Below are 46,165 nucleotides of genomic sequence, written 5' to 3'. Positions count from 1 at the left end.
CGCGAGACCTTCCGACGATCTGGCCGCCGCCTTCGCCCGTCTGGGGGGTGAGGACGACAGACAGATCTGGATCGAGCTGTGGGACGACTTGTGCCCGGGGGCGGACGCTAGGGCACCCCGCGCGCCGGAGTCGACCGAGCAGGTCAGACCCCGGCGCGTTTCTGCGCCTCGGCCACGAGCGTGACCGCTTCGGCCAGTTCCTCCTCGTTCTTCAGTACGAGGGCCAAGTCGTGCGCGGCGACCGTGATTTGGTCGGCGGCGGCGAACATCCCGGCGTCGGGCATCTGCCGGGGCTCCCCCGACGGGTCCTCGACCCGCTGGGCGCGCAGCGCGAACTCCCTGGCCAGCCCCAGTGCCTCGGCCGCGGCACTGCGTTGCAGGCGGCTCTGCGGGGCGGCTCGCAACCGGTCGGCGAAGTGGTCCACGGCTCGTGTCAACGGCGTCGTATCCAGCACGCCGCGAGACTACGCGCAGCGGCGGGACTGTTGCCAACAACCCAACCCTCAGGCACGGTGGCGTGAAGGACCGGCTTACATCCCCTTTGCGTTCGGAGGCGCCGATGTCCCAAGTCTTCTCCGAGGAGACCCATCGCAACCTGCTCGCCCGCATCCCCCATTGCACCGGTCGTGAGATCTCCGACTGGCTTCGCACCGTCGACGAAGGCCCCGCCCTCTTCCGCTTCGAGGAGAAGGTGAGCTGGCTCCGCGCCGAACACGACCTCGCGTACGGCCACGCCAAAGCGATCATCCACGAGTACGACCTGAGGAGGGCCGCGCGCAAACTGCTGTGAGCGCGCACCACCGAGACGACCAGCGTCCGACGACACGCACGTGACGACCGGCACCCATGACGAAGGGCCCGCGAACTGGTGGTTCGCGGGCCCTTCACATCAGCTGACGGCCTGTCCGGCCGTCGGTGTGACTAGTCTCTGCCGCTGAAGATGGCGACCAGTCGCAGCATCTCGACGTAGATCCACACGAGGGTCATGGTCAGGCCGAACGCGGCCAGCCAGGCCTCTTCCTTCGGCGCACCGTAGGTGATGCCGTCCTGGATCTGCTTGAAGTCGAGGGTCAGGAAGAACGCGCCGATCAGGATCGCCAGGATGCCGACGGCGATGCCCAGCGGGCCGCTGCTGCGCAGTCCGCCGTCGGGGGCGACCCCGAAGGCGACCAGCAGGAGGTTCACCGCCATGACGGCGACGAAGGCGATGGCGATGGTGATGCCGATGCGCGCGTACCGGGCGGTGACCCGGATCCAGCCTGCCTTGTAGACGAGGAGGGTGGCGCCGGCGACCGCCATGGTGCCGAGCACGGCCTGGAAGGGCGCGCCGTGCCACTGCGAGTTGTACATCTCGCTGATGACACCGAGGAAGACGCCCTCGAAGGCGGCGTACCCGATGATCAGCGCCGGCGAGGCGGCGCGCTTGAAGGACTGCACGATCGCGAGGACGAAGGCCACCAGGCCGGAGCCGATGGCCAGGCCGTAGCTCGTGCTGGAGACCGGCAGCAGCGCCCAGGCCAGGACGGCGCCGACGACGACCGTGCCGAGCGTCATGGCCGAACGCATGACGACGTCGTCCATCGTCATACGGCCGGTGGTGACCGGGGCCTGCGGCGGAGCGCCCTGCTGGAGGCCCTGCTGTGCGTAGGGGTTCTGCGCGTAGGGGTTCTGCGCGTAGGGGTTGCCGCCCTGCTGGGCGTACGGGTTCCCCTGCGTGCCGACAGCGGGTCCCCCGGCCTGCGGCGCCGCGTTGAAGCCCGCGTAGCCGCTGTCGCGGCTGAACCCCCGTCGCGAGAAGACCGGGTTACTGCTCCTCATTTCACTCCTCCATGGCCAGCGTGCGTGGCCTTGGCCTCAAGGGTAATGGGTAGGCAAAGGAATGACCCTAGTGCTTGAGGAGGATCTTTCCCTCGTTGTGCCACCGTACGCGTGTGCCTCCTGCTACGCCCGCACTGGTACGAAGCCGTGACACCGCTCGTGGCGACAGCGGCTCACGGCGCTCACGCGGGGCGGCCCGTACGGCCCTCCGCCAGGTCCGCCGCGGCCGCGCGCGAGCTCGCGATCCGCTCCGGACGGGCCGGCCGGACGCGGCCCTCGAAGAGGATCGCCTCGGTGGTGCACATCACCCACCCTCCCTCTACCTGTTCGCCCCGTGAAACTTCCTTCACCCCGTCGCAGCGTCAGTCCACCGCCGGGAAGCGACTGTCAACGGGTGAGCGGGGTGCCGCGCAGAGGGCGGCGGCGAGGGAGGAATGCAGCCGGCGGGCCACGCTCGGAGAGTTCCGACTGTGGCCCGCGTCCTGCGTCACAGGGGCGGGAAGTGCCCGGAACCGGACTTGAACCGGTACGCCCGCGAGGGGCAGCGAGGTTTAAGCTCGCCGTGTCTGCATTCCACCATCCGGGCAGACCATGGGCTCCGCATCGAGGTTCCGAGCCTATCGGGGCGCGTCCCCCGAACAGCGGGCGTGCGTACCGATGTTGTCTTATTTTATTGACGTCTGAGGGTGCATCAGTACGCCGCACAGGCCGTCAGCACTTGCCAACAGCCTCCCGGACCCTCGCAGCCCCCGTACGGGGATTGACGGAATTTCACCGTCCGAACGCGATCACGCCGAGCCCCGGACCAGGTCCCGGGCCGGCTCCCGGGAGTGCGGCCGCACTCCGTGCGCTCCCCGGCGGCGACCCGGACGGTTCTCAGGGCGTTCCGTCATACCCAGGTATGACACGACCGCTCGCGGTCCGACCCGAGGCTGCCCCCGGAACCAGAACAGCGGGTGACTACACGCCGCGGATCGGCACGGACGATGGAACACGTCCCCAGCAACGTCCTCGTCCCGACAGGAGCACCCTCCCGTGACCACCACTCCCCTCGCCGGCACAAGCACCGCGGTCGCAGCCCGCGCCACGGAACTGTCGAAGGTCTACGGGCAGGGCGAGACCCAGGTGGTCGCGCTCGACCGGGTCAGCGTCGCCTTCCGGCAGGCCGAGTTCACCGCGATCATGGGCCCCTCGGGGTCGGGCAAGTCCACGCTGATGCACTGCGTGGCGGGCCTCGACACCTTCTCCTCCGGCTCGGTGCGCATCGGCGACACCGAACTCGGCTCCCTGAAGGACAAGCAGCTCACCAAGCTGCGCCGGGACAAGATCGGCTTCATCTTCCAGGCGTTCAACCTGCTGCCGACGCTGACGGCCCTGGAGAACATCACGCTCCCGATGGACATCGCGGGCCGCAAGCCCGACAAGGAGTGGCTGGACACCGTCATCAAGATGATCGGCCTCGCGGACCGGCTGAGCCACCGTCCCTCCCAGCTCTCCGGCGGCCAGCAGCAGCGCGTCGCCGTCGCCCGCGCCCTCGCCTCCCGCCCCGAGATCATCTTCGGCGACGAGCCGACCGGAAACCTCGACTCGCGCTCGGGCGCGGAGGTCCTCGGCTTCCTGCGCAACTCCGTACGCGAACTCGGCCAGACCGTGGTGATGGTGACGCACGACCCGGTGGCCGCCGCCTACGCGGACCGGGTCGTCTTCCTCGCGGACGGACGGATCGTCGACGAGGTGTACGAGCCGACCGCCGGCTCGGTCCTCGACCTCATGCGGAGCCTTCCCGGGGGAAACCCCCGGACCCCCGAACTCGACGGCACGAACCGCACGAGCTGACGCGGGCCGAGCCCACCCGACGCGCCCCCACTCCTCGTACACCTGGACTGAGACACACCATGTTCCGTACCGCCTTGCGCAACGTGTTCGCGCACAAGGCCAGACTCCTGATGACCGTGCTCGCCGTCCTCCTCGGCGTCGCCTTCGTCTCGGGGACCCTGGTCTTCACCAACACCATCTCGGACGCCTACCAGAAGAGCTCCGCCAAGGGCTTCGACCAGGTCGACGTCGCCATCCGCCCCGAGAGCGCGGCCGACTCGGGCGACACCATCGGCGCGACGCACAAGCTGACGCGTTCCCTGCTCGACAAGGCCGCCCGGGTACCGGGGGCCGCCTCCGCGATCGGCGTCGTCGACGGCTTCACCGCCATCGCCGGCAAGGACGGCAAGCTCATCGGCGGCGGCTTCCAGTCGCAGGGCGGCAACTTCTGGGGCGACAAGGACCCCCGCTATCCCCTGACGGCCGGGCACGCGCCGCACGGCACCGGCGAGATCGCGATCGACGCCGAGACCGCCAGGCGGGCCGGCTACAAGATCGGCGACACCGTACGCCTGTCGGTCGACGGCCCCGTCCTCAAGCCCGTCGTCGCCGGCATCTTCAGCACCGACGACGGCAACGTGGCCGCGGGCGGCAGCCTCGCCCTGTTCGACACGGCGACCGCGCAGAAGCTGTTCCACTCGGCCGGCTCCTACGACGAGATCGACGTGAAGGCCGCGCCGGGCACCAGCCAGAACGCGCTGCGCGAGGCGCTCGACGCCGTCGTACCGAAGGACACCGCCTCCACCGTCACCGGCCGGCAGCTCGCCGACGACCAGGCCGAGCAGATCTCGGCGGCGATGAGCGGCATGAAGACGGGCCTGCTCGTCTTCGCCGGGATCGCGCTGTTCGTCGGCACGTTCATCATCGCCAACACCTTCACCATGCTGGTCGCCCAGCGCACCAAGGAACTGGCGCTGCTGCGCGCCGTCGGCGCCTCCCGCCGCCAGGTCACCCGGTCGGTGCTGATCGAGGCGTTCGTGGTCGGCGCGGTGGCGGCCGCCGGCGGGCTCGCCGCCGGTATCGGCATCGGTGCCGCGATGCGCTCCCTGATGGGCACGCTGGGGGCCACGGTGCCGGACGGCCCGCTGGTCGTCTCGCCGGGCACGGTCGGCACGGCGCTGCTCGTCGGCGTCCTCGTCACGATGCTGGCCGCGTGGCTGCCCGGCCGGCGAGCCGCGAAGATCCCGCCGGTCGCCGCGATGAGCAGCCTCCACGCGAAGGCGACGACGAAGTCCCTGGTCCTGCGGAACACGCTCGGCGCCCTGCTCGCGGCCGCGGGTGTCGCCGTGGTCCTCTACGCCACGACGATGGACGGCTCGGACGGACAGGCCCCGATGGGTCTCGGCGCCGTGCTGCTCATCATCGGCGTCTTCGTCCTCACCCCGCTGCTGTCCCGGCCGCTGATCGCCGCGGCGGCTCCGGTCCTGCGGGTCTTCGGGATCTCCGGCAAGCTGGCCCGGCAGAACTCGGTGCGCAATCCGCGCCGCACCGCCGCCACCGCCTCGGCGCTGATGATCGGTCTCACGCTGATCACCGGCATGACGGTGATGGCCGGCAGTCTGCAGAAGTCGATCGACAAGATGGCCGGTTCGGCGATCAAGGCGGACTACGTCGTGTCGATGGCGAACGGCAACTCCCTCTCCCCCGACGTCGAGAAGAAGCTCGCCGCGGTCGACGGGGTCACCGACATCAGCCCGCTGCGCAACGCGCCCTCCCGCATCGACCGGCAGACGGAGTTCCTGACCGGCGTCAACGGCCCGGCCATCGGCAAGCTCACCGACCTCGACGTCACCGACGGCGCCTTCGAGGTCGGCGGCAGCCGGGTCGTGGCCGACTCGGAAACGGCGAAGTCCCACGGATGGAAGGCCGGTTCGCACTTCCAGGTCTCGTACGAGGACGGCGCGAAGGAACGCCTGACCGTCGCCGGGGTCTACGAGGGCAACGAGATGCTCCAGGGCATCATCCTCGACACCGCCACGCTCTCCCCGCACCAGCGTGACACCTCCGACATGCAGGTCATGGTGAAGACGGCGGGCGGCGCCTCGGCCGCGGCCAAGGACAAGCTGGAGAAGGCCCTCGGCGACAACCCCGCCGTCAAGGTCCAGGACAGGCAGGACATCTCCGACGACATCGCCCGGATGTTCACGCTGATGCTGAACATGCTCTACGGCCTGCTGGCGATGGCGGTGATCGTCGCCGTCCTCGGCGTCATCAACACCCTCGCGATGTCGGTCTTCGAGCGCTCGCAGGAGATCGGGATGCTCCGCGCGATCGGCCTGGACCGCAAGGGCATCAAGCGGATGGTCCGTCTCGAGTCCCTGGTCATCTCGCTCTTCGGCGGTGTCCTCGGCATCGGTCTCGGCGTCTTCTTCGGCTGGGCGGCCGGCGAGTTGCTGGGCAGCAGGATGTCGACGTACGAACTCGTCCTGCCCTGGGGCCGGATGGCGCTCTTCCTGCTGCTCGCGGCGACCGTCGGCGTCCTGGCCGCGCTCTGGCCGGCCCGCCGGGCGGCCCGCCTGAACATGCTGGGGGCGATCAAGTCCGAGTGACCGGGCACGGCGACCGGGCCGCGGCGGCGGCCCGGGAAGACGGGTGAGCCCGGGAACGCAGGTGAGGGGGTCCCGTTCCGGACGGATCGGGACCCCCTCCGCGTGCGCGCCGGCGCTTCGGGCGCGTCAGTTCCAGGTTCTCGCCCGCAGCGGCATCCCGGACGAGCCGGACGTGCCCGGAGTCTTCACCGCCAGCACCTGGTTGACGCCGATCTCGTTGCGCTCGAAGGCGACCGCGCTCGCCGCCATGTACAGCCGCCAGACGCGGGCCCGGCCGACACCGGTGAGCCGGACCGCACGGGACCATCCCGCCTCCAGATTGGCGACCCAGCGGCGCAGGGTCAGCGCGTAGTGCTCGCGCAGGGCCTCGACGTCACGCACCTCGAACCCGGCCCGTTCGAGCAGCGCCACGGTCGTCCCGACGGGGGCGAGTTCGCCGTCGGGGAACACATAGGCGTCGATGAACGCGTCGACGGCGTACGACGATTCGTCGCGCTGCGGGCGCCGGCCGATCTGGTGGTTGAGCAGCCGCCCCCCGGGGGTGAGAAGGCGGCCGAGCGTCTCGGCGTACTCCAGGTAGCGCTCGGCGCCGACGTGTTCGGCCATCCCGATGGAGGAGATCGCGTCGTAGGGCCCGTCGGTGACGTCCCGGTAGTCCTGCACCCTGATCTCCACCCGGTCGGTCAGGCCCTCCTCCGCGACCCGTTTACGGGCGTACGCGGCCTGTTCCTGCGACAGGGTCACCCCGACCACCCGCACGCCGTGGTCGCGGGCGGCGTGCACGGCCATCGAGCCCCAGCCGCAGCCGACGTCCAGGAGCCGCTGACCGGGCTTCAGGGCCAGCTTCCGGGCGACGAGTTCGAGCTTGTCGCGCTGCGCCTCCTCCAGGGTGCCGCCCTCCCGCCAGTAGGCGCACGAGTAGACCATGGACGGGCCGAGGACGAGCGCGTAGAAGTCGTTGCCGACGTCGTAGTGGTGGCTGATCGCGCTCCGGTCGGTGCGCCTGGTGTGCAGATGGCGGCGTCGGCGCACCTCCTCCGGGGGCGGGGCGGGCGGCAGCGGCAGTCCCGCCATCCTCACCAGCCCGCGGACGGCGGCGCGCACCTCGGGATCACGCAGCGCCGCCCCGAGTCCGCGCGCGTCCTCGCCGCGCTCCCAGACGAGCCCGGAGATCAGATCCAGGGCGGTGTACAGGTCCCCCTCGATGCCCAGGTCGCCGGAGACCCAGGCGCGGGCCAGTCCCAACTCGCCCGGCTTCCACAGCAGTCGGCGCAGGGCCCGCCGGTTGCGGACGACGAGCGCCGGTGCCGCGGGCGGACCCGCTTCCGAACCGTCCCAGGCGCGGACGCGCAACGGGAGCGGGGTTCCCAGCAACTGTTCGACAAGGCCTTTGAGCCGCGGCGCGGCGTCCTGCATGGCGTACACCTCCGAGACAGCACTCCCGAACGCTCCGACACCACGTAAACATCTACCCCGTCGGCGCGCAGTCCCCCCTCCACGACACAGATTCGCAAAATATGTGCATGCACCACGCTTTGATGGACGCGCCGGGTGCGCCGAGCCGCGCGGGGAGGAGGAAACGCCGAAGGGGCCGCCCGCACCACGGATGGCGGGCGGCCCCTTCGGGGCGTTCGGTGACCGGAGGTCAGGAGGCCTTGGCCTTCTCCTCGGTCTTGACGGCGGGCGCCGGAGCGGCCGGAGCCGGCTTGGCGGCCTCGTAGAACTCCTCGCGCGGAGTCTCCATGGCACCCAGGGAGACGACCTCGCGCTTGAGGAACATCGCGAGCGTCCAGTCGGCGAAGACGCGGATCTTGCGGTTCCAGGTCGGCATGGCCAGACCGTGGTAGCCGCGGTGCATGTACCAGGCGAGACGGCCCTTGAGCTTGATCTTCATCTTGCCCATGACGATCATCGCGACGCCCTTGTGCAGACCGAGACCGGCCACGGCGCCCTTGTTGGCGTGCGCGTACTCCTTCTGCGGGAAGCCCCGCATACCGGAGATCACGTTGTCGCCGAGGATCTTGGCCTGACGCAGCGCGTGCTGCGCGTTCGGCGGGCACCAGGCGTTCTCGACACCGGCCTTGCGGGCGGCGACGTCCGGCACCTGGGCGTTGTCGCCCGCGGCCCAGATGTAGTCCGTGCCCTGCACCTGGAGGGTGGTCTGGGTGTCCACGTGGCCACGCGGGCCGAGCGGCAGACCGAAGCGGGAGAGAACGGGGTTCGGCTTGACGCCGGCCGTCCAGACGATCGTGTTGGAGTCGACCTCGAGGCCGTTCTTCAGCACGACGTGGCCGTCGACGCAGGAGTCCATGGAGGTGGAGAGGTAGATCTCCACACCGCGGCTCTCCAGGTGCTCCTTGCCGTACTGGCCGAGCTTGGGGCCGACCTCGGGAAGGATCTTGTCCGCGGCGTCGACGAGGATGAAGCGCATGTCCTCGCGGGACACGCTGCTGTAGTACTTGGCCGCGTCACGGGCCATGTCCTCGACCTCACCGATGGTCTCGGCGCCGGCGAAGCCGCCACCCACGAAGACGAAGGTCAGCGCCTTGCGGCGGACGTCCTCGTCCGTGGTGGAGTCGGCCTTGTCGAGCTGCTCGAGAACGTGGTTGCGCAGGCCGATGGCCTCCTCGATGCCCTTCATGCCGATGCCCTGCTCGGCGAGACCGGGGATCGGGAAGGTGCGGGAGACCGCGCCCATCGCGATGACGAGGTAGTCGAAGGGCAGCTCGTACGCCTCGCCCACGAGGGGGGCGACCGTGGCGACCTTACGGTCCTGGTCGATGGTGGTGACCCGGCCGGTGAGGACCTCCGCCTTGGGAAGTACACGCCGCAGCGGGACGACGACGTGCCGCGGCGAGATGCTGCCGGCGGCTGCTTCGGGGAGGAAGGGCTGGTAGGTCATGTACGACCGGGGGTCGACGACCGTGACGGTCGCCTCTCCGTAGCGCATCTGCTTGAGGATGCGCCGAGCTGCGTACAGGCCTACGTACCCACCGCCTACTACGAGGATCCTGGGACGCTCCGTGGTGCTCATGCCATCGAGTATCCACCCGGTTCAGGGGGGTCGCTCGTGCGCCCCTTCACAAGCTCGGACAGGGGCTCTGCTACACTCCGCCGCCCCCGTGACCGAGGTCATGGCGGCAGGGGTGGACCGCCGTACGGTTCGTACCGTTGTCAACACCGCGTGAGCTGCGGCCCAACCCGTTCGGCCGAGCGGACCACACCTGTGTTTCATCGCCCTGAAACGCGGCCGCAACGCTTCACCGAGCATGCTGCCGGACCCGCCCGGCCCCGCGGAAGGGCCCAAGTGGCCCCTTCGCGGCCCCTTCGTCGCTCGGCAGGGGCCTTTTCCTTGTGAAGAACTTCACGAAGTTTCTCGACGAAGCCTTACGGGAGGGCGTCCAGGACCCCCTCCGGCACGCTCATACGCTATCCGACCCGCTCAGCCGAGGCTACCGATCAGTAGCAAAGGAGACCCGTGCCACGCCCGCGCGGCCCGGCCCAGACGGCGCTCCAGAGCCCTGTTCGGCCGCCGGAGGACGCCGACGGCCCCGGCCCCTCGGGAACGGAGCCGGGGCCGTCTCACACCCGTTCTCGACGCGTCGCCGGGCGTCGGTCACCCAGCCGGCGTCAGTCGCCCCGCCGGGCCGCTTCGGCGTCCTCCGCGACCTTGAAGGCGATGCCGTCGAGGATGTCGTGCTCACTGACCACGACCTCCTCGGCACCGGTCCGCTCCATGATCGAGAGCAGGACGAGGGCACCGGCCCCGATCACGTCCACCCGGCCCGGGTGCATGGAGGGGACGGCCGCGCGCTCGGCGTGCGTGGAGCGCAGCAGCCACTCGGTGATCTCGTGGACGCGCGCGAGGGAGACGCGGGAGTGGTGGATCCGCTCGGAGTCGTACTCGGCGAGGTCCAGCGCGATGGCCGCGATCGTGGTGACCGAGCCGGCCAGCCCCACCAGGGTGCGCGCCTCGCGCAGCGGGACCGTCTCCTCGGCGAGGTCGAGGGCGGCCTCGATGTCGGCGCGCATGGCCGCGACCTGCTCGGCGGTGGGCGGGTCGGTGACCGCGCCGTCGCGCACGAGGTGACGTTCCGTCATCCGTACGCAGCCGATGTCCACGGAGCGTGCCGCGCGCACATGGTCGGTGCCGACGACGAACTCGGTCGAGCCGCCGCCGATGTCCACGACCAGGTAGGGCGTGGCGAGGTCGTCGCGCCCGGCCAGCTCCCTGGTCGCGCCGGTGAAGGAGAACTCGGCCTCCTGGTCCCCGGTGACGACCTCGGGCTCGACGCCGAGGATGTCCAGCACCCCGCGCACGAACTCGTCCCGGTTCTCGGCGTCGCGGGAGGCGGAGGTGGCGACGAAGCGCAGTCGCTCGGCGCCGTGCTCCTTGATGGTCCGCGCGTAGGCGTGGCAGGCGGCGAAGGTCCGCTCCAGCGCCTCGGGGGCGAGCCGCCCGGTGCGGTCGACGCCCTGGCCCAGCCGGACGATGGTCATCCGCCGGTCCAGGTCAGTGAGTTCGCCCGTCCGCGGGTCCGCGTCGGCCACCAGAAGGCGGATGGAGTTCGTACCGCAGTCGACGGCGGCGACGCGGGTCACCGGCCGTCCTCGGCGGACTCGTCGCCGGCCTGCGGGCCGGCCTGGGTGACACAGGCGCCCTTGCGCCACCACTCGGGCAGCATCGCGATGGCCTCGTCGCCGAGCGGGTTGACGCCCGGTCCTGCGGCCAGCGAGTGCGCCACCAGGACGTGCAGGCACTTCACCCGGTCCGGCATGCCGCCCGCGCTCGGGAAGCCCTCCAGGACGTCGATCGCGTCACGGCGCGCGATGTAGTCCTCGTGGGCGGCGCGGTAGGCCGCGGCCAGCTCGGGGTCGGTGGCCAGCCGTTCGGTCATCTCCTTCATGACCCCGTTGGCCTCCAGCGTCCCGATCGCGGACGCGGCCCGCGGGCACGTCAGGTAGTACGTGGTCGGGAACGGCGTGCCGTCGGGGAGGCGGGGCGCCGTCTCCACCACGTCCGGCTGGCCGCAGGGGCAGCGGTGCACGATCGCGCGCAGCCCGCGCGGCGGCCGGCCGAGCTGCTGCTTGAAGGCCTCGACGTCGGCGTCGGTGGGCTCGGTGCGCGGGGTGGTGGGGGGTGGCGTTTCCATGCCGTGCGTCACGTGTCTTTCTGGTCAGTTCATGGGTCGTCAGCGGTCGGCGGCGTCGGATTTGTCCACGCCGTCCCACACGTTGGTGTACCAGGGGCGGTCGGCGGTGCCCCGTTCGGCACGGGACTGCTTCGCGGCGTCCGGGTCGATCACGATGTAGCCGGTCTCGCCCGGCATCACATAGTGCAGCCGCTGCCGGATCTGCTGCTTGGCGTACGCGTCGTCCTGCCAGCGCGCCTTGAGGTCGCGGAGCTGCTCGACCCGCTGCCGGGCCTGCTCCCGCTGCCGCTCCAGATCGCCGATCTGGGCGCGCTGGGAGACGTACTGCCGCATCGGGTACGCGAGGGCGACGATCAGGGAGCACAGGACCATGGCGAGCAGCGCGGCCCGGCCGGTGAGCCGGGAGCGGCGCGCCTGCCGCTTGGTCTGGGAGCGGTAGACCCTGGCCGCCGTCTGCTCGCCGAGCAGCTTCAGCCTGGTCGAGGTGGAGAACCGGTCCCGGTCCTTCACGGCCATGAGTCCCGCCTCCCCACTACCGGCCCGCCGTACGGGCCCGTCACGTGCGTACGTCCCCGCACACGGTACGGGACCGGGTACGGGGACGTACGGAGGACGCTTCCTGAGAGGCGCGAGGCTCAGCCCTTGAAGCGCGGGAAGGCGCTGCGGCCGGCGTAGACCGCGGCGTCGTCGAGGATCTCCTCGATGCGCAGGAGCTGGTTGTACTTGGCGACACGGTCCGAGCGGGCCGGGGCGCCGGTCTTGATCTGACCGCAGTTCACGGCGACCGCGAGGTCGGCGATGGTGACGTCCTCGGTCTCGCCGGAGCGGTGGGACATCATGCACTTGAAGCCGTTGCGCTGGGCCAGCTCGACGGCGTCCAGGGTCTCGGTCAGCGAACCGATCTGGTTGACCTTGACGAGCAGGGCGTTGGCGGAGCCCTCCTCGATACCGCGGGCCAGGCGCTCCGGGTTGGTGACGAAGAGGTCGTCGCCGACGATCTGGACCTTGTCGCCCAGCTTGTCGGTGATGACCTTCCAGCCGGCCCAGTCGTCCTCGTACAGCGGGTCCTCGATGGAGACGAGCGGGTACGCCGCGACGAGCTCGGCGTAGTACTCGGTCATCTCGGCGGCGGAGCGCTCCTTGCCCTCGAAGAGGTACTTGCCGTCCTTGTAGAACTCGGAGGCGGCGACGTCGAGGGCGAGGGCGATCTGCTCGCCGGGGATGTAACCGGCCTCCTTGACGGCCTCGAGGATGAGGTCGAGGGCGGCGCGGTTGGACTCGAGGTTCGGGGCGAAGCCGCCCTCGTCGCCGAGGCCGGTGGACAGGCCCTTGGTCTTCAGCACCTTCTTGAGGGTGTGGTAGACCTCGGCGCCCCAGCGCAGGGCCTCGGAGAAGGACTCCGCGCCGATCGGGGCGATCATGAACTCCTGGATGTCCACGTTGGAGTCGGCGTGCGAGCCGCCGTTCAGGATGTTCATCATCGGAACGGGCAGCAGGTGCGCGTTCGGTCCGCCCAGGTAACGGAAGAGCGGCAGGTCGGACGCCTCGGAGGCGGCGTGCGCGACGGCGAGCGAGACGCCGAGGATGGCGTTGGCGCCGAGCGAGCCCTTGTTGTCGGTGGCGTCCAGGTCGAACATCGCCTGGTCGATCAGGCGCTGCTCGGTGGCGTCGTAGCCGACGAGCTCCGGGCCGATCTGCTCGATGACGGCGAGGACGGCCTTCTCGACACCCTTGCCCTGGTAGCGGTTCGGGTCACCGTCGCGAAGCTCGATGGCCTCGAACGCTCCGGTGGAGGCGCCGGACGGAACGGCGGCACGACCCGTGCTGCCGTCGTCGAGGCCGACCTCGACCTCGACCGTGGGGTTGCCTCGGGAGTCCAGGATTTCCCGGGCTACGACGACGTCGATGGACGGCACGAGCATCTCCTTATGGGATGTGACGCGGGTACGCGGGGCTCGGCAGCCCCGCGGGATGAGCCTAACCGGCTCAGGGGGATCGGCCAGCGATCGACCACCCCTTGAGCGGACTGAGCCTACATATTGTTCCTGAACGGAACAAAAAAAGGAATAAAAAACCCCGCTCCGACACGTGCGGGGGAACACGTGCCGGAGCGGGGAACCCGTGGGGACGGGGGACCTCGGCGGGTCTCCGGTGCGTGCGGAGATCCCACGAGGGGGCATTGCCTGGGGCGTCGCGGCGCGGTGCCGGAATCACGGCCGCCCTCCGCCGAAAGCGGCCGGGTCAACCGGCGTGCCGCGCTGCTCAGCGCAGGTGGAGCTGCTGGCCCGGGTAGATGAAGTCGGCGTCGGCGACGATGCCCTTGTTCAGCTTGAACAGCTTCTGCCAGCCGCCCTTGACGTGCTTCTTCTCGGCGATCGAGCTGAGGGTGTCACCCTTGACGACCTTGTACTCGCCGTCGCCCTTCTTGACCTTCTTGCCGGCCGGGGTGGTGACGGTCTTCTGTGCGGCGGGGCGCTCCGCGGAACGGGAGGCGGGCTGCTCCGTCGTACGGGTGGCCGGGGCGCTCTGCTGCGAGGCGCTCGACGAGGAGGGCGCCGACGGGGCCGCCGGGGCCGAGCCGCCGTCGTTCGGGGTGCTCGACAGGCCGGTGCCGCAGGTCGGCCAGGCGCCCTTGCCCTGAGCGGCGAGGACCTTCTCGCCGATGGCGATCTGCTGCGCCTTCGAGGCCTGGTCGGCGGTCGAGGCGTAGGCGGTGCCGCCGTACGCGGCCCAGGTGGAGGACGAGAACTGGAGGCCGCCGTAGTAGCCGTTGCCGGTGTTGATGGACCAGTTGCCGCCGGACTCGCACTGGGCGACGGTGTCCCACTCGGAGGTGGTGGCGGCGGAGGCGTTGCCGGCCGCCATCAGCGGGGCGGCGATGGCGACGCCGGTGACACCGGCGAGCGTGGCGACACGGGTGGCCTTGTTCGGGCGGCGGTGCTTGCCCTTGCCGGAGAACAGCATGGAGAGATCCCCTCACCGACGCCTGCGAGGTGAGCTGTCGGGTTCGGGCCGAATGAGTTGCCCGGCCGCATGCCCTCGGCCCTGTCTCCAGGACGTCCGGCACGCGGCTTCACCCCAAGCCGTTCCCGGGTGTCTCTCGACTCCCGGACCCGGCGCTTACCTTGGGTCCCCCGCTCCTGCCTACGGCGCATGACGCGACGACTGTTCCCGTACGGCCGTTGGCAGGATTCGGCGTTGCGACCGTCGGAGCCCGCTGTGGCGAGCGGTCACGACCGTAAGCAGTCGATTGGCGGAATTTCAAAGACGATCAGGGCTTCTGAGACCCATCTCTCACTTGCGCCAAATAGGACATTCCACGGCGAACCGTGACGCGAACTCCCCCTACTTCTGCACCGTTTCGGCCGTGTCCGCGACGCTCTGACCAGGAATGACGAGGCCGGGATCGCTGTCGGCCGCCCCCGTGTCCACCTGGGGCAGATCGCCCCATCCGCCTTCGAGGCCAAGGGCGTCGGAAATGCTCCAGAGGTTCCCGATGACCTCTGCGACGTACTCGGTGTCGGCGGCGTCGGTCTCGGAGCTCGCGGCATGACGCCCCGCGGAGCCGTCGGTCCGGCTGTCGGCCGTGCTCTCCGCCGCGTCCCCGCCGCGGTGTCGCCCGGTGCCGGAACTCGACGAGGTGGAGGGGGTCGAAGAGGCTTCCTTCTGTCCCGACTTGGGCGATTCATCACCCTTGCCGGTCGCGGCGGCCGCGCTGTCGGAGCTCTGCGAGGCGCTGGGCGTGGCGGTGCTGCCGGCCGCGTCGGAGGACTCGCTCGAACCGGACGAATCGCTCGAAGGGGACGAGCTGGGCGAAGTTGCCAGACCGGACGAAATGTACGAACCGGAGTCGTTGCCGGTGCTCGACGAGTCGCCGGCCACGCCCGTGTCGACGCTGACCCCGGCGGAGCTCTTGCTGAGACCCGAGAGCGGCCCGCACGTCGGCCAGGCCGCGAGGCCCGTGTCGGCGAGCACCTTCTCGGCGACGGCTATCTGCTGCGAGCGGCTGGCCTGGTCGGCCGTCGGGGCGTACTCGAGGCCGCCGTGCGCCTCCCAGTTGTCCTGGTCGAGCTGGAGGCCGCCGTAGTACCCGTTTCCTTCGTTGGCGCTCCACGCGCCACCGCTCTCGCACTGTGCCACCCGGTCCCAGGTGGTCCCGTCGGCCGCGTTCGCGCTCGCCGCGGCGAGCAACGGGATGACGATCGCCGATCCCGTCACCCCTGCGGCGACGATGAGAGCCGGGGCCTGGCGAGGGCGACGGTGACGGCCGTTCCCGGAGAGCATGCGAGAGCCTTTCGAGCGACAGCGGGGAGCACAGCGACTCCTGCTAAGTGAGTGGCGCAGGTGCCGCGTTGATGGGTGAAGGTAGTCGCACTCGAACGCTGGTTACAAGTCGGTGCAGTACTGATCACGCGAAGATCACAAAGTTGACGGAGTGTCATCTTCCGGTGGCCGCGGGGGCGTCCTTCCGGTATGCGGAAGAGCCTCTTCGGCGTGGCCGCCGAAGGGTCGCCGATGCACCGATCGCGTCCTATTTGACCGGGGTGAACTCCACCGGAAGCGTACGCAATCCGCGCATAATGAGCCCTCCACGCCAACGCAAATCGGCCGATTCTCCGGCGAGTTGGAGGTCGGGAAGACGGCTGAGGAGCGTCCCGAGCGCGGTCTGCCCCTCCAGCCGGGCGAGCGGCGCGCCCAGGCAGTAGTGGATGCCGTGGCCGTAACCCAAGTGCTGAAGGTCACGTCGTGAGAGATCGAGCGTGTCCGGCTGTTCGAAGCGCTCGGGGTCGCGGTCCGCGGCCGCGAGGACCACGAGCACGGGGTCGCCGGCCGCGATGTCCTGCCCGCCGATCCGCACGTCCTCGGTCGCGAACCGCCACGTGGCCAGTTCGACGGGCCCGTCGTAGCGCAGGAGTTCCTCCACCCCCGTCTCCAGCAGTCCGCTCTCCCCTGCCGCGAGGGAGGCCTGCAGCCGGGCCCGCTGCCCGGGGTGGGTGAGCAGGGCGTGCATCCCGTTCCCGATGAGGTTGACCGTGGTCTCGAACCCGGCGAAGAGCAGGATGAAGGCCATGGCGGCGGCCTCGTTCTCGGTGAGGTGCTCGCCGTGGTCGGAGGCGCGGATGAGCCCGGAGATGAGGTCCTCGCCGGGCTCGGGCTCCGCGGTCAGCGCCTCGCGCTTGCGGTGGATGAGCTCGGCGAGATACCCGCGCATCTTCTTCACGGACCGGGCGACCCCGCCCCTCGGCCCGCCGCCGTGCCGGATCATCATGCCCGCCCAGTCCCGGAAGTCGTCCTGGTCCTCGCGCGGGACGCCGAGCAGGTCGCAGATGGCGTAGATGGGGAGCGGGAAGGCGAACTCGTGGATGAGGTCCGCGGAACCCCTGGCCGCGAACCCGGCGATGAGCTGATCCGTCAGCTCCTGCACCCGCGGCGCGAATTCGGCCACGCGCCGCGGTGTGAACGCCTTGCTGACGAGCTTCCGCAGCCGGGTGTGGTCCGGCGGGTCGATGTTCAGCAGATGCGTCATCAGCTCGGCCTTGCGTTCCCCGGGGATCCCGGTCCGGCCCCTCGCGTGCGCGGGCTCGTCGTGATGCGCGGGATTCTTGGACAGCCGCTGGTCGGCGAGCGTCTGCTTGGCGTCGGCGTACCGCGTGACGAGCCAGGCCTCGACCCCGCTGGGCAGCCGCGTGCGGTGCACGGGCGCGTTCTCCCTGAGCCAGGCGTAGGCCGGGTAGGGGTCGGTGGCGAACTCCCAGGTGAAGAGTTCGGGGGCGGCGCTGGCGGAGGCTTCGTGCTCGGTCACTCCCCGACGGTATCCGCCCCGGCGCGCAGGCCCCCGCCCACCGGGTCGGCCGAACCGACGCCCTCCCGCTCACCGGGTCCGCGCGGAGACGGCGACTTCCCGACCACCAGGCCCGCGGGAGACGGCGACCGCCTGACCACCGGGTCCTTGGGAGGCCGCGCCCCCGAACGCCCGTTTCACCCCGGGCCGTCCTGACATGGCCGGCTGTTTGACCCCGGCGCCCGGCATCTCCCTACTTTCCTGCCGTGGACCCCGAAATTCTCAGATCCAGCTTCGCGGTCGTGGAACGACGGGCCGAGTTCGCGGTCAAGTACTTCTACTCGCACCTCTTCCGCCACAACCCACAGCTCCGCGCGCTGTTCCCGGCGGACCTCGCCCAGGACATGGAACGGCAGCGGGACCGGCTCTTCGCGGCGCTCACCTTCATCATGGACAAGCTGGAGGATCCGGACCTGCCGCGGTACTTACGGAGCCTCGGCCGCGACCACCGCAAGTACCTGACCCGGCCCGAGCACTACGCGGCCGTGGGGGAGAGCCTGCTCGCCGCGTTCGCGGTCGTCTCGGGCTCGGCCTGGAGCGCCGAGGCCGAGAAGGCCTGGACCGCCGCGTACGGGTCGATCGCCCGGAGCATGCTGGAGGGCGCCTGGGAGGCCCGGCACCACGGCGAGCCGCTCTGGTGGGACGCGGAGATCGTCTCCCGCACCCGGCACGGCGAGGACCTCGTCGTCCTCACCCTGCGGCCGCGGCAACGGCTCACCTACTCCCCCGGCCAGTACGTCAGTGTCAGCGTGCCCCATCTGTCACGTGTCTGGCGCCCCTACTCCCTCGCGAACGCGCCCCGCGCCGACCGCACCGTCGACCTGCACGTCAGCCGTGTCGAGGACGGCGTGCTCTCCACCGCCCTCGTCCGGCGGACCCGGGTGGGCGACGTACTGCGGCTGGGCCCGCCCGGCGGCGGCCTCACCCTGCGGACTCCGGCCGACCGGCCCCTCACCCTCATCGCGGCCGGCACGGGCTGGGCGCCGGTGAAGGCCCTGCTGGAACAGCTCGACCCCGCCCACGAGGCCCGTCTGTTCCTCGTGGCCCGCGACATCGCGCACCTCTACGACCGGCCCACCGTCGAACGCCTGCGGGTCTCGCTCCCCGGGCTCACCGTCACCTTCATCACCCCCGCGCCCGGCCGCCCCAAGGCCCAGGCGACCGAACGGCTGCTCACCGCGCTGGGCAACCGGGCGGGCTGGCCCCGGCACGACGTCTACGTCGCCGGTCCGCCCGATCTCGTCGAGGAGGTCGGCGACGCTCTCCCCCTTCTGGGGACACCGGCCGAGCGGTTCTTCCACGACCCGCTGCCACCGACCGGCGAGGGACGTCCCCGCCCGGTGGGCGCGGCCCAGTGGCTCCTGGACCGCCCACCGGCCGCCTGGCACAACTCGACCGACCGCACCCTCGGCCCCTGACCCGGCGGACCGCACACCGACCGCGACCCCGACCCGTGACCCGGGCCGTGACCCGGACCCCCTCAGCCCTCCCCTTCCATCTCGTCCTTCTCGTCCTTCTCTTCCATCTCGTCCTTCTCCGCCGCCCCGCTTCGTTCCGCCCCGCGGATCGCGTCGCGGTACGTGCGTGCCGCCGCCCGCAGGGCGGCCTCGGGGTCGACGCCCTCGGCCTCGGCCCGGACGGCCATCGCCAGCAGTTCGTACCCCACGCCCTCACCCGACGGCAGCGGAACGTCGAGTCCCGCCGTCCGCGCCCGTGACGACAGCTTGGCCGACAGGGCCAGGCCCGGCTGGCCGAGCGGCACGCCCTCGGTGACGGAGGTGCGCCGCTTCTCCTCGGCCTTGGTGCGCAGCCAGTGCTCCTTGACCTCCTCGGGCGTCGTGGCCGTCTCGTCGCCGAAGACATGCGGGTGCCGGTGGATCAGCTTGGCGACGATCCCGCCGGCCACGTCGTCGATCGAGAACGGGGCGTCCGTGTCGTCCTCGGCGATCCGGGAGTGGAACACGACCTGGAGCAGGACGTCACCGAGTTCCTCCCGCAGCTCGTCCCGGTCGCCCTCCTCGATGGCCTCGACGAGCTCGTACGCCTCCTCCAGGCCGTATTTCGCGAGGCCCTCGTGCGTCTGCCGGGACGACCAGGGGCACTCGGCGCGGATGCGGTCCATCACCTGGACGAGGTCGAGCAGGCGCGCGCCCGGCAGGTCGTACGAGGCGGGCAGCAGCTCCAGGTCCGGCATGCGTATGCGGCCGGAGCCCGCGAGACGGGCCAGACCGTCGGTGAGCCGGGGTTCGCCCTCCCCGGTGGCGACGACGACCACCGAGCGGCCGCCGGCGCACGCGTCGACCAGTTCCCGCGCGGTCGGGGCCTCCTCGTCGACCGCGACACCGGCCTCGCGCAGATACGGCACCTGCGGGTGCGCGCCGTCCGAGCACAGCACCCGGTCCGCGCCGTGGAGCGCCTGCCAGGCGGGCCAGGAGAGCAGGCCGGGCGCGACCCGGTGGCTGGTGGTGAGCAGGACGATGCGGCCAGGACCGGTGGCGCTCGCGCCGTCGCCGGTCACATCGCCCGCGGTCACATCGGCCGCGGTCCCCTCGCCGCCCTGAGCGGCCCCCGTCGGTTCACTGGTTGCGTTCACCCCCCGAACGTAACCCACGCCGCCGACACCCCCGGAGTTGTCCACAGGGCCGGGGACGCGGCAGGTCCACCGCGCCTCGCGACGGGTTACGCGGGCTGCTGGGCCGCCGCCGCGGACACCTCGCGCACCCACGGCGTCTTCGCGTCGACGCGGCTGCTCTTCTGGACGTCCCAGGTGCCATAGCGCGGATTCAGGTCGACGTGGAGTTCCTTGGACGCGGCGGACATCGCCTTCCAGAAGGTGGCCTTGCCGTCGGTGGTGTTCATGTCGGCACCGAGCGCGGTGGCGAGCTTGCGGGCCTCGATCTCGGTGCGCAGGCTGTCGTCGAGGCGCTCGGGCGCCACGCCGTAGTTCGACAGCCAGGTCGTCTCCAGCGCCTTCGCGCCGCCCGCCTGCTGTTCGAGGGCCGACCGCATCCCTTGCGAGTCCTTGCGGGTCACCGTCACACCGGCGTTCTCGGCCGCGCGGTCCAGCACCCGGTCCAGGACCATGCTGTGCAGCGTGTCGCGGGTGAGCGTGGCGGTGCTCGCGACGACCTGCGCGTACTGGGCGTCGTCCTTGCTGGCGGCCCGCTGGGCCGAGCGCACCTCGTCCACCCGGTCCTGCAACTGGGAGACGGTGATCCGGCTGTCGCCGACGACGGCCGCCGCACCCGGATGGGCATCGCTGCCGCACGCGGTGAGCAGAGGGGCCGCGGCGGCGAGCGCGGCGGAGAGGACGAGCGCGGTGCGACGGCGGCGGTGCAAGGAAGCCTCCCGAGGAGATTGTGCGGCGGTGCACAAAGTCTTGCGGTGATCGATGGTAGGCAGTGGCCCGCCTCTCGGCCAGCCATTCGACCAACGATTCACGACGACTTCAGGCACCGCCGAAGGTTCCCCGCCTCGTGGAACGCCCAGGGTCCGCCCGTACGAGTGACCGCGGCCGGCCGGTGATCCGGCCGGCCGACGGGATGCCGCCCCTTCCCAGGGCCGTCCGCGCGTCAGCCGGTGATGGCGACGGGCGCGTCCCAGGCGTCGCGGTCCACGGTGATCGTGACGCCGCCGATGGTCTCCTTGCTGTTGACCATGTACTGGTGCGCACGGCTGTGGCCGGTGAACTGGGTCGCACCCCAAGGCCAGTCGGTGGTCGTCGTGTTCGACTTGTCCCACAGCGCGTACCAGAGGTTGCCGGGCAGGTCCGTCTTGTCGGTCGCGGTCGCGATGGCCTTGGCACTGGAGCTGGTGAAGCCGTAGTACCCGGAGCGGTACGTCTTGGCGCGCAGGGTCTTGTCGAAGGCGCGCACGTAGGTGAGCACGGCGTCGTTGCACGCCTTGTTCGTGATGTCGTACGACTCCATGTCGAGGTACACCGGGCTGCCGGCCTTCATGCCGAGGGCGGAGGCCTTGGCCACCGCGTCCGCTCCGTCCGCCGCGCCGAGCGAGGCCGCGGTCGCGTCGGTGATCTTCTCGGGACTGCTCCCGGTCTGGCAGGACGGCTGAGCGCCGACGTACAGCGGGATGAGCTTCCAGCCCAGCGTGCTGACCGACTTCACCCAGGACGCGGTGAGGTTGGGCTGGGCGCACCCGCGGTTCTTGCCGCCGATGTACACGGCCGCGGCCCCGTAGAAGCCGGTGTGCCAGGCCTTCATCGCGGTGAGCGAGGGCGCGGCGCAGGTGTCGAAGGCGCGGCCGGTGTAGGTCTTCTGGGCGGGCCAGGTCGTGGCGGCCATGGAGGTCTGCGCGGCGATACCGGCGCCGGCGACGACCGCGACCCCGGCCACCCCCCACGTGATGTACCGGCGCTTCCTCGACTGACGATGGTCGGACATGTGGATCCACCCCTGGTTGTGCCGGTGTACCGGCGGTTGTGCGATGACGGCGCACACGGCGCGGAGCGCGGCGCGCGCGGCACGAAACAGAGCGCAACCTAACCGGCCGCGTATACCCGTTCGGGAAAGAATGCCTCTGGAGAGTCACAAGATCCTCTCAGGGCATGGCAAAAACCAGTGCCGCGGCGGGTGAACGTCGCCTGCCGCGGCACTAGGGCCTGTCTGACAATTCCCGTCTGCCCGGCGACGCCATGCACGCACTCCGGGCCGCCCTTCGGGCGACGACGCGAATTGTCAGACAGGCCCTAGCCACGCACCTGCCCCAGCCATTGCAGTGTCCGCCGGATCTCGACCGCGAGCGGGTGTCCGGGGCCGTGCGTCCGCTCGACGTCGTGCAGCAGCCGGGCCAGTGTGTCGTGGGCGGCGGCGCGGTCGCCCAGCGCCAGCAGCAGGTGACCGATGCGGCGGCGGACGTCGAAGGCGAGTTCCGGGTCGTCGGCCGCGTACTGGTTCTCGTAGTACGGCAGCAGCGCGCGGTACTCGGCGAGCGCCGCCGCCGGGTCTCCCAACTGCTCCAGACACTGGGCGGATTCGTAGCGATAGCGCAGGGACTGGGGGTCGGCCAGGCCGGCTTCGGAGGCGCGTTCGTCGGCGAGGCGGCGCAGTTCGGGCAGTGCGCGCCGGTACTGGCCGTCGTCCATGAGCGTCGCCGCGTACTGCTTGCGCAGGGTGCGCACGACCGGGGAGCGCTCGCCGTGCTGCTCTGCGGCGACGGGCAGGATCGCGCCGAGGATGTCGACGGCCTGCGTGATGCGGCCCTCGCCGAGAAGGCGCTTCACCTCGTCGACGGCGCCCGCGACATCGGTCGTCTTCGCTCGCACCGCGGGGGCCGGACGGGGTGCGGGTGTGCGCGCACGGTCCGGCCAGGGGGCGTGCGGGCGCAGAAAAGGGCGCGTGGGGTCGAGCGGTGCCCCGGTGGGTGTTCCGCGCGCGGGCAGGAGCGGCACCAGGTGCTCGTACACCTCCTGCGCGGAGGCGGGCCGGTGCTGCGGGTCCTTGGCGAGCAGGCGCAGGACCAGGCCCTCCAGCGCCTCCGGGATCTCGGGCCGCAGCCGGCGCACGGGCAGCGGCTGCTCGTACAGGTGCCGGTGCAGCACCCCGAGCGCCGTCGAGCCTTTGAACGGCACGTCGCCACTGAGCAGTTCGTGTATCAGCACACCGAGCGCGTACAGGTCGGTGTACGGACCCACCGCGCCGCCCATCGCCTGCTCGGGCGCCATGTAGGCCGGCGAGCCGATGGGGGAGCCGGTGTGTGTGAGGCGGGTCGTGTCGGTGTCCATGACGGAGGCGACGCCGAGGTCGAGGACGGTCACCGTGCCGTCCTGCTTCACCATCACGTTGCGCGGCTTGAGATCGCGGTGGACGATCGGCACGGAGTGCACGGCGCTCAGTACGGCGCACAGTTGCGCGGCGACCGCGACCGCCCACTGCCACGGGTAGGGGTCGTGTTCGGCGAGATGGTCGGAGAGGTCGGCGCCGTCGACGTACTGCATGACGAGGAACAGCTCCTCGCCCTCGCTGCCCGCGTCGTGCACGGTGACCAGGCCGGGGTGGTCGACCTGGGCGGTCACCCGGCACTCGCGCGCGAAGCGGCGGCGCAGTTCGTCGGCCTCCTGGCCGACCACCTTGTCGGGGCGCAGCAACTTCACGGCGACGCGCCGGTCGAGCCGTTGGTCGTAGGCCGTCCAGACCTGGCCCATGCCGCCCTGCCCGATGAGCGTGGCCAGTTCGTACCGCCCGGCGACGACGCGCCCTGCTTCCGTGGTCACCGGCCGCCCTCGTGGTCGCCGTCGCGCCGGTCCCCGTGCCTGCGCAGATAGTCGCTGAGTTCGTCGAGCTCGGCGCGCACCTGGTCGATACGGGCGGGCGCGGCCCGCTGCGGCGGGGGCTGGGGCATCGGCGTGTTCGGCGGGTACGCCTGCGGTACGGAAGGCTGCGGCTGCGGCACGGGAGGCTGCGGCTGCGACATGAGGACACCCGGGTACGGCGGGACGGGCGGCGCGGGCTGCGGAAAGCCGAACGGCCTGTGGGCGGTCTGCACGTGGAACGGCGCGTGGCGCGTGGACCGCCGCCGCGCACGGTGGAAGCGGATGTCGCTGACCAGGTAGTACGCGACGCTGCCGGCGCTGAGGACCAGTGACCCGGTCAACGCGACATCGCCCCAGTGGTCGCTCTCCGGCAGCGTGCCGACGATCATGAGCAGACCGATGGACACGGGCAGCGTCACCCAGGCCGCCGTCCAGTCGAACCACCGCCCGCGCCGGAGCGCCACCTGGAACAGCGGAAGACAGGCGAACAGGCCGCACGACAGGAGCCCGGCGGCGGAGAACAGAACGCGCAACGCGATGACGGTTCCCGCTCTGCGGGTGGGTGGCGTCCCGCCGTGGCCGTACATGACTGCTCCCGGGCCTGCGTTCGATGTCGGAGTTCGAGCGTATAGGCCGACACGGACGACCGGTCCCGGGTTGTACGGAGCTGTTGTCGTACCGATCACCTCGTACGACGCCGCAGGTGACGTCGGGGGCGGGCCGCCCGGTCCTGGAGGAGCCGGAGCGCGCGGCCCCGGGCGACGGACGGGGTGCGCGGGGCCTCAGCCCGGGGGCACCGTCCCGTCCGTCAGCCCGTCGTACATGCCGCGTACGAGCTGGTCCCCCAGCCGGCCCGCGTGCCTGAGCGCCCGCTCGAACTCGTCGAGCGCGCGGAACCGGGCACCGTAGCGCCGCTGTTCGTCCAGCGGGAGCCGGGGCAGTTGCAGCCGGCGTACGTCGAGGCGGGTGGCGGTGGACGCGTAGCTGCTGGCCTGACGGTTGTTGGCGGTGCCCCGCAGGAACCCGGCGAGGAACCACGGGTCGAGCGCCGCCGGATCGGGGTGCAGGAGCACGAGGTTGCGCCCCAGGACGGCGCCCGCCGTCGTGCCGTCGACCACCCGGACCACCGAGCCGCCGCCGAGCACCGGCACGACCACGTCGCCCGCCTCCGTCAGCACGGCCTCCTCGTCGCTCTCGGGCAGGGTCCCGGTGGGGCCGGTGCCGGCGAGCACGTCGTGGTCGGTGAGGACGGGCACACGCGTCGGGCCGCCGTTCCCGCCCGTACGCATCACCAGGGCGCTCCCGCGGGCGAGTTCGCCGACGGTGGTGAGCGGCCAGCGGGAGGGCTGCGCCGTCATGGCGGGGGGAGGGGTGAGACCGGAGGCCAGACGCAGTGTCTCGTCGAGGCACTCGCGCACTGCCGTGAGCTGCTCGGCACCGTCGGCCACCGCCGGGGGCGGGAGGTGGCGGGCCGGGGCGAGGTCGACGTCGTCGTCGAGGAGTTCGATGACGGGCACCGAACGCGCCAGACCGGGCCGCTCCTGGAGGGTGCCGTTCCGGTCGTGTTCCCGCCAGGCATCGAGCACGATGTCCCTGACCGCCTGCCAGTCGGGACCGCCACGCCCCTCGCCGGCGAACTGGCCGGCGTCGGTGAGCAGCACCTCGGGCCGGGCGGGCGCCTTCTCGGGCCTGCGCAGCACCCACAGGTGCAGGGGAATGTTGTACGGGGCCGCCGCGCCGACCGGCAGCGCGACGACGGCCCGCAGCGCGCCGCGGCGCAGCAGGTCGGCGCGGATACGGCGGCCGGAACGGCGGGAGGCCGTCGCCGGCGGCATGAGCAGAACGGCCGTGCCGCCGTCCCGCAGCCGGGCCAGCGCGTGTTGGACCCAGGCCAGCTCGGACTCGGCACGGGCTGGGAAGCCGTACTCCCAACGGGGGTCGTAGGCCAGTTCGTCATGGCCCCAGTTGCGTTCGTTGAACGGGGGGTGGCACAGGACGGTGTCGGCGCGCAGCCGCGGAAAGGCGTCGGCACGCAGGGTGTCGCCGACGGCCGCGCGCACGGTGGCCGGGCCGTGCAGGGCGAGCCGGAGCGCGGTGAGCGCGGCGAGTTCGGGGGCGCTGTCCTGGGCGTGGAGCTCTTGACCGGGGCCGGCGTCGAGGGCGCACAGCAGGGCGCCGGTGCCGCAGGCCGGGTCGAGGACGGTGCGGGCGGGGCCGGCGAGGTCGGCCATGAGGCGGGCGAGTTCGGTGGGGGTGGGCGTGTACTGGCGCGGGTTGGCGTCGAGGTGCCGCCCGAGCAGGAACTCGAAGGCCTGACGGGCACCCAGCTCGGCGGCGAGTTCGGCCACCCCGCGGAGGAGGGGAACGGAGGGGAGGAGCTGGGGGCCGGTGGGGAGGCGCACCGCCGGGGCGGCGGAGGCGGCGGGTGCGGGGACGATGGGGGTGACAGAGGCAGGGGGGGTGACAGGGGCGGTGGGGATGAAGGGGGCGGTGGGGGTGTGCGGGGCTGGAGATGCCCCTGGATCACCTTCCGGAGTGTTCACAGTCGCCGGTCGGTTCACAGCCGCCGAGGGCGTCGCATCCGTACCGGCGTGAACACCCCGTTCACCCCGCACCGGTCCGAACCGCGGGGTGACCGCCTGCTCCAGCGCGGTCGGCAACAGCGCGGCGAGGCGCTCGTCGGAGCCGGCGCCCGCTTCGAGCCAGACCGTGGGCCGGTCATGGATGAGCAGCAGTACATAGCCGGCGTGGGTGAGTGCGGTGGCCGGGCCCTCGGGGTGGCCGACGAGCTGCTGCCAGACGCGTTCCCGTAGGGGCACTTCGGCAAGTTTCCCCTGGTGACGCAGCCAGGCCTCGACCTCGGCGAGGGCGAAGGACGGGCTGGTCTCCGTGCCGCCGACGGGCTTGGGGAAGTCGGCGTGCCGACGGCGCCAGTTGCTCACGGCCGCGCGGCCGACGCCGGCCAGCCGTGCGATTCCGGCCGCGGTCACCTCGGTCGCGTTGTCCTGCACTCGCCCCGCTCCTCTCGTCCCGCCTCGCCCCTGTGTGGCGTCGAGCATACCGATGTAGGCAGGATCTACCGGTTCACGCCGTGTACGGGAATGATTCCGTTAATCGTGTTGACTCGATTCACAGGCTCTGGTCTCATTGACCCAGCGAACGAGCGGCTGTCGTTGAGACGTCCGCCGGGGGAGGGGAACAGTCGTGGGCATGAAGGGCAGGGTCGCGCTGAGTGCCACCGTGGGCCTCGTCGTCATCGGCGTCGTCTCGGCGAACGCCGAGGACAAGGCCGCGTTCGCGGGGAACGGCGACTTCCGGGTCGGCCCGGACATCGAGCCCGGCACCTATCGCACCACCGGCAACACCGGCGGCTCCTGCCACTGGGAACGCGCCAGGGGCGCCGGTCACGGCCCGGGCTCCCTCATCGCGAAGGGCGATGTCACCGGCACGGCCCTCGTCACGATCACCGCCAAGGACACCTACTTCAAGACGTCCGGCTGCGGGGACTGGAAGAAGACCGGCTGACCCGCCGCCGTACGCCCCGCCCGTCGCACCACCCCTGCCGTCAACACCGCACCGGCGGCGCGAGCACCTCGGAACCACACCAGAACACCGCGCCACACCACATCGCACCGCACCGCACCGACCGTGCGCGGCCCGCGTGTTCACAGCCCCACAACCGAAAGCCCCGCCCGGACGGCCATTCGGCCCGTACCGGCCTCACCCTCGAAGGACAGATCCCGATGCGTCATCCCTCCCGCGCGGCCAAGGCGCTGCTCGCCGCCGCCGTGCTCCCGCTCGCCCTGACGGCCTGTTCCTCCGCGACCGGCACCTCGACCTCGTCCGCCACGGCGACCAAGCCGTCCAAAGAGCCCAACGCCGGCCTGCTGACGGGCGCGCAGCTCAAGAAGGCGCTGGCGCCCGCCTCCTTCTTCGCCGCCGGCTTCGCAGTGGATCCGAGCGGTGCGCGGGACTCCGGCACCACGTACACCGCGCCGAGCTCCTCGCCCGCGGCGAAGCCCGACTGCACGCTGCTCGGTGGTACGAGCTGGATAGCGATCACCGGCGACGCGGGGGTCTCCTTCGCCCAGAACGACTACGTCAGCAAGGACACCTCCGAGGACATCGCCCAGGAGATCGACACCTTCCGCGGCACCACCGCGGCGAAGGTGATGGCGAACCTGAAGAAGGCCGTCGCCGCCTGCGCGACCTACACCGACGCGGACACGCACACCAAGGTGAAGGTCACCGGGGCCGACACCACCGGTCTCGGCGACGCGGCCTACACGATCACACTGACCAACAGCGCCTGGCAGAACGGATCGACGCTGATCGCCGCACAGTCCGGAACGGACGTCGTCACGGTGCTGTCCACGGACGGACACGACAACGGCGCGGCCACGGCGAAGAAGCTGACCGCCCGGATCGTGACCTCCCTGAAGGGCGAACACGACCACGCCTGACCGCCCGGATGGGAACATGGCGCCCCCGAGCCATTTCTCGGGAGCCCGGGAATCCTCTCGGGGGTTCATGGGGTATTCGGGGGTGTGATGCACAAGCGCTTGGAAGCCGGCTGGTTCCAGCGGCTGGCGTGGTCGGTTGTGGCGGTCGGGTCGTTCGGCCTGCTGGTGTGGGTGCCTTTCCTGTACGTGGCGATCCGCCGGGGGCGGGGTGCCGACTGGGGTGCCTTCGTCTCGTTCGCGCTGTACGAGGTGGGGTCGCTGTCGTTGGCGAACCTCCCGGCGGGCAAGGGAGACGCGGCCTTGGGTCTGGTCGCCCTGGCCACCCTGGGCCTGGCCGTATGGCTCCTTCTGGGCCCGCTGTTCGACAAGCTCACGCCGCGGAACGCCATGGCCGGCGCGGGCCCTGCCCCCTGGCCGGGCCAGGGAGCCGGCAACCCTTACCTGCGCTGACACCCGGCAGCGCGACGGGAGCGAGGCACCGGGCGGTTCGTCGCCGCCGGGTGCCGCGGACTCCCTCCCCGCCGGGAGCCCGGCCCGATCCTGACGACCGGCCCGGCCGACGGCCCCCCGACGCACCGGAGCAGAGCAGCCCGGCAGCCCAGCGGCCCTATTCACCGGAGCAGCCCGGCAGCTCTCCGACGCACCGGAGCAGCACGGTGAGCGCCGCCCATTCCCCGGCGGCCCCCCGGCTCCACCTCCCTACACACATCCCGTCGGTGCCCGTCGGTGCCGATGAACCGGCGCACGCCTCGCGCACGGGCGCCCGCTTGACTCCCCCGTGAATGGTCTTGACTCCCCCATGACTCGAACTTGAGTTCACCTTGCATGAATTGATCATTCAACTTTCCCCTGGCTTGAAACACTCCCCTGGCAAGTGAGGGGAGTCGGGCGAGGGTCGACGACGGGGGACCGATGGCGGCCGCGACGACGGCCGGCGCGACCAGACCCGACGACCCGCTCGTCCCCACCCCGTCACACCAGGAGTCCACCCATGGCCATCAACGCCCGCCGCAACAGACAACTGCTGGAGACCTCGGCCCCCTTGCTGGTCCCGGGCGAGCAGGTCGAACTCACCAGCCTCGCCTCCATCGGCACGGTCTCGGTGCGCAAGCAGGCCCTCACCGCGATCATCGTCGGCATCCTCACCCTGGGCATGGTGATGGCGACGGTCCGGCCGCGTGCGGTCTACGTCGTCCTGACGAACCAGCGGATCCTGTTCTTCGACGGCAACCGGGGCGGAAAGCCGGGCGCGTTGCTGATGAACATCGCCCGCCCGTACGTCACCGCGACCTCGGCCAAGAAGGCGTTCCTCGGCCTGAAGACCGTCACCCACCTGAGCATCGAGGGCCAGGAGGGCACACTCAAGGTCGACTTCCCGGTCCAGACCCGCGCCGACGGCCACGTGTTCGCCGGGGCCCTGCCCGTCACGCGCTGACGCACACCGGGGCCGCCACGGCCGGCGGCCCCGCCTCGCACCACAGCAGCTTGCCGCTCGTACCGAAGAGATCGTCGCCGAGCGGGTGCCCGCCCCAGGCGTCCGCGTAGTGGCATACGAGGAAGAGCCCGCGCCCGCCGTCCGCCTCGGCCGGCGCGGGACCGAGCACGCCGTGCCGCCTGTCGAACGGGGGCGGGATGTGCGGGTCGGCGTCCCAGACACTGATCCGCAGCCGGCCCCCGTCGAGCGCCCGGAGCCGGAGGGTGGCGCGCCCGCCGGAGTGCCGGTAGGCGTTCGTGACGAGCTCCGAGGCCAACAGCTCGGCGGCATCGGCGATTTCGGCCATTCCATGTCCACCGAGAACAGCCCTGAGGGTGACCCGGGCGACGCGGGGCGCGAGCGGATCATGCGGAAGCTGGAGGGCGTACGCCCAAGAGGGGGACGCATCGGACTTCTGCGGGGATACGGTGACCGTGAACGCCTCCTGCGGTGGGGGTATCCGGGTTCGCTCTACCGGTCCGGCCGGGCGGTGGCATGTCGCGGCGCGTACGTGCGGCACGGTGCGCTTTCGGCTTACGGGCGAGGCGAGTTGAGCGACTTGGACTCCATGACCGTAGGGCGTTTCATGGACTACATTCCATGGATTGCAGGGAACGTAGTCCCTAATACCTTCGTGTGGGTGACCCACGCGCCAAACGTACGAACGGGAAGTCGCCGCTCATGCCGCAGCCGAGCCCACTGCCCACCGCGCGCCGCCGCCGACTGGGGGTCGAGCTGCGGAGACTGCGTGAGCGTGCGGACCTGTCCGCCACGCAGGCGGCCGCACTGCTGGGGGCCACGCAGTCACGCGTGAGCAACATCGAGGCCGGCCGCTACGGCGTCAGCGCCGACCGAGTACGCACCATGGCCCGCCACTACGACTGCACCGACGAACCCCTGATCGACGCGCTCGCGGCGATGACCGGCGAGCGTCGACGGGGCTGGTGGGAGGAGTACCGCGAGATCCTGTCGCCCCGCATGCTGGACCTCACAGAGGTCGAGCACCACGCCGTGGCGGTCCGGGTGGCGCAGATCATCAACATCCCCGGCCTTCTGCAGACCACGGAACACGCCCGTGTGCTGTTCGGCCACACCGTGCCCGCCCTGAAACCTCACGAGATCGAGCACCGCGTCTCGCACCGCATCAAGCGGCAAGCGCTCCTGCACCGCGAACAACCGCAGCCGTACACCGCGATCATCCACGAAGCCGCCCTGCGCATGCGCTTCGGCGACCGCACCACGGTCAGGACCCAGCTCCGTCACCTCAACGAGATGAGCGAGCTCGACCACGTCACGATCGCCGTCGTCCCGTTCGCCGGAGGCCCGTTCCACACGTCCGGTCAGGGAATCGACTACTTTCACGGCCCGGTCCGTCAGCTCGACACCGTCCAGTCGGACACCGACCACGGCTCTGAACTCATCGACGCACCCGCCCAGTTGGAACGTCAGCATCTTGTCCTGGACCGTATGTACCAAGTAGCGCTCTCCCAGGCCGAGTCCCGTGACTTCATCGCCCAACTCGCCCAAGACGCCTGAAGGAGCCCTCGATGCCCGGACTGAACTGGCAGAAGTCCACGTACAGTCAGGAGGCCTCCTCCTGCGTCTACGTCGCCACCACCCCCACCGGAACGATCCTCCTGCGCGAGAGCGACGAGCCGGAGACCGTTCTCGCCACCGGGGCGCGCCAACTCGGCGCCCTGATAGCCGCCCTGCGGCCGACGCGGGGCTAGCGACTCGGGGGCGTTGTCGGAGGCGGTCGGTAGGGTCGGCGCACCTGATCGATCGAGGAGCGTGCGCATGAGATCTCCGGCCGAGCTGGACGACGTCCGGTGGTCCGAACTGACCCACGCCTACGGCCCCGCCGAGGACGTACCGGAGCTGATCAGGGCGCTCTACGAGAACGACGAGGAAGCCTCCGACGAGGCGGTCTACGAGCTCTACGGCAACATCCACCACCAGGGCACGATCTACCAGGCCTCGGCGCCCGCCGTCCCCTTCCTCGCGCACGCCGCACTGCACGCACCGCGCAAGCGCGAGGACCTGCTGATGCTCCTCGCGGTCCTCGCCGACCACAGTCCCGCCTTCGTCGAATCACCGCACTGGCCCGGAAGTGACATTGCCGCGGTCTGCGCGGAACTCTGCGAGGTACTCCCGGGACTGCTGCCGTGCCTGGAGGACCCCGAGCGCGGGGTGCGCCGGGCGGCGCTCCGGACGGTCGCGGCCGTGGCCGACCTGCTCCCGTACAAGCTGTGGGTCCTGACCGTCGAGCGGGTCGACGCGCTCTACGCCGACGATCCCGTCGCGGCCGTGCGGGCGGACGCGCTGGTGGTCCTGAACCGGTTCGGCCGGGTGCTGGAACCTCTGGACAGCCCGCTGCCCGAGGTGAGGCTCGCCGCGGCCCTGCTGGCCGCCGACCGGCTGGGGCCGCCCTACGCGCCCCGACTCGTGGAGATCTTCGCCGAGGACGGCGCCGAGCCGGACCCCGGGGACGACGACTTCCCGTGGTCGGACACCACCACCCAGGAGGAGCGGCTCACCGAACTGCTCACCCTGGATCCGGACGTGGGCCTCACCGTGGCCGCCCGCTGGATCGGGGCCGGAGACCTCGGCTCACAGGGTTCCTGGCTGGCGGAAGGGATCGCCGCGAGCTGGCGCGACAGGGAGCGCGAGGTCCTGAGCCTGTCGCTGGCCGCCCTCCCTCACGCGAGGGACACCGCCGCCCTCCGCACCCGCCTCCGCGTGATCGGCCACTGGATCGACCTCCTGCCCGAGCCGGACGCCGACCTCCGGAACGCGCTCCACCGGCACGCCGGCGCCGAGGACGAGAGCGCAGAACCGGCGCTCCTCGCTCTGACGCACTCCCGCGACCCGCGCGCCGTGGACCTGGTCATCGAGCGCCCCACCGCCCGGCTGCTCGAAGCGGCGGCCCGGCGCTTCCCGGAGGCGGCCCACCGGCTGATACCGGTGATACGCCGAGAGCTGGCCGCGGGCGCCACCGGGAACGACGGCATCGCCCTCGTCCTGGCCCTGGACGCGTTCGGCGCCGAAGCCCGCGCGGCCCAGCCCGAGCTGATCGACTGCCTCCGGACCCGCCGCGCGGCCATCGTCGCCGCGCGCCGGCTCGGCGCCAACGCGGTGAGCACACCCGAGATCACCGACCTGCTGCACGAAGCCACGCGGAGCACGGACGCCTCCCTGAGGGCCTCGGCGGCAGTGGCACACCACCGCCTGACCGGCGACCCCGACACGGCACTTCGCACCTACGAGGGGCTGCTCTCCCCCGGAGGCCAGGCCCACTGGTACCTGAGCGGTCTGGAGCCGATGGGCGGCGCGGCCGCTCCCCTGCTCCCCCGCGTCGAGCCGCTGCTGGAGGCCGGCCACGACTGGACGCGCAAGGCGGCCTCCGAGGCCCACCACTGGATCACCGGCTCCCCGGACCGCGCCGTCCCCGTCCTCGCCGACCTGGCCGGCACCACCCCGGTAGGCCTCAGCGCCCTCAAGGCCCTCACCACGACAGGCTGTTCCCCGGAGGAACTCCACCCGTCCCTCCAGTCCTACGTGTCCTCCCCGAAGCGCCTCCTCACCGACACCTCGTTCTCGGGCCAGGGCCACCCGGACGAAGAACTCCGCACCGTGTCCCGGCTGTTGCTCACGATCGGCTGACCGGGTCCGGCGGGAGCACGGGGGCCGGCCCGCCGAGCCCCGGCGCTTGTCGGCGCGCGCGTCGAACACGACTTCGACCAGGGGAACACTCCGTAACAGCTCCGCTACACAGGCACGCCGCGACGGCCCGAACGCCAGCATCTCCCGCATGCACAGAACCACCTCCGCCGCCGCGTCGGCCATCGCGCCCGTCGTCGCCCTCCTGACCCTCCTGACCGCGTGCGGCAACGCACCCGCGAAATCCCCGGCCGACGCACACGAACCGGCGAGGGCGAGCACGCGCACCGACGGCCGGCCCACCGCGCGGGCCGCCTTCCAGGCCCTGTCCACACGGGTGGGGACAGCGACCCTCACGGGAACCGTCACCGCGGAGAACGACCCCAACCACCTGCTCGGACGCCCCGACGAGTACACGTCCAAAGTCACGTTCTCGGACAGCTGGGTGCAGGCCTCCCAGGTGACCGGCGCGGACCCGGGAGCCGTCGAACGCGGCGGCGCGATCGAGGTGTTCGCCGACGCATCCGACGCCAGGGCACGCGCGGACTACCTCCGCGGCATCGCCGAGTCCTCCCCGGCCTTCGCCGAATACGACTACGTCCACGGCTCGGTACTCGTCCGCGTCTCCCGCTACCTCACCCCGAAACAGGCGGCGCAATACGAGTCGGCCGCCGCCGATCTGGACTGAGAACGGGCGGCGGCTCGCCTCTTCTCATCACTTCGCGTGGAACCTCTTCGGCGCCTCGGTCGGGTTCCCGCCCGAGGGGAGCTTCTGGCCCGGGCATCCGCCCAGCACCTTCTTCATGGCCGCCTTCTCGGCGCCGGTGACCCAGAGCCCGTACTTCTTCTTCACCGCCACCTGCGCGGCGACATACGTGCAGCGGTACGCCTTGTTCGGCGGGAGCCAGGTCGCGGTGTCGCCGTCGCCCTTGCTGCGGTTGGCGCTCGCGCCGACGGCACGGAGGTTGAGCGGGTCGTTGGCCAGCGCTATCCGCTTGCTCGCGTCCCAGTACTTGGCGCCCTTCTGCCAGGCGTCCGAGAGCGCGACGAGGTGGTCGATGTCGACCAGGCTGCGGCCACGCACGAAGGTGACGTCCTTGCCCCCGTACGGATCGGGTTCGAGGACACCACGGGACACCCGGCACTTGCCGTCGCTGAACGACACGTCCTTCAGGTCCCGCTTGAGGATGTCGTCACGGGTGTCGCACCGGTTCGCGTCGGTGTCGGCCCAGGCCGTGCCGAACCGCTCTCTGCTGTACCCGGTCTTGGGCGCGCGCCCCTTGACGGCCAGCGAGTCCACGGCGGAGAGCGCGGCCCCACCACCGCCGGCGGCCGTCTCCTGCGGCCCCTCCGAGCCCAGCGCGTCCTTCTTGCAGCCGCTGACTCCGGCACCCATGACGAGCACCACCAACGCGGCAGCCGCCGCCCCACCCCTCAGACGCAGCACGACGCCCCTCCCCTTCGCCTCCCCGGTCCGCCCCGATCGGACGTGATTCCCGTCTGCCCAAGGTAATGGCCGCCATGCTCCCGCCATACCGGGCATCAATGGGCAAGAGGCGCACGCCGGGCGTATCGTCGATCGTGAGTCACCCGGGAAGGAGCTCTGGATGGGCATCTTCGACAAGTTCAAGCACAACAAGGCGGCGCAGGACAAAGCATCGGACATGTCCGATGCCGCCGAGAAGCAGGTCAACAAGAGGACCGGCGACAAATACACGGACAAGGTCGACGACGCGCAGCAGAAGGCCGAAGGCACGATGGGCATGGACCGCGACCGCGACCGGCCCCCACAGTCATAGCCGGAGCGATCCGAGCAACCCCCTCCAATCCGAGCCCCACCGCGGCATCCCCGCCGGGTGGGGTTGGGGTCGTTGACCCTCCGCGCCGGAGTCGGGGCCGTCGCCCCGCCCCTCCCCGCCCGGGTTCGCCGGGCCTCGTCGCGCGCGCCAGACCTTCCTCGCGCGCGTCAGACCTTCCCGATCCCCAGCGTCGTCTCCGACGGCAACAGTCCCGAGCCCAGCACGGCGACCCAGAACTCGCCGAGCAGATCGGCGAGGCGGGTGACGGACTCCGGGCCGAGCGCCTGCCAGGGGGCGGCGGCCAGCCGATCGGTGTGACGCTCGACCCGGCGGCGCAGCTCGCGGCCGGCCTCCGTGGCGATGCCGTCCTCGTCGACCAGGCCCCGGACGGCCAGCCGGTCCCGGGCGGCGGCCCACTCCTCGGGGCTCCAGCCACGGCTCTCGAACCGCTCCACGGAGGCCGCGCCTATCGCCGCGAAGGAGACCAGCGATTCGGCCGGGTCCAGCTCCGCGACGAGCAGGGCCGCGAGATGACCGTCGCCGCGGTGCTCGCGCAGGATCGTCGCCGCGTGCCAGAGCCGGAGATGCGGGGCCTCGGGCCAGGGCAACTCGGCGTTGGCCGCGGCGAGCTGACGGCCCGCGGTGTCCACGGCCTCGGCGGCCCGACGGGCCAGCGCGGCGGCCTCGGCCAGCTCGGGACTGTCGACGCGGTCGCCGAGGATCGCGCGGTACGCCCGGTCGACCGCGCGCTCGCGCGCCGCAAGCACCTTCTTCGGACTCGCGGTCCGCCACGCGGACTTGATGTGCGCGTCCACCATGCGCGGGCTGAAACTATAGAAGGCGGAGGCCACCCGCCGGCCGCCCACCGCCCCCAACGGCGCCGCGCGGTAGGGGAAGTAGCTGGGCCAGCGCTCCTCGGTCCCGTATCCGAGCGCCGCCGCCTCCTCGAAGGCCTCCGGCGCGTAATACAGCACGGCGTGCAGGGGTTCCAGCAGATGCCAGAGCTGACGCACCCGCCCGAGGTCGACACCCGCGGCGTCCGCGGGCACGCCCCCCTCCCCGCCCGCAGCACCCGCAGCACCCGCAGCACTGACCCCACTCGCCCCGCTCACCTTCCCGGACATGACTCCACCCCTCGTCACGTATCGACACGCTCACAACTTGACACTGCCAAGATTGCACCGGCCGACCGAACTTGTCAACGACTAGATTCGGCGTACGCTGCTGTCATGGATCCCGCGAAGACCAGTGGCTCAGCTCGCCCGTACCACCACGGGGACCTGCGCCGCGCCATCCTCGGCGCCGCTCTCGACGTCATCGCCACCGAAGGACCCTCCGCGGTGAGCCTGCGAGACCTGGCCCGCCGCGCGGGCGTCTCGCACGCGGCACCGGCACACCACTTCAAGGACCGCGTCGGCCTCCTCACGGCCGTCGCGGCGGAGGGCTTCGGGCTCCTGGCGACCGCGCTCGACGACGCCGAGGACCTACGGGACGCGGGCGTGCGCTACGTACGCTTCGCGCGGGAGCATCCGGCCCACTTCCAGGTCATGTTCGCCCCGGAGCTGCTCCGCGCGAACGACCTGGAGCTCGCGACGGCCCGGACACTAGCCGGCGGGCGGCTGCGGGCCGCCGTGGCCGCGATCCCCTCGGAGGGCCGCGGCCCCGACGCCCGCCTCGCCGGCATCGCGGCCTGGTCCCTCGCCCACGGCTTCGCCACACTCCTGATCAGCCACAACCTGGACGGCCAGGTGGGCGGACAGGACGCGGACGAGGTCTTCCACGCCCTGACGGGCATGCTGTTCCGCTCCCCACAGTCCTGACCGCCCACTCCCGCGGGCGGGCGCCGCCCCCGGCGCCACCACCGGCCCCGGCGGCCGCTCCCTCGACGCGAACCCGGCGGCTACGGCCCCGGCGGTTACGACCCCAGGATCGAAGCCAGGAACTCCCCGGTCCAGCCGAGCAGTTCCCGGCCCACCAGCGGCCTTCCGCCGACCTTCGCGGTCTTCGGGCGGGGGACGAGGATCTGGTGGGCGGTCGGCTTGATGACGGTTCCCGGGTACAGACGCTGCAGGCGCAGCTCCTGGGACTCCCTCAACTCCACCGGCGCGAAGCGGATGTTGTTGCCCTGGAGGACGATCTCGCCGACCCCGCAGGCGCGCGCGAGCATCCGCAGACCCGCCACCAGGAGCAGGTTCTCGACCGGCTCCGGGAGCTTGCCGTAGCGGTCGACCAGTTCCTCGCGTACGGCCTTGACGTCCTCCTCCGTGTTCGCGGAGGCGATGGACCGGTACGCCTGGAGGCGCAGCCGCTCGCCCGGCGCGTACTCGTGCGGGACGTGCGCGTCGACCGGAAGCTCGATCTTGACCTCCAGCGGCGGCTCCTCCTCCACACCGCCCTCCAGCGAGGCGCGGTAGTCCGCGACCGCCTCGCCCACCATGCGGACGTACAGGTCGAAGCCGACGCCGGCGATGTGGCCCGACTGCTCGCCGCCGAGCAGGTTGCCCGCTCCGCGGATCTCCAGGTCCTTCATCGCCACGTACATGCCCGCGCCCATCTCCGTGTGCTGGGCGATCGTCGCGAGCCGCTCGTGGGCGGTCTCCGTCAGCGGCTTCTCCGGCGGGTACAGGAAGTAGGCGTAGCCGCGTTCCCGGCCGCGGCCGACCCGGCCGCGGAGCTGGTGGAGCTGCGACAGGCCGAAGTTGTCGCCGCGCTCCACGATCAGCGTGTTCGCGTTCGAGATGTCGATGCCCGACTCGACGATCGTCGTGGAGACCAGCACGTCGAACTTCTTCTCCCAGAAGTCCACGACCACCTGCTCCAGCGCCGTCTCCGACATCTGGCCGTGGGCCGTGGCGATCCGCGCCTCCGGGACGATCTCCCTGAGGCGGGCGGCCGCCCGGTCGATGGACTCGACCCGGTTGTGGATGTAGAAGACCTGGCCCTCGCGCAGCAGCTCACGGCGGATCGCGGCGCCGATCTGCTTCTCCTCGTACGGGCCGACGAAGGTCAGCACCGGGTGCCGCTCCTCCGGCGGGGTGGTGATCGTGGACATCTCCCGGATGCCCGTCACCGCCATTTCGAGCGTACGGGGGATGGGGGTGGCCGACATCGTCAGGACGTCGACGTTGGCGCGCAGCTTCTTGAGCTGCTCCTTGTGCTCGACGCCGAAGCGCTGCTCCTCGTCGACGATGACCAGGCCCAGGTCCTTGAACTTCGTCTCCGAGGAGAACAGACGGTGGGTGCCGATGACGAGGTCCACCGAACCCTCGCGCAGGCCCTCCAGGACCGCCTTGGCCTCGGTCTCCGTCTGGAAGCGGGACAGGGCGCGGACGTTCACCGGGAACTGCGAGTAGCGCTCGGAGAACGTGCCGAAGTGCTGCTGCACGAGCAGGGTCGTGGGCACCAGGACCGCGACCTGCTTGCCGTCCTGCACCGCCTTGAACGCGGCGCGGACCGCGATCTCCGTCTTGCCGTAGCCGACGTCGCCGCAGATCAGGCGGTCCATCGGGACCGTCTTCTCCATGTCCTCCTTGACCTCGGCGATCGTCGTGAGCTGGTCGGGGGTCTCCGCGTACGGGAACGCGTCCTCCAGCTCGCGCTGCCAGGGCGTGTCGGCGCCGAAGGCGTGACCGGGGGCGGCCATCCGCGCCGAGTACAGCTTGATCAGGTCGGCGGCGATCTCCTTGACCGCCTTCTTGGCGCGCGCCTTGGTCTTGGTCCAGTCGGCGCCGCCGAGGCGGTGCAGGGTGGGGGCCTCGCCGCCGACGTACTTGGTGATCTGTTCGAGCTGGTCGGTGGGGATGTAGAGGCGGTCGCCGGGCTGACCGCGCTTGGCGGGGGCGTACTCGACGACCAGGTACTCACGGGTCGCGGACTGGACGGTGCGCTGCACCATCTCGATGTAGCGGCCGACACCGTGCTGTTCGTGGACGATGTAGTCGCCGGTCTCCAGGGTCAGCGGGTCGATCGTCTTGCGGCGGCGGGCCGGCATCCGGGCGCCGTCCTTGCCCGCCGCCTTCTGGCCGGAGAGGTCGGTCTCCGTCAGGACGGCGAGGCGGAGCGCCGGGTCGACGAAGCCGTAGTCGATGGAACCGCACGCCACGTGCACGACGGAGGGGCCGATGTCGGTGAGGTCGGTGTCCAGGCGGGCCGCGATGCCCTCGCCGCCGAGCACCTCGACGGTGCGGGCGGCCGGGCCGTGCGCCTCGGTGACGTAGACCGTGTGCCAGCCGTCGGCCAGCCAGCCCTTGGTGTCGGCGAGCGCTCTGGCGGTGTCGCCGCGGTAGGTCTCGGGGGCGTGCATGCCCAGCTTGAGGGTGTCCCCCACCCCGCCGACGAAGGCGTCCGTGAGTTCTCCGTCGGCGGCGAACGGCGACACCGACCACCACATCATGTCCAGCTCGCGGGCCCGGTCCCGTACGTCCGCGATGGACCACAGGGAGGCCGCGCCGACGTCGATGGGGGCCTCGCCGCCGCCGGCCGTCGCCGCCCAGGAGGCTTGGAGGAACTCCTGCGAGGTCGCGACGAGGTCCGCGGCCCGGGTCCGTACCCGCTCCGGGTCGCACACGATCGTCATCGCGCCCTCCGGCAGGACGTCGAGGAGCAGCTCCATGTCGTCGACGAGGACCGGGGCGAGCGATTCCATGCCCTCCACGGCGATGCCCTCGGCGATCTTGCCGAGGAGTTCACCGAGCTCCGGGTGGGCCTCGGCGAGGGCCTCGGCCCGCGCCCGGACGTCCTCCGTGAGCAGCAGTTCGCGGCAGGGCGCGGCCCACAGGCCGTGCTCGGCGACCTCCAGCGAACGCTGGTCCGCGATCTTGAAGTAGCGGATCTCCTCGACGTCGTCGCCCCAGAACTCCACGCGCAGCGGGTGCTCCTCGGTGGGCGGGAAGACGTCCAGGATGCCGCCGCGGACGGCGAACTCGCCGCGCTTCTCGACGAGTTCGACGCGGGAGTATGCGGCTGCCGCGAGCGCCTCGACGGTCTCGCCGAGGTCGGCGCTCACGCCGGTGCGCAGGACGACGGGCTCCAGGTCGCCCAGGCCCTTGACCTGGGGCTGGAGGACCGAGCGGATGGGAGCGACGACGACGGACACCGGTCCGGTCTCGGGGTCGTCGGGGCGCGGGTGGGCGAGGCGCCGCAGGACGGCGAGGCGCCGGCCGACGGTGTCGGAGCGGGGCGAGAGCCGCTCGTGGGGCAGCGTCTCCCACGAGGGGTACTCCGCGACGCCGTCCGGCGGGAGCAGGGAGCGCAGGGCCGCGGCCAGGTCCTCGGCCTCGCGGCCCGTGGCCGTGACCGCGAGGACCGTACGGCCGGTCTCGCGGGCGAGCGCGGCGACGGCGAACGGGCGGGCCGCCGGTGGGCCGACCAGGTCGACATGCATCCGGTTGCCGTCGGCGGCGGCCTTCGCCGCCTCCGTGAGGGCGGCGTCCTTGACGACGGCGTCGAGCAGACCGTGCAGGCTCATGAAGGGCTTCCATCCCGGGGAGTGGGCAACGCGAGACGCCCGACACGTGGGACGGGCCGGGGGCATCCAGCCTACGACTCCGGGCCCGCCCGCGCGTGACCGTCCGCCGAGGGCCCGCCCCGCCCGGGGCGACCGGCCCGTCACCAGGCCCGCCCCGACGCACCGCGTCCCGGACGCGCAGCGGGCCCGGTCCGGGGAGAGTGTTCTCCCCGGACCGGGCCCGCCGGGGCCACCGCGACCCCCGTACGCGGTGGCTCCTTCGACCGCCCGCCGATCGGCCAGGACTGGTCCTAGTCGGTGGCGATCGCGTTCAGGACGTTCATCCGGCCCGCCCGGAACGCCGGGATCAGGGCGGCGAACAGGCCCACGAAGGCCGATCCGACGAAGACCCCGATGATGGTCGGCCAGGGGATCTCCAGGACGTTCAGGCCCTCCAGGGCGAGGAGCTTCTGGGCCGTCGCGCCCCAGCCCATGCCCAGGCCGAGGCCGAGCAGCGCGCCGAAGAGGGCGATGACCACCGACTCCATCCGGATCATGCGGCGGAGCTGGCGGCGCGAGAGGCCGATGGCCCGCATCAGACCGATCTCCCTGGTGCGCTCGACCACCGACAGGGCGAGGGTGTTCACCACACCGAGGACCGCGACGATGATCGCGAGGGCCAGCAGGCCGTAGATCAGGTTCAGGAGCTGGCCGATCTGGTCCTTCATGGCCTGCTTGTAGTCGGTCTGGTCGCGGACCTGGTACTGCGGGTAGTCGTGCAGGGAGGACTTCAGGGCCTTGTACGCGCTGTCCTGCTGTCCGTCCTTGGCCGAGGCGAAGACCAGCTCGTCCAGCGGCATCTTGTCGGCCGGCACGTACTTGGCGAGCGTGGCGGTGGAGATGTACTTCGAGCCCTTGTCGATGACGGCGTCGCTGCTGGTGATGGCGCGGACCGTCAGGTTCGCCGTGGCGCCGTCCTTGAAGGCGACCTTGATCTTCGACCCGAGGTGGATGCCGTGGTCCTTGGCGAACTTGTCGTGCACGGACATCGAGTCGGGCAGGTAGGCGTCCTTCAGATCGCCGGCGACGGTCTTCGTCCGCAGGTCGGTGGCGTACGACGGGTCGGCCGCCGTGATGTCGGTGTCCTTGAGCGTCTTGCCGTCGGGGGTGGTGTAGTCGCCCTCGGTGACCCGGTACTCGGTGACCCGGGACAGCCCCGGCGTCTTCTTCACGGCCTGCACGGCCTGCTGGGTGATCGGCTGACCGCCGTCGTTCTGGATGATGAAGTCGGTGCCGACGGTCTTGTCGAGCTCGTCGGTCGCGGAGGCGACCATGGAGGAGCCGACCACCGAGAGGCAGGCGACCAGCGCGAGGCCGATCATGAGAGCGGCGCCGGTGGCGCCGGTGCGGCGCGGGTTGCGCAGGGCGTTGCGCTCGGCCAGCCGTCCCACCGGGCCGAACGCCCGCAGCAGGACCGCGCCCAGGACGCGCACCACACCGCTCGCGAGCAGCGGGCCGATGACGACGAACCCGAGCAGGCTGAGCACCACGCCGAGGCCGAGCCACATCGAGCCCTGGCTCGCCTTGGTGGCGTCGGCGGCGAGGTAGAGGCCGGCGCCGCCGGCGCCGGTGAGGAGCAGGCCGAGCACGGCCCGTACGACTCCGGCCTTCGCGTCGGCCGGGGCGCCGGCGTCGCGCAGGGCGGCCATCGGGGAGACCTTGCCGGCCCGGCGGGCGGGCAGATAGGCCGCCAGGACGGTGACGACGATGCCGAGCGCCATGCCGATCACCGGGGTCGTCCAGGTCACCGTCAGGTCGTCGGTGGACAGGTTCATGCCGGTCATGCCCATGAGCTTCATCAGGCCGACGGCGATGCCGATGCCCGCGCCGACACCGAGGACGGAGCCGACCGTGCCGAGGAGCAGTGCCTCGACCAGGACCGAGCGGTTGACCTGCTTGCGGCTGGAGCCGATGGCCCGCATCAGACCGATCTCGCGGGTGCGCTGGGCGACCAGCATGGAGAAGGTGTTGATGATCAGGAAGATGCCGACCAGGAAGGCGATGCCGGCGAAGCCGAGCATCGCGTACTTCATGACGTCCAGGAAGCCGCTCACGTCCTGGCTGTTGGCGTCGGCGGTCTCCTTGGCGGTCTGCACCTTGTAGTGGCCGCCGGTCGTGGCCGTCACATCCTGCTTGAGCCGGGCGTCGCTGACTCCGGCGGCCGCGGTGACGTTCACGTTGGTGTAGACGCCGGTCCGGCCGACGAGCGTCTTCTGGGCGGTCGGCGTGTCCAGGTAGAAGATCGCCGCGCCGGGGTTGGTGACGGTGAAGTGCGCGATGCCGGAGATCTGCGCGGTGTGCGTGCCGACGGCGCTGATCACGCCGATCTCGTCACCGAGCTTCAGGTGATGCTTGTCGGCGGTGTCCTCGTCGACCATCACCTGGCCGGAGCCCTTCGGCGCCGAACCGGAGGTGATCTTCATGGTGCGCGCTTCGTTGGCGTTCCAACTGCCGACGATGGTGGGCGCGCCGCTGGAGGGCGACAGGTTGTCCTTGTCGGCGTCGACGACGGTCACGGCGCTGGAGAAGACCGCGCCCTCGGCCGACTTCACGCCCGGCGCGGTACGCACCTGGGCGAGCACCGAGGCGGGCATGACCGGCGGCTTGCCGTTGCCGGACGTCGTCTCACCGGTGTCCGAGGCGCTCTTCGCGCTCACGGTCACATCGGAGGAGGTGGCCGCGAACAGCTTGTCGAACGTCGTGTTCATCGTGTCGCTGAACACGAGCGTTCCGCAGACGAAGGCCACCGACAGCAGGACGGCGACGGCCGACAGGGCCATGCGTCCCTTGTGCGCGAAGAAGTTGCGCATCGAGGTCTTGAGGACGGTCATGACGTCCGCCCGCGGGAGTCGAAGTCCTTCATGCGGTCCAGGACCTGATCGGCCGTCGGCTGGTGCATCTCGTCGACGATCCTGCCGTCCGCGAGATACAGCACACGGTCCGCGTACGAGGCGGCCACCGGGTCGTGCGTGACCATCACGATGGTCTGGCCGAGGTCGTCGACCGAGCGCCGCAGGAAGCCCAGCACCTCGGCGCCGGCCCGGGAGTCGAGGTTTCCGGTCGGCTCGTCGCCGAAGATGATCTCGGGGCGGGCCGCCAGCGCCCGCGCCACGGCGACGCGCTGCTGCTGGCCACCGGAGAGCTGGGTCGGACGGTGCTTGAGCCGGTCCGCCAGCCCGACGGTCTCCACGACCTGGTTCAGCCAGGCCCGGTCGGGCTTGCGGCCCGCGATGTCCATCGGGAGCGTGATGTTCTCCAGGGCGTTCAGCGTCGGCAGCAGGTTGAACGCCTGGAAGATGAAGCCGATCCGGTCCCGGCGAAGCTGCGTCAGCCTCTTGTCCTTGAGCCCGGTGATCTCGGTCTCGTCGAGGAAGATCTGGCCGGAGGTGACGGTGTCGAGCCCGGCGAGGCAGTGCATGAGGGTGGACTTGCCGGACCCCGACGGGCCCATGATCGCGGTGAACCGGCCCCGCGCGATATCCACGTCGACCTGGTCGAGGGCCACGACGCGGGTCTCCCCGGACCCGTACGCCTTGACGACCTGTCGCGCCCGCGCGGCGACGGCCGTACGCCCTCCAGTGCCCTCGTGCCTGGGAATGCTTACAGCCGATGTCACGGTATGTCTCCTAAGTCGGCCGGCAGGGGGCCCTGCCGGGCTGCGAAAGTCTGTGAGCGGGTGCGACGGGCCACGGAGGTCCACGCCGTTCGGACGCGGTGTGCCGGCCACGTCCGTAAGTCTGCTGCCGTCAGGGGGTCGTACGCGCTGGTGCACGGCCCCGTCTTCTGCTGGGGAAAACCCCACCCCCGGAGGTGCGGTCCGTACGACCGGAGCGCGACCCCGACGACGTAAAACCAGGTTAAGAACGGCTTGGGCCCGTCTCCTCCTCCGGCGGGACGAACCCTCCCCGAGCCCTGGTACGGAGATCCCCCTAGGGGTTCTCCACCCTCCGGTGGACAACCCCTCGGGGTCGGGTCCACCCCTGGGCCCACACAGCCTCCACCCTCCCCCGGCGTGAGGCTCAAGTGGGAAGCTGGCCCCGGCAGATGGATGCAGGGGGAAGGAATCCCGTGGGCGAGGGGAACACCGGGAGGAACACCGGGACACCGGTCGTACGGGAGCACGCCGCCCGCGCGGACCGGGCCGAGACCCGGCGGCGGCGCGCCGTCGTCGCCGCGCTCATGCTGGCGATGGGGCTCGCCGCCCTCGACTCCACCGTCGTGTCCACCGCCGTTCCGCAGATCGTCGGCGACCTCGGCGGCTTCTCGGTCTTCTCCTGGCTGTTCTCGGGCTATCTGCTGGCCGTCACGGTCACGCTCCCCGTCTACGGCAAGCTCTCCGACACCTTCGGCCGCAAACCGGTCCTCCTGGCGGGCGCCGCGCTCTTCCTCCTCGGCTCCCTGCTCTGCGCCGGCGCGTGGAACATGGCCGCGCTCATCGCTTTCCGCGTCGTCCAGGGCCTGGGCGGCGGTGCCCTCCAGGGCACCGTGCAGACACTCGCCGCCGATCTGTACCCGCTCAAGGAACGCCCGAAGATCCAGGCCAGGCTGTCCACGGTGTGGGCGACCTCGGCCGTCGCGGGCCCCGCCCTGGGCGGCCTCCTCGCGACGTACGCCGACTGGCGGTGGATCTTCCTCGTCAATCTTCCGGTCGGCGCCCTCGCCCTGTGGCTGATCGCCCGTCATCTGCGCGAGCCGCAGCGGACCGCCCCCGGCCGGCGGCCGCGGATCGACTGGGCGGGCGCCCTCGCGGTGTTCGCCTGCGGCGGTGTCCTGCTGACCGCGCTCGTGCAGGGCGGTGTCGCCTGGGACTGGCTCTCGGCCCCCTCGATCGCCCTGTTCACCGGGGGAGCGTGCCTGCTCGCGGTCGTCGTGGTGGTGGAGCGGCGGGCGGCCGAACCGATCATCCCCGGCTGGGTGTGGCGCCGCCGCACGATCGCGGCGGTCAACCTGGCGCTCGGGGCCCTCGGCCTGCTGATGGTCGCGCCGACGGTCTTCCTGCCCACCTACGCGCAGGCGGTCCTCGGCCTCGCCCCGGTCTCCGCCGGATTCGTGCTCTCCGTATGGACGTTGAGCTGGCCGGTGTCCGCGGCGCTCAGCCAGCACGTCTACCGCCGCATCGGCTTCCGCGACACCGCCGTGCTCGGCATCGGCGCGGCAGGCCTGCTCCTGCTCGCCTTCCCCTTCCTGCCCACCCCGGGCGAACCGTGGCAGCCCGTCCTGCTGATGCTGCTGCTGGGCGGCGCCCTCGGCCTCTTCCAGCTCCCCCTGATCGTCGGCGTCCAGTCCACCGTCGGATGGGCCGAACGCGGTACGACCACCGCCTCCGTCCTGTTCTGCCGGCAGACCGGACAGACCCTCGGCGCCGCCCTCTTCGGCGCCATCGCCAACGGGGTGCTGGCCGCGCGGCTCGGCGGCGCCGGAGATCTCGACGCGGTGACCCGCGCGCTGAACTCGGGCACCCCGGACGGGCAGTTGCGCCACGCGGTCGCCGACGCGGTGCACACGGTCTATCTGGGCGCCGCCGGTGCCGCCGCGCTCGCCTTCCTGGTCCTGCTGCTCGTCGCACCGCGCCGCTTCCCGGTCCTCGACGACCTCACGGACTGACCCCGGCCGCCCCTCAGACACCGGAGGGGCTGAAACTCACGCCCGCGCACCCGCACCCGCACCCGGAATGCGACGGAAGGGGCCGTGCCGGTACATCGATGCCCGTCGCCACCGACGCCCACCCCTCACCCAACGGCGACGGGCTGATGCACCC

At 71.3% G+C, this 46,165-nt stretch carries 39 protein-coding genes, 1 tRNA gene and 1 riboswitch; of the genes, 15 read left to right on the top strand and 25 right to left on the bottom strand.

What is annotated here, in order from left to right; all coding sequences use genetic code 11:
* Positions 1 to 143: 143 nt before the first annotated feature.
* Positions 144 to 455 carry a hypothetical protein gene (locus ACWEBX_RS22330; protein ID WP_451886584.1) on the bottom strand — a complete coding sequence of 104 codons (312 nt, stop codon included), beginning with the start codon at positions 453 to 455 and terminating at the stop codon, positions 144 to 146.
* Positions 456 to 559: 104 nt separating this feature from the next.
* Here ACWEBX_RS22330 and ACWEBX_RS22325 point away from each other — a divergent pair, with 104 nt between their 5' ends.
* A complete protein-coding gene (locus ACWEBX_RS22325) occupies positions 560 to 790 on the top strand; it encodes a DUF4287 domain-containing protein (RefSeq protein ID WP_103550712.1) in 231 nt (76 codons plus the stop codon).
* 131 nt (positions 791 to 921) lie between these two features.
* Here the strand turns inward: ACWEBX_RS22325 and ACWEBX_RS22320 are convergent, their stop codons facing one another.
* From ACWEBX_RS22320 to ACWEBX_RS22310, 3 genes are all read right to left on the bottom strand, one after another.
* Complete coding sequence (locus tag ACWEBX_RS22320; protein WP_451886583.1) at positions 922 to 1,818, bottom strand: Bax inhibitor-1/YccA family protein; 897 nt, start codon at positions 1,816 to 1,818, stop codon at positions 922 to 924.
* 182 nt (positions 1,819 to 2,000) lie between these two features.
* Positions 2,001 to 2,123 carry a hypothetical protein gene (locus ACWEBX_RS22315; RefSeq protein ID WP_451886582.1) on the bottom strand — a complete coding sequence of 41 codons (123 nt, stop codon included), beginning with the start codon at positions 2,121 to 2,123 and terminating at the stop codon, positions 2,001 to 2,003.
* A 198-nt stretch (positions 2,124 to 2,321) separates the two neighbouring features.
* Positions 2,322 to 2,404 (bottom strand) — tRNA-Leu (locus ACWEBX_RS22310).
* 449 nt (positions 2,405 to 2,853) lie between these two features.
* On the opposite strand from ACWEBX_RS22310, the gene ACWEBX_RS22305 reads away from it, so the two are divergent.
* Positions 2,854 to 3,654, top strand: a complete 801-nt coding sequence (locus tag ACWEBX_RS22305) for an ABC transporter ATP-binding protein (RefSeq protein ID WP_451886581.1) — start codon at positions 2,854 to 2,856, stop codon at positions 3,652 to 3,654.
* 59 nt (positions 3,655 to 3,713) lie between these two features.
* The gene (locus tag ACWEBX_RS22300; protein WP_451886580.1) at positions 3,714 to 6,242 is read left to right on the top strand and encodes an ABC transporter permease; all 2,529 of its coding nucleotides are present in this window, start codon (positions 3,714 to 3,716) and stop codon (positions 6,240 to 6,242) included.
* Between the two features lie 126 nt (positions 6,243 to 6,368).
* On the opposite strand, the gene ACWEBX_RS22295 is transcribed toward ACWEBX_RS22300, so the two are convergent.
* The 9 genes from ACWEBX_RS22295 to ACWEBX_RS22255 form a co-directional block, all read right to left on the bottom strand.
* Positions 6,369 to 7,658 (bottom strand): class I SAM-dependent methyltransferase, encoded by a 1,290-nt coding sequence (locus tag ACWEBX_RS22295; protein WP_451886579.1) that lies wholly within the window; start codon positions 7,656 to 7,658, stop codon positions 6,369 to 6,371.
* A gap of 229 nt (positions 7,659 to 7,887) precedes the next feature.
* A complete protein-coding gene (locus ACWEBX_RS22290) occupies positions 7,888 to 9,276 on the bottom strand; it encodes an NAD(P)/FAD-dependent oxidoreductase (protein WP_326787331.1) in 1,389 nt (462 codons plus the stop codon).
* A gap of 596 nt (positions 9,277 to 9,872) precedes the next feature.
* A complete protein-coding gene (locus ACWEBX_RS22285; protein ID WP_451886578.1) occupies positions 9,873 to 10,844 on the bottom strand; it encodes a Ppx/GppA phosphatase family protein in 972 nt (323 codons plus the stop codon).
* Positions 10,841 to 11,395, bottom strand: coding sequence for a DUF501 domain-containing protein (locus ACWEBX_RS22280; RefSeq protein WP_451886577.1), 555 nt, complete (start codon positions 11,393 to 11,395; stop codon positions 10,841 to 10,843). The genes ACWEBX_RS22285 and ACWEBX_RS22280 overlap by 4 nt, the downstream gene beginning before the upstream one ends.
* A 39-nt stretch (positions 11,396 to 11,434) precedes the next feature.
* Complete coding sequence (locus ACWEBX_RS22275; protein WP_361684034.1) at positions 11,435 to 11,911, bottom strand: FtsB family cell division protein; 477 nt, start codon at positions 11,909 to 11,911, stop codon at positions 11,435 to 11,437.
* Positions 11,912 to 12,030: 119 nt separating this feature from the next.
* Positions 12,031 to 13,317 carry a phosphopyruvate hydratase gene (gene eno / locus ACWEBX_RS22270; protein WP_451886576.1) on the bottom strand — a complete coding sequence of 429 codons (1,287 nt, stop codon included), beginning with the start codon at positions 13,315 to 13,317 and terminating at the stop codon, positions 12,031 to 12,033.
* Between the two features lie 340 nt (positions 13,318 to 13,657).
* Positions 13,658 to 14,359 carry a transglycosylase family protein gene (locus tag ACWEBX_RS22265; RefSeq protein ID WP_451886575.1) on the bottom strand — a complete coding sequence of 234 codons (702 nt, stop codon included), beginning with the start codon at positions 14,357 to 14,359 and terminating at the stop codon, positions 13,658 to 13,660.
* A gap of 4 nt (positions 14,360 to 14,363) precedes the next feature.
* A riboswitch (cyclic di-AMP (ydaO/yuaA leader) is annotated at positions 14,364 to 14,557 on the bottom strand.
* A 183-nt stretch (positions 14,558 to 14,740) separates the two neighbouring features.
* Positions 14,741 to 15,679: a transglycosylase family protein gene (locus ACWEBX_RS22260; protein WP_451886574.1), complete on the bottom strand. Its 939-nt coding sequence runs from the start codon at positions 15,677 to 15,679 to the stop codon at positions 14,741 to 14,743.
* Positions 15,680 to 15,926: 247 nt separating this feature from the next.
* Positions 15,927 to 17,198 (bottom strand): cytochrome P450 family protein, encoded by a 1,272-nt coding sequence (locus ACWEBX_RS22255; RefSeq protein ID WP_451886573.1) that lies wholly within the window; start codon positions 17,196 to 17,198, stop codon positions 15,927 to 15,929.
* 245 nt (positions 17,199 to 17,443) lie between these two features.
* Here ACWEBX_RS22255 and ACWEBX_RS22250 point away from each other — a divergent pair, with 245 nt between their 5' ends.
* The gene (locus tag ACWEBX_RS22250) at positions 17,444 to 18,655 is read left to right on the top strand and encodes a globin domain-containing protein (protein ID WP_451886572.1); all 1,212 of its coding nucleotides are present in this window, start codon (positions 17,444 to 17,446) and stop codon (positions 18,653 to 18,655) included.
* 62 nt (positions 18,656 to 18,717) lie between these two features.
* On the opposite strand, the gene ACWEBX_RS22245 is transcribed toward ACWEBX_RS22250, so the two are convergent.
* The 6 genes from ACWEBX_RS22245 to ACWEBX_RS22220 form a co-directional block, all read right to left on the bottom strand.
* Positions 18,718 to 19,770, bottom strand: a complete 1,053-nt coding sequence (locus tag ACWEBX_RS22245; RefSeq protein ID WP_451886586.1) for a nucleoside triphosphate pyrophosphohydrolase — start codon at positions 19,768 to 19,770, stop codon at positions 18,718 to 18,720.
* A 146-nt stretch (positions 19,771 to 19,916) separates the two neighbouring features.
* On the bottom strand, positions 19,917 to 20,576 hold the full coding sequence (locus ACWEBX_RS22240) for a SurA N-terminal domain-containing protein (RefSeq protein ID WP_451886571.1): 660 nt from the start codon (positions 20,574 to 20,576) through the stop codon (positions 19,917 to 19,919).
* A 233-nt stretch (positions 20,577 to 20,809) separates the two neighbouring features.
* Positions 20,810 to 21,637 (bottom strand): glycoside hydrolase domain-containing protein, encoded by an 828-nt coding sequence (locus ACWEBX_RS22235; RefSeq protein ID WP_451886570.1) that lies wholly within the window; start codon positions 21,635 to 21,637, stop codon positions 20,810 to 20,812.
* A 305-nt stretch (positions 21,638 to 21,942) separates the two neighbouring features.
* Complete coding sequence (locus ACWEBX_RS22230) at positions 21,943 to 23,424, bottom strand: protein kinase domain-containing protein (protein WP_451886585.1); 1,482 nt, start codon at positions 23,422 to 23,424, stop codon at positions 21,943 to 21,945.
* 38 nt (positions 23,425 to 23,462) lie between these two features.
* Positions 23,463 to 24,092 (bottom strand): hypothetical protein, encoded by a 630-nt coding sequence (locus ACWEBX_RS22225; RefSeq protein ID WP_451886569.1) that lies wholly within the window; start codon positions 24,090 to 24,092, stop codon positions 23,463 to 23,465.
* 195 nt (positions 24,093 to 24,287) lie between these two features.
* Complete coding sequence (locus ACWEBX_RS22220) at positions 24,288 to 26,516, bottom strand: N-6 DNA methylase (RefSeq protein WP_451886568.1); 2,229 nt, start codon at positions 26,514 to 26,516, stop codon at positions 24,288 to 24,290.
* Between the two features lie 199 nt (positions 26,517 to 26,715).
* Between ACWEBX_RS22220 and ACWEBX_RS22215 the strand changes: the two genes are divergently transcribed.
* The 4 genes from ACWEBX_RS22215 to ACWEBX_RS22200 all read left to right on the top strand — a co-directional run bounded on the left by ACWEBX_RS22215 (position 26,716) and on the right by ACWEBX_RS22200 (position 29,403).
* Complete coding sequence (locus tag ACWEBX_RS22215) at positions 26,716 to 27,030, top strand: hypothetical protein (protein WP_451886567.1); 315 nt, start codon at positions 26,716 to 26,718, stop codon at positions 27,028 to 27,030.
* Between the two features lie 218 nt (positions 27,031 to 27,248).
* Positions 27,249 to 27,968, top strand: a complete 720-nt coding sequence (locus ACWEBX_RS22210) for a hypothetical protein (protein ID WP_451886566.1) — start codon at positions 27,249 to 27,251, stop codon at positions 27,966 to 27,968.
* Between the two features lie 87 nt (positions 27,969 to 28,055).
* A complete protein-coding gene (locus ACWEBX_RS22205; RefSeq protein ID WP_451886565.1) occupies positions 28,056 to 28,418 on the top strand; it encodes a hypothetical protein in 363 nt (120 codons plus the stop codon).
* A 541-nt stretch (positions 28,419 to 28,959) separates the two neighbouring features.
* Positions 28,960 to 29,403, top strand: a complete 444-nt coding sequence (locus ACWEBX_RS22200) for a hypothetical protein (protein WP_451886564.1) — start codon at positions 28,960 to 28,962, stop codon at positions 29,401 to 29,403.
* Here ACWEBX_RS22200 and ACWEBX_RS22195 read toward each other — a convergent pair.
* Positions 29,393 to 29,962 carry an ATP-binding protein gene (locus tag ACWEBX_RS22195; protein ID WP_451886563.1) on the bottom strand — a complete coding sequence of 190 codons (570 nt, stop codon included), beginning with the start codon at positions 29,960 to 29,962 and terminating at the stop codon, positions 29,393 to 29,395. The genes ACWEBX_RS22200 and ACWEBX_RS22195 overlap by 11 nt on opposite strands.
* A gap of 161 nt (positions 29,963 to 30,123) precedes the next feature.
* On the opposite strand from ACWEBX_RS22195, the gene ACWEBX_RS22190 reads away from it, so the two are divergent.
* The 4 genes from ACWEBX_RS22190 to ACWEBX_RS22175 all read left to right on the top strand — a co-directional run bounded on the left by ACWEBX_RS22190 (position 30,124) and on the right by ACWEBX_RS22175 (position 33,790).
* Positions 30,124 to 30,978, top strand: a complete 855-nt coding sequence (locus ACWEBX_RS22190) for a helix-turn-helix domain-containing protein (RefSeq protein WP_451886562.1) — start codon at positions 30,124 to 30,126, stop codon at positions 30,976 to 30,978.
* Between the two features lie 11 nt (positions 30,979 to 30,989).
* Positions 30,990 to 31,172, top strand: coding sequence for a DUF397 domain-containing protein (locus ACWEBX_RS22185; RefSeq protein ID WP_451886561.1), 183 nt, complete (start codon positions 30,990 to 30,992; stop codon positions 31,170 to 31,172).
* A gap of 67 nt (positions 31,173 to 31,239) precedes the next feature.
* Positions 31,240 to 33,105, top strand: a complete 1,866-nt coding sequence (locus ACWEBX_RS22180) for a hypothetical protein (protein WP_451886560.1) — start codon at positions 31,240 to 31,242, stop codon at positions 33,103 to 33,105.
* 148 nt (positions 33,106 to 33,253) lie between these two features.
* Positions 33,254 to 33,790 (top strand): hypothetical protein, encoded by a 537-nt coding sequence (locus ACWEBX_RS22175; protein ID WP_451886559.1) that lies wholly within the window; start codon positions 33,254 to 33,256, stop codon positions 33,788 to 33,790.
* 27 nt (positions 33,791 to 33,817) lie between these two features.
* Here ACWEBX_RS22175 and ACWEBX_RS22170 read toward each other — a convergent pair whose 3' ends face one another.
* On the bottom strand, positions 33,818 to 34,549 hold the full coding sequence (locus tag ACWEBX_RS22170) for an HNH endonuclease family protein (protein ID WP_451886558.1): 732 nt from the start codon (positions 34,547 to 34,549) through the stop codon (positions 33,818 to 33,820).
* A gap of 160 nt (positions 34,550 to 34,709) precedes the next feature.
* Between ACWEBX_RS22170 and ACWEBX_RS22165 the strand changes: the two genes are divergently transcribed.
* Positions 34,710 to 34,901 (top strand): Rv0909 family putative TA system antitoxin, encoded by a 192-nt coding sequence (locus tag ACWEBX_RS22165; RefSeq protein ID WP_451886557.1) that lies wholly within the window; start codon positions 34,710 to 34,712, stop codon positions 34,899 to 34,901.
* Positions 34,902 to 35,068: 167 nt separating this feature from the next.
* On the opposite strand, the gene ACWEBX_RS22160 is transcribed toward ACWEBX_RS22165, so the two are convergent.
* Positions 35,069 to 36,025, bottom strand: a complete 957-nt coding sequence (locus tag ACWEBX_RS22160) for an SCO6745 family protein (RefSeq protein WP_451886556.1) — start codon at positions 36,023 to 36,025, stop codon at positions 35,069 to 35,071.
* A 105-nt stretch (positions 36,026 to 36,130) separates the two neighbouring features.
* On the opposite strand from ACWEBX_RS22160, the gene ACWEBX_RS22155 reads away from it, so the two are divergent.
* Positions 36,131 to 36,721: a TetR/AcrR family transcriptional regulator gene (locus ACWEBX_RS22155; RefSeq protein WP_451886555.1), complete on the top strand. Its 591-nt coding sequence runs from the start codon at positions 36,131 to 36,133 to the stop codon at positions 36,719 to 36,721.
* A 95-nt stretch (positions 36,722 to 36,816) separates the two neighbouring features.
* Here the strand turns inward: ACWEBX_RS22155 and mfd are convergent, their stop codons facing one another.
* The 3 genes from mfd to ACWEBX_RS22140 form a co-directional block, all read right to left on the bottom strand.
* On the bottom strand, positions 36,817 to 40,368 hold the full coding sequence (gene mfd / locus ACWEBX_RS22150; protein ID WP_451886554.1) for a transcription-repair coupling factor: 3,552 nt from the start codon (positions 40,366 to 40,368) through the stop codon (positions 36,817 to 36,819).
* Between the two features lie 290 nt (positions 40,369 to 40,658).
* A complete protein-coding gene (locus tag ACWEBX_RS22145) occupies positions 40,659 to 43,238 on the bottom strand; it encodes an ABC transporter permease (RefSeq protein ID WP_451886553.1) in 2,580 nt (859 codons plus the stop codon).
* Positions 43,235 to 44,023: an ABC transporter ATP-binding protein gene (locus ACWEBX_RS22140; protein WP_451886552.1), complete on the bottom strand. Its 789-nt coding sequence runs from the start codon at positions 44,021 to 44,023 to the stop codon at positions 43,235 to 43,237. Before ACWEBX_RS22140 ends, ACWEBX_RS22145 begins: the two co-directional genes overlap by 4 nt.
* Positions 44,024 to 44,451: 428 nt before the next feature.
* On the opposite strand from ACWEBX_RS22140, the gene ACWEBX_RS22135 reads away from it, so the two are divergent.
* Positions 44,452 to 46,011 (top strand): MFS transporter, encoded by a 1,560-nt coding sequence (locus ACWEBX_RS22135; protein ID WP_451886551.1) that lies wholly within the window; start codon positions 44,452 to 44,454, stop codon positions 46,009 to 46,011.
* The last annotated feature ends 154 nt before the right edge of the window (positions 46,012 to 46,165 follow it).

Source organism: Streptomyces sp. NPDC005070 (genome assembly GCF_053600395.1).
The sequence above is the reverse complement of the archived record's forward strand: the minus strand, read 5'-3'. Positions and strand labels throughout refer to the sequence as shown.

What these genes read in the sequence shown, in the direction of transcription:
- ACWEBX_RS22280 (WP_451886577.1), bottom strand. Translation starts at nt 11,395, where the DNA reads ATGGAAACGCCACCCCCCACCACCCCGCGCACCGAGCCCACCGACGCC.
- ACWEBX_RS22235 (WP_451886570.1), bottom strand. Translation starts at nt 21,637, where the DNA reads ATGTCCGACCATCGTCAGTCGAGGAAGCGCCGGTACATCACGTGGGGG.
- ACWEBX_RS22175 (WP_451886559.1), top strand. Translation starts at nt 33,254, where the DNA reads ATGCACAGAACCACCTCCGCCGCCGCGTCGGCCATCGCGCCCGTCGTC.
- eno (WP_451886576.1), bottom strand. Translation starts at nt 13,317, where the DNA reads ATGCTCGTGCCGTCCATCGACGTCGTCGTAGCCCGGGAAATCCTGGAC.
- ACWEBX_RS22155 (WP_451886555.1), top strand. Translation starts at nt 36,131, where the DNA reads ATGGATCCCGCGAAGACCAGTGGCTCAGCTCGCCCGTACCACCACGGG.
- ACWEBX_RS22215 (WP_451886567.1), top strand. Translation starts at nt 26,716, where the DNA reads ATGAAGGGCAGGGTCGCGCTGAGTGCCACCGTGGGCCTCGTCGTCATC.
- ACWEBX_RS22200 (WP_451886564.1), top strand. Translation starts at nt 28,960, where the DNA reads ATGGCCATCAACGCCCGCCGCAACAGACAACTGCTGGAGACCTCGGCC.
- ACWEBX_RS22275 (WP_361684034.1), bottom strand. Translation starts at nt 11,911, where the DNA reads ATGGCCGTGAAGGACCGGGACCGGTTCTCCACCTCGACCAGGCTGAAG.
- ACWEBX_RS22160 (WP_451886556.1), bottom strand. Translation starts at nt 36,025, where the DNA reads ATGTCCGGGAAGGTGAGCGGGGCGAGTGGGGTCAGTGCTGCGGGTGCT.
- ACWEBX_RS22260 (WP_451886574.1), bottom strand. Translation starts at nt 15,679, where the DNA reads ATGCTCTCCGGGAACGGCCGTCACCGTCGCCCTCGCCAGGCCCCGGCT.
- ACWEBX_RS22320 (WP_451886583.1), bottom strand. Translation starts at nt 1,818, where the DNA reads ATGAGGAGCAGTAACCCGGTCTTCTCGCGACGGGGGTTCAGCCGCGAC.
- ACWEBX_RS22290 (WP_326787331.1), bottom strand. Translation starts at nt 9,276, where the DNA reads ATGAGCACCACGGAGCGTCCCAGGATCCTCGTAGTAGGCGGTGGGTAC.
- ACWEBX_RS22190 (WP_451886562.1), top strand. Translation starts at nt 30,124, where the DNA reads ATGCCGCAGCCGAGCCCACTGCCCACCGCGCGCCGCCGCCGACTGGGG.
- ACWEBX_RS22315 (WP_451886582.1), bottom strand. Translation starts at nt 2,123, where the DNA reads ATGTGCACCACCGAGGCGATCCTCTTCGAGGGCCGCGTCCGGCCGGCC.
- ACWEBX_RS22205 (WP_451886565.1), top strand. Translation starts at nt 28,056, where the DNA reads ATGCACAAGCGCTTGGAAGCCGGCTGGTTCCAGCGGCTGGCGTGGTCG.
- ACWEBX_RS22180 (WP_451886560.1), top strand. Translation starts at nt 31,240, where the DNA reads ATGAGATCTCCGGCCGAGCTGGACGACGTCCGGTGGTCCGAACTGACC.
- ACWEBX_RS22325 (WP_103550712.1), top strand. Translation starts at nt 560, where the DNA reads ATGTCCCAAGTCTTCTCCGAGGAGACCCATCGCAACCTGCTCGCCCGC.
- ACWEBX_RS22300 (WP_451886580.1), top strand. Translation starts at nt 3,714, where the DNA reads ATGTTCCGTACCGCCTTGCGCAACGTGTTCGCGCACAAGGCCAGACTC.
- mfd (WP_451886554.1), bottom strand. Translation starts at nt 40,368, where the DNA reads ATGAGCCTGCACGGTCTGCTCGACGCCGTCGTCAAGGACGCCGCCCTC.
- ACWEBX_RS22165 (WP_451886557.1), top strand. Translation starts at nt 34,710, where the DNA reads ATGGGCATCTTCGACAAGTTCAAGCACAACAAGGCGGCGCAGGACAAA.
- ACWEBX_RS22295 (WP_451886579.1), bottom strand. Translation starts at nt 7,658, where the DNA reads ATGCAGGACGCCGCGCCGCGGCTCAAAGGCCTTGTCGAACAGTTGCTG.
- ACWEBX_RS22265 (WP_451886575.1), bottom strand. Translation starts at nt 14,359, where the DNA reads ATGCTGTTCTCCGGCAAGGGCAAGCACCGCCGCCCGAACAAGGCCACC.
- ACWEBX_RS22145 (WP_451886553.1), bottom strand. Translation starts at nt 43,238, where the DNA reads ATGACCGTCCTCAAGACCTCGATGCGCAACTTCTTCGCGCACAAGGGA.
- ACWEBX_RS22135 (WP_451886551.1), top strand. Translation starts at nt 44,452, where the DNA reads ATGGATGCAGGGGGAAGGAATCCCGTGGGCGAGGGGAACACCGGGAGG.
- ACWEBX_RS22225 (WP_451886569.1), bottom strand. Translation starts at nt 24,092, where the DNA reads ATGTACGGCCACGGCGGGACGCCACCCACCCGCAGAGCGGGAACCGTC.
- ACWEBX_RS22210 (WP_451886566.1), top strand. Translation starts at nt 27,249, where the DNA reads ATGCGTCATCCCTCCCGCGCGGCCAAGGCGCTGCTCGCCGCCGCCGTG.
- ACWEBX_RS22185 (WP_451886561.1), top strand. Translation starts at nt 30,990, where the DNA reads ATGCCCGGACTGAACTGGCAGAAGTCCACGTACAGTCAGGAGGCCTCC.